The 44,697-nt window shown below is 72.3% G+C and carries 40 protein-coding genes and 1 pseudogene; 23 read left to right on the forward strand and 18 right to left on the reverse strand.

The genetic code is table 11. The features are described 5' to 3' along the window. Positions 1–533 precede the first annotated feature (533 nt). The gene (folP, locus tag AC27LF_RS08185; RefSeq protein ID WP_479656377.1) at positions 534–1,394 is read right to left on the reverse strand and encodes a dihydropteroate synthase; all 861 of its coding nucleotides are present in this window, start codon (positions 1,392–1,394) and stop codon (positions 534–536) included. Between the two features lie 153 nt (positions 1,395–1,547). Between folP and AC27LF_RS08190 the strand changes: the two genes are divergently transcribed. Together AC27LF_RS08190 and AC27LF_RS08195 are read left to right on the forward strand one after the other, a co-directional pair. Next, complete coding sequence (locus AC27LF_RS08190) at positions 1,548–1,901, forward strand: DivIVA domain-containing protein (protein WP_479656266.1); 354 nt, start codon at positions 1,548–1,550, stop codon at positions 1,899–1,901. Continuing rightward, the gene (locus AC27LF_RS08195; protein WP_479656265.1) at positions 1,898–2,485 is read left to right on the forward strand and encodes a DNA-3-methyladenine glycosylase I; all 588 of its coding nucleotides are present in this window, start codon (positions 1,898–1,900) and stop codon (positions 2,483–2,485) included. Before AC27LF_RS08190 ends, AC27LF_RS08195 begins: the two co-directional genes overlap by 4 nt. Before the next feature lie 707 nt (positions 2,486–3,192). Here AC27LF_RS08195 and chcB read toward each other — a convergent pair. Next, complete coding sequence (chcB, locus tag AC27LF_RS08200) at positions 3,193–3,996, reverse strand: 2-cyclohexenylcarbonyl CoA isomerase (protein ID WP_479656264.1); 804 nt, start codon at positions 3,994–3,996, stop codon at positions 3,193–3,195. Between the two features lie 372 nt (positions 3,997–4,368). Here chcB and AC27LF_RS08205 point away from each other — a divergent pair, with 372 nt between their 5' ends. After that, entirely contained in the window at positions 4,369–4,536 is a 168-nt protein-coding gene (locus AC27LF_RS08205; RefSeq protein WP_018544333.1) for a DUF3117 domain-containing protein, read from the forward strand. 271 nt (positions 4,537–4,807) lie between these two features. On the opposite strand, the gene AC27LF_RS08210 is transcribed toward AC27LF_RS08205, so the two are convergent. Beyond that, positions 4,808–5,506, reverse strand: a complete 699-nt coding sequence (locus AC27LF_RS08210) for an O-methyltransferase (RefSeq protein ID WP_479656376.1) — start codon at positions 5,504–5,506, stop codon at positions 4,808–4,810. Between the two features lie 234 nt (positions 5,507–5,740). Here AC27LF_RS08210 and sigE point away from each other — a divergent pair, with 234 nt between their 5' ends. The 5 genes from sigE to AC27LF_RS08235 all read left to right on the forward strand — a co-directional run bounded on the left by sigE (position 5,741) and on the right by AC27LF_RS08235 (position 11,649). Beyond that, positions 5,741–6,454 carry an RNA polymerase sigma factor SigE gene (sigE, locus tag AC27LF_RS08215; RefSeq protein WP_388703696.1) on the forward strand — a complete coding sequence of 238 codons (714 nt, stop codon included), beginning with the start codon at positions 5,741–5,743 and terminating at the stop codon, positions 6,452–6,454. Next, the gene (locus tag AC27LF_RS08220; RefSeq protein WP_479656263.1) at positions 6,451–7,425 is read left to right on the forward strand and encodes an anti-sigma factor family protein; all 975 of its coding nucleotides are present in this window, start codon (positions 6,451–6,453) and stop codon (positions 7,423–7,425) included. Before sigE ends, AC27LF_RS08220 begins: the two co-directional genes overlap by 4 nt. 1,056 nt (positions 7,426–8,481) lie before the next feature. Beyond that, positions 8,482–10,149, forward strand: coding sequence for a S1C family serine protease (locus AC27LF_RS08225; RefSeq protein ID WP_479656375.1), 1,668 nt, complete (start codon positions 8,482–8,484; stop codon positions 10,147–10,149). A gap of 126 nt (positions 10,150–10,275) precedes the next feature. Beyond that, on the forward strand, positions 10,276–10,728 hold the full coding sequence (locus AC27LF_RS08230) for a sec-independent translocase (RefSeq protein WP_479656262.1): 453 nt from the start codon (positions 10,276–10,278) through the stop codon (positions 10,726–10,728). 249 nt (positions 10,729–10,977) lie between these two features. Then, positions 10,978–11,649 carry a hypothetical protein gene (locus tag AC27LF_RS08235; protein WP_479656261.1) on the forward strand — a complete coding sequence of 224 codons (672 nt, stop codon included), beginning with the start codon at positions 10,978–10,980 and terminating at the stop codon, positions 11,647–11,649. 384 nt (positions 11,650–12,033) lie between these two features. Here the strand turns inward: AC27LF_RS08235 and AC27LF_RS08240 are convergent, their stop codons facing one another. From AC27LF_RS08240 to AC27LF_RS08250, 3 genes are read right to left on the reverse strand one after another with little or no spacing between them, the layout of a single operon-like run. Then, positions 12,034–13,167: an Mrp/NBP35 family ATP-binding protein gene (locus AC27LF_RS08240; protein ID WP_479656260.1), complete on the reverse strand. Its 1,134-nt coding sequence runs from the start codon at positions 13,165–13,167 to the stop codon at positions 12,034–12,036. A 45-nt stretch (positions 13,168–13,212) separates the two neighbouring features. Beyond that, positions 13,213–13,815, reverse strand: coding sequence for a DUF1003 domain-containing protein (locus AC27LF_RS08245; RefSeq protein ID WP_479656259.1), 603 nt, complete (start codon positions 13,813–13,815; stop codon positions 13,213–13,215). Next, positions 13,812–15,137, reverse strand: a complete 1,326-nt coding sequence (locus AC27LF_RS08250; RefSeq protein ID WP_479656258.1) for a magnesium transporter MgtE N-terminal domain-containing protein — start codon at positions 15,135–15,137, stop codon at positions 13,812–13,814. The genes AC27LF_RS08245 and AC27LF_RS08250 overlap by 4 nt, the downstream gene beginning before the upstream one ends. Before the next feature lie 237 nt (positions 15,138–15,374). On the opposite strand from AC27LF_RS08250, the gene AC27LF_RS08255 reads away from it, so the two are divergent. Next, positions 15,375–16,130, forward strand: coding sequence for a hypothetical protein (locus AC27LF_RS08255; RefSeq protein WP_479656257.1), 756 nt, complete (start codon positions 15,375–15,377; stop codon positions 16,128–16,130). A gap of 370 nt (positions 16,131–16,500) precedes the next feature. Here AC27LF_RS08255 and AC27LF_RS08260 read toward each other — a convergent pair whose 3' ends face one another. Continuing rightward, positions 16,501–17,142 (reverse strand): TetR/AcrR family transcriptional regulator, encoded by a 642-nt coding sequence (locus AC27LF_RS08260; protein ID WP_479656256.1) that lies wholly within the window; start codon positions 17,140–17,142, stop codon positions 16,501–16,503. A 112-nt stretch (positions 17,143–17,254) separates the two neighbouring features. On the opposite strand from AC27LF_RS08260, the gene AC27LF_RS08265 reads away from it, so the two are divergent. After that, a complete protein-coding gene (locus AC27LF_RS08265) occupies positions 17,255–18,760 on the forward strand; it encodes an FAD-dependent monooxygenase (RefSeq protein ID WP_479656255.1) in 1,506 nt (501 codons plus the stop codon). Positions 18,761–19,370: 610 nt separating this feature from the next. Here AC27LF_RS08265 and AC27LF_RS08270 read toward each other — a convergent pair. Both AC27LF_RS08270 and AC27LF_RS08275 read right to left on the reverse strand, forming a co-directional pair. Further along, positions 19,371–19,895 carry a hypothetical protein gene (locus AC27LF_RS08270; RefSeq protein ID WP_479656254.1) on the reverse strand — a complete coding sequence of 175 codons (525 nt, stop codon included), beginning with the start codon at positions 19,893–19,895 and terminating at the stop codon, positions 19,371–19,373. A 94-nt stretch (positions 19,896–19,989) separates the two neighbouring features. Further along, positions 19,990–21,123, reverse strand: coding sequence for a magnesium and cobalt transport protein CorA (locus tag AC27LF_RS08275; protein WP_404024597.1), 1,134 nt, complete (start codon positions 21,121–21,123; stop codon positions 19,990–19,992). A 492-nt stretch (positions 21,124–21,615) separates the two neighbouring features. Here AC27LF_RS08275 and AC27LF_RS08280 point away from each other — a divergent pair, with 492 nt between their 5' ends. Next, positions 21,616–22,212 (forward strand): suppressor of fused domain protein, encoded by a 597-nt coding sequence (locus AC27LF_RS08280; RefSeq protein ID WP_479656253.1) that lies wholly within the window; start codon positions 21,616–21,618, stop codon positions 22,210–22,212. Between the two features lie 81 nt (positions 22,213–22,293). Here the strand turns inward: AC27LF_RS08280 and AC27LF_RS08285 are convergent. Further along, positions 22,294–22,563: pseudogene (locus AC27LF_RS08285) on the reverse strand (MFS transporter); the annotation flags it as partial. Positions 22,564–22,787: 224 nt separating this feature from the next. On the opposite strand from AC27LF_RS08285, the gene AC27LF_RS08290 reads away from it, so the two are divergent. The 3 genes from AC27LF_RS08290 to AC27LF_RS08300 all read left to right on the forward strand — a co-directional run bounded on the left by AC27LF_RS08290 (position 22,788) and on the right by AC27LF_RS08300 (position 25,043). Continuing rightward, positions 22,788–23,429 (forward strand): DUF6758 family protein, encoded by a 642-nt coding sequence (locus tag AC27LF_RS08290; RefSeq protein ID WP_479656252.1) that lies wholly within the window; start codon positions 22,788–22,790, stop codon positions 23,427–23,429. 98 nt (positions 23,430–23,527) lie between these two features. Then, complete coding sequence (locus AC27LF_RS08295) at positions 23,528–24,385, forward strand: PHP domain-containing protein (RefSeq protein WP_479656251.1); 858 nt, start codon at positions 23,528–23,530, stop codon at positions 24,383–24,385. A 52-nt stretch (positions 24,386–24,437) separates the two neighbouring features. After that, positions 24,438–25,043: a MarC family protein gene (locus tag AC27LF_RS08300; protein WP_479656250.1), complete on the forward strand. Its 606-nt coding sequence runs from the start codon at positions 24,438–24,440 to the stop codon at positions 25,041–25,043. 203 nt (positions 25,044–25,246) lie between these two features. Here AC27LF_RS08300 and AC27LF_RS08305 read toward each other — a convergent pair whose 3' ends face one another. Further along, positions 25,247–25,399: a hypothetical protein gene (locus tag AC27LF_RS08305; protein ID WP_121887214.1), complete on the reverse strand. Its 153-nt coding sequence runs from the start codon at positions 25,397–25,399 to the stop codon at positions 25,247–25,249. Positions 25,400–25,562: 163 nt separating this feature from the next. Between AC27LF_RS08305 and AC27LF_RS08310 the strand changes: the two genes are divergently transcribed. Further along, on the forward strand, positions 25,563–26,465 hold the full coding sequence (locus AC27LF_RS08310; protein ID WP_479656374.1) for an NYN domain-containing protein: 903 nt from the start codon (positions 25,563–25,565) through the stop codon (positions 26,463–26,465). A 99-nt stretch (positions 26,466–26,564) separates the two neighbouring features. Here the strand turns inward: AC27LF_RS08310 and AC27LF_RS08315 are convergent, their stop codons facing one another. Continuing rightward, positions 26,565–27,443 (reverse strand): alpha/beta fold hydrolase, encoded by an 879-nt coding sequence (locus tag AC27LF_RS08315; protein WP_479656249.1) that lies wholly within the window; start codon positions 27,441–27,443, stop codon positions 26,565–26,567. Between the two features lie 211 nt (positions 27,444–27,654). Then, positions 27,655–30,483, reverse strand: coding sequence for a DEAD/DEAH box helicase (locus AC27LF_RS08320; protein ID WP_479656373.1), 2,829 nt, complete (start codon positions 30,481–30,483; stop codon positions 27,655–27,657). Positions 30,484–30,976: 493 nt separating this feature from the next. Between AC27LF_RS08320 and AC27LF_RS08325 the strand changes: the two genes are divergently transcribed. After that, on the forward strand, positions 30,977–31,735 hold the full coding sequence (locus tag AC27LF_RS08325) for a ferritin-like fold-containing protein (RefSeq protein ID WP_404024614.1): 759 nt from the start codon (positions 30,977–30,979) through the stop codon (positions 31,733–31,735). Positions 31,736–31,863: 128 nt separating this feature from the next. On the opposite strand, the gene AC27LF_RS08330 is transcribed toward AC27LF_RS08325, so the two are convergent. From AC27LF_RS08330 to AC27LF_RS08350, 5 genes are all read right to left on the reverse strand, one after another. Beyond that, the gene (locus AC27LF_RS08330; protein ID WP_479656248.1) at positions 31,864–32,967 is read right to left on the reverse strand and encodes an IS110 family RNA-guided transposase; all 1,104 of its coding nucleotides are present in this window, start codon (positions 32,965–32,967) and stop codon (positions 31,864–31,866) included. 549 nt (positions 32,968–33,516) lie between these two features. Next, positions 33,517–33,786 carry a hypothetical protein gene (locus AC27LF_RS08335; protein ID WP_479656247.1) on the reverse strand — a complete coding sequence of 90 codons (270 nt, stop codon included), beginning with the start codon at positions 33,784–33,786 and terminating at the stop codon, positions 33,517–33,519. Between the two features lie 232 nt (positions 33,787–34,018). After that, on the reverse strand, positions 34,019–34,246 hold the full coding sequence (locus AC27LF_RS08340) for a DUF3107 domain-containing protein (protein ID WP_479656246.1): 228 nt from the start codon (positions 34,244–34,246) through the stop codon (positions 34,019–34,021). A gap of 153 nt (positions 34,247–34,399) precedes the next feature. Next, positions 34,400–35,044 carry a TetR/AcrR family transcriptional regulator gene (locus AC27LF_RS08345; protein ID WP_479656245.1) on the reverse strand — a complete coding sequence of 215 codons (645 nt, stop codon included), beginning with the start codon at positions 35,042–35,044 and terminating at the stop codon, positions 34,400–34,402. A 168-nt stretch (positions 35,045–35,212) separates the two neighbouring features. After that, on the reverse strand, positions 35,213–35,437 hold the full coding sequence (locus AC27LF_RS08350; RefSeq protein WP_479656244.1) for a hypothetical protein: 225 nt from the start codon (positions 35,435–35,437) through the stop codon (positions 35,213–35,215). A 207-nt stretch (positions 35,438–35,644) separates the two neighbouring features. Between AC27LF_RS08350 and AC27LF_RS08355 the strand changes: the two genes are divergently transcribed. The 7 genes from AC27LF_RS08355 to AC27LF_RS08385 all read left to right on the forward strand — a co-directional run bounded on the left by AC27LF_RS08355 (position 35,645) and on the right by AC27LF_RS08385 (position 44,639). Next, the gene (locus AC27LF_RS08355) at positions 35,645–36,712 is read left to right on the forward strand and encodes an alpha/beta fold hydrolase (RefSeq protein WP_479656243.1); all 1,068 of its coding nucleotides are present in this window, start codon (positions 35,645–35,647) and stop codon (positions 36,710–36,712) included. Positions 36,713–37,195: 483 nt separating this feature from the next. Further along, positions 37,196–38,665, forward strand: coding sequence for a DUF3152 domain-containing protein (locus AC27LF_RS08360; RefSeq protein ID WP_479656372.1), 1,470 nt, complete (start codon positions 37,196–37,198; stop codon positions 38,663–38,665). A 56-nt stretch (positions 38,666–38,721) separates the two neighbouring features. Further along, positions 38,722–38,817 (forward strand): Ms4533A family Cys-rich leader peptide, encoded by a 96-nt coding sequence (locus tag AC27LF_RS08365; protein ID WP_404024623.1) that lies wholly within the window; start codon positions 38,722–38,724, stop codon positions 38,815–38,817. Between the two features lie 181 nt (positions 38,818–38,998). After that, positions 38,999–40,717, forward strand: a complete 1,719-nt coding sequence (locus AC27LF_RS08370) for an ABC transporter substrate-binding protein (protein WP_479656242.1) — start codon at positions 38,999–39,001, stop codon at positions 40,715–40,717. A 21-nt stretch (positions 40,718–40,738) separates the two neighbouring features. Continuing rightward, a complete protein-coding gene (locus AC27LF_RS08375) occupies positions 40,739–41,842 on the forward strand; it encodes an ABC transporter permease (protein ID WP_479656241.1) in 1,104 nt (367 codons plus the stop codon). Beyond that, entirely contained in the window at positions 41,839–42,837 is a 999-nt protein-coding gene (locus AC27LF_RS08380; protein WP_404024629.1) for an ABC transporter permease, read from the forward strand. Before AC27LF_RS08375 ends, AC27LF_RS08380 begins: the two co-directional genes overlap by 4 nt. After that, positions 42,834–44,639: a dipeptide ABC transporter ATP-binding protein gene (locus AC27LF_RS08385; RefSeq protein ID WP_479656240.1), complete on the forward strand. Its 1,806-nt coding sequence runs from the start codon at positions 42,834–42,836 to the stop codon at positions 44,637–44,639. Before AC27LF_RS08380 ends, AC27LF_RS08385 begins: the two co-directional genes overlap by 4 nt. The last annotated feature ends 58 nt before the right edge of the window (positions 44,640–44,697 follow it).

The raw sequence follows: 44,697 nt of genomic DNA on the forward strand, positions 1-44,697 counted from the left end.
CTGCCTGGCGGGGTGCCGTGCCCGGCCGTTGGTCCTGCATGGCGGGGTGCTGTGCGCGGCCGTTGGTCCTGCATGGCGGGGTGCTGTGCGCGGTCGAGAGGCATGCCATGGGGATGTCGCGCCCGGCCGCCGGCCATGCCCCACGGGGCGTCGTGCGCGGGTGGGTCTCGGTCAGGTCGGTCGTCATGACTGGTGGGGCGGTCGCGGCTTTCGGCGGGACGCCGGTCGTGGCGGTGCGGATGGGGGGCGACACCTGCGTCGGTAGGGGGCGCGGTGACCGGGGTGGCCGCCCGGCAGTGGCGGGCGGGGGTCCCATTGCCCGGGTCACCCGGAGCCCGAGCCGTTCGGCTGCGCCCCGTCTGCCGGACCGGAGAGCTGCCCCGCCTGCGCGCGAGGCCCGTTCACCTTGCCGTGGGACCGGCGCGCCTGCCGGAGCGTGCCGATCCCCGGAGGAGCAGCCCCAGACCACCCGCTCGGCCGCCCGGCGGCGCGCCGCAAGGTGTCGGCGGCCGGGACGGGCACCGGCGGTGGGGTCAGGCCAGGCCCCTTCGGGCCACCGCGGGTGGGCGGTGGCCCGCGATGGACGCCACCATGTCCAGTACCTGCCGAGTCTCGGCCACCTCGTGCACCCGGTACACCCGCGCCCCCAGCCACGCGGACACCGCGGTCGTCGCCAACGTACCGAGCACCCGTTCCTTCACCGGCCGGTCCAGCGTCTCCCCGACGAAGTCCTTGTTGGACAGCGACACCAGCACCGGCCACCCGGTGGCCACCATCTCGTCCAGCCGCCGCGTCGCCTCCAGGCTGTGCCGGGTGTTCTTGCCGAAGTCGTGTCCCGGATCGATCAGCACCGACTCCCCGGGCACCCCCAGCGCCACCGCCCGCTCGGCCAACCCTACGGTCACCCGCAGGATGTCGCCCATGACATCGTCGTACACCACCCGATGCGGCCGGGTCCGGGGCCGCGCCCCGCCGGCATGCGTGCACACCAGGCCCACCCCGTACCGCGCGGCGACCTCCGCGAGCCGCGGATCCACGCCGCCCCACGCGTCGTTCAGCAGGTCCGCCCCGGCCTCGCACACGGCCTCGCCGACCTCGGCACGCCAGGTGTCCACGCTGATGACCACGTCGGGATGCCGGCGCCGTACCTCCGCCACGAACCCCACGGTGCGCCGCGCCTCCTCCTCCGCGGTGACCTCCCGCCCGGGACCGGCCTTGACCCCGCCGACGTCGATGATCGCCGCGCCCTCGGCCACCGCCTGCTCCACGCGCGCGAGGGCCGGCTCGTCACCGAACGTGGCCCCCTGGTCGTAGAAGGAGTCCGGGGTCCTGTTCACGATCGCCATGATCACCGGTTCGTGCGGCCCGAATTCCCGCCTGCCCAGCCTGAGCATCCCCTGTGACCTCTTCTCATCCATCCCCGGTACATCCCGCTGCACAGCCGCCTGTGACCCTAACTGTCAGACTCGCATGGCACGATCGGACCCTGACACTTTCGACACCGAGCACATCGGGTGCACCGAGCACACCGACGTGGGGAGCCGGCGATGGTTATGTTCTTGTTCCTGGTCGTCGCGCTCGCCGTGGTGGTCGCCGCGGTGACGCTCGCCGTGGTGGGCGGCGGCGAGAGCGGCCCGCTGCCGGAGGCGGCGCCGGAGCGGCTGCACGACCCGCTGCCGCCGGACCGCCCGGTGGGCCGCGCGGACGTGGAGCGACTGCGCTTCCCGCTGTCCGCCCGCGGCTACCGCATGGCGGACGTGGACGACGCCCTCAGCCGCGTCGCCGCCGAACTCGCGGAGCGGGACGCCCGCATCGCCGACCTGGAGTCCGCCCTGGCCGGCGCCCAGGCCGCCGCGCACGTCCGGCTGGACAAGCCCGCACGTCCGGAGGACCAGCAGTGACCGACGGCACCGCCCTGGCGGGCCCCGACGGCGCGCTGCGCTGCCCCTGGGCCCTGTCCACCGAGGACTACGTGACGTACCACGACGAGGAGTGGGGCCGCCCGGTCCACGGCGACGACGCCCTGTACGAGCGGCTCAGCCTTGAGGCGTTCCAGTCCGGCCTGTCCTGGATCACCATCCTGCGCCGCCGCCCGGGCTTCCGCGCCGCGTTCGCCGACTTCAGGATCCAGAAGGTCGCGGCCTTCACCGACGAGGACCGTGAACGCCTCCTCGCCGACCCCGGCATCATCCGCAACCGCGCCAAGATCGACGCGACCCTCGCCAACGCGCGCGTGCTCGCCGACTGGGCCCCGGGCGAGCTGGACGCCCTGATCTGGTCGTACGCCCCGGACGCGGCCACCCGCCCGATCCCCAAGACCCTCTCCGACATCCCCCCGGTCAGCCCGGAGTCGACGGCCCTGTCGAAGGACCTGAAGAAACGCGGCCTGCGCTTCATCGGCCCCACAACGGCATACGCCCTGATGCAGGCATGCGGCCTGGTAAACGACCACCTAAAAACCTGCACCACCCGCACCAACCTCTGAAACACCCCGGAGCCGATTGTGCCCTGAAGGGGCGCGGGGAACGGCGCGGCCAGCCACGACGCAGCCGCACTCGCCCGACGCCCCACCCCGCCACGTCCCACGGCGCGCCAGCGAGGCCGGACAAAGTCGCTTGCGGCGCCGATTGCGCCGTGAAGGGGCGCGGGGAACGGCGCGATCAGCCACGACGCAGCTGCACTCGCCTGACGTCACAAGGCGGCACGTCCCGCGGCGCGCCGGTGGGGCCGGACAAGGGTCGCTTGCGGCGCCGATTGCGCCCTGAAGGGGCGCGGGGAACGGCGCGACCAGCCACAACGCAGCTGCACTCGCCTGAGGTCACGAGGCGGCACGTCCCGCGGCGCGCCAGCGAGGCCGGACAAAGTCCGCTTGCGCCGTCGATTGCGCCCTGAAGGGGCGCGGGGAACGGCGCGACCAGCCACGACGCAGCTGCACTCGCCTGAGGTCACAAGGCGGCACGTCCCGCGGCGCGCCAGCCAGGCCGGACAAAGGTCGCTTGCGGCGCCGATTGCGCCCTGAAGGGGCGCGGGGAACGGCGCGACCAGCCACGACGCAGCCGCACTCGCCCGACGCCCCACCCCGCCACGTCCCACGGCGCGTCAGGCAGGCCCCGCCAAGTAGGTTGCGCCATCGACAGCGCCCCGACCCCAGCTACAACCGCCCGACACCACACCCCGGCCAACCCAGCGGAGCTACCGCCCCAGATACTTCGGCTTCTCCTTGTTCACGAACGCCCGCACGGCAATGGCATGGTCCTCGGACCGCCCCGCCCGGGTCTGCAACTCGTCCTCCTTGTCCAGCGTCTCGTCAAGGGAGTGCGTGAGCCCATAAGCCACCGCCTCCTTGATCGCCGCGTACGCGACAGTCGGCCCCTCGGCAAGCGCACGGGCGACCCGCTCGGCCTCGGCCCGCAGCCGTTCCCCGGCCACCACCCGGTTCGCGATACCCAGCTCATACGCCTCCGCCGCCGTGATGCTGCGCGGGAAAAGCAGCAGGTCGGCGGCGCGGCCGGGCCCGACGACCCGGGGCAGCGTCCAGGAGATCCCGGAGTCGGCGGTCAGCGCGACCCCCGCGAACGACGTGTTGAAGGACGCCGTCTCGGCGACCACTCGGTAGTCCGCCGCGAGCGCGAAGCCGAGACCTGCCCCGGCCGCGACCCCGTTCACGGCGGCGACGACCGGCTTGGGCGCGCCGGCCAGCGCCCGCACGATCGGGTTGTAGTGCTCCCGCACCGTACTCATCGTCTGCCCCGACCCGGCCTCCCGGTCGGCGGCCAGCAGCCCGATGTGCTCTTTGAGGTCCTGGCCCACGCAGAACGCCCGGTCCCCGGCCGCGGTCAGCAGCACGGCCCGTACGGCGGCGTCGTCGGCCGCGGCCCGCGCCGCGTCCCGGAGGGCGACCTTGGTCGCGACGTCGAGCGCGTTCATCGCCTCGGGGCGGTTGAGCGTGATCGTCGCGAGTCCGTCGCTCACCTCGTAGAGCACGGTGTCGGCCATGGGGCATCCCCTCCGGTGTCGCGGCCCTGACGTACCGCTCGGTACGTCATTGTCTGGGGACAGCATGGCGGAGATCTCCGCCCGGTGCCGGACCCGGCGTGTGACCTGCGTCAAAGAATTTCCGCCGGGATCCGGCCGGGGGACGTCGGTGCCGCGGCGAAGTATCGCAGCCACATCGCCGAATTGAGTGGTTTTGCTCGCGCGCGTTGCCCAAGCGATGCCGACCGATGTTGGTCATCGGGTCCTGAGATGCGGGATAATGGCTTGGAAGCAATGTGTTCGATGCCGGTGCCGCGGGCCTCGCACGGACCGCGCGTGCCCCTTCAGGGGACGTCGGCAGACGATGAGCTGGTTTCAGGAAGGGGAACGAGCATGGCGGCCATGAAGCCGCGGACGGGCGATGGCCCGCTCGAGGTGACCAAGGAGGGGCGGGGCATCGTCATGCGCGTTCCGCTCGAAGGCGGCGGTCGGCTCGTCGTCGAGCTGACCCCTGACGAGGCCGAGGCGCTTGGCGACGCCCTGAAGAAGGTCGTCGTCTGAGGCGCTGGCGACCATGACCTTTCGACTGCCCCGGCACCCACACGGTGCCGGGGCAGCCGCATCACACAGCGCGAAACCCCACGACGCTCCCGCACATGCCCACCGTCCTGTGCCCCGTCAGGGGCGCGGGGAACTGCGCGACCAGCTACGACGCTCCCGCACACGACGGTCGACCTACAAGGGGACGGTCCCGCCGGCCCGGCGGCGCCCGCCAAGGCCGGCGCTCACAGCCAAGGCCGGCGCTCACAGTCAAGGCCGGCACCCGCCGCTGTCACCGCTTGACGGCGCACAGCAGCCCGTCGCCCACCGGCAACAGCGACGGCATCAGCTCCGGACTCTCCCGCACCGTGCGCAGCAGCTCCCGCAGCCGCAGCACCTCGGTGGGCTGCGGGCCCGAGTCCACGGTGCGCCCGTTGGCGAAGACGCCCTCGAAGACGACCAGGCCACCGGGCCGTAGCAGGCGCAACGATTCAGCTAGATAGTCGAGGTATTCCAGCCGGTCGCCGTCGCAGAAGACGAGGTCGTACCCCGCGTCCGCGAGCCGGGGCAGCACGTCCAGCGCGCGGCCCGGGATGAAGCGGGCCCGGTTGCTGGCGAAGCCACAGGCCCGGAACGCCTGCCGGGCGAACTGCTGGTGCTCGGGCTCCGGGTCGACGGTGGTCAGCACGCCGTCCGACCGCATGCCGTGCAGCAGGTGCATGCCGGACACCCCGCAGCCGGTGCCGATCTCCGCCACCGCCTTGGCGTCCACGGTGGCGGCGAGCATCCGCAGCGCGGCGCCCGTGCTGGGCGTCACCGAGCGCAGCCCTGCCTCGCGGGCCCGGTCGCGGGCCCAGCGCAGCGCGTCGTCCTCGGCGACAAAGGCGTCGGCGAACGCCCAGCTCGTCTGCCGGTTGCCGGTAATGACCCTCTCCTGTCCCCGTGGTTGCCTGGGCGTGACTGTATCCGCTGGGCCCGGGAACCCGCAGATGGGACCGCGCGTTTAAGGGGGTGAGCGAGTAGTGGGGGACCCGGCGGGGGGTATGAGGTGGACCAGGATGACGAGCAAGTGCTGACGCAGCCGCATGAGCCGTGTCAGCCCAGATCAAATTCTCGTAAAACCGCTTATCCGGAGCTAACGGGCGAGGTGGCTATGGTAGGGGCTCCACTGGACACCACCAGAGCCGACAGGGGAGGTGCGGCTGCGCCCGAGGACCGGGGAGGAGTGCTGCGGCGCTTCCTCGGGTCGGCGGGCAGGCCGAAATCCGTGAACGACACCGCTGACCACAGCCACGCCACCGGTACCGCCGCAGGCGGAACCCAGACCGCGACCTTCGCCACCGACGCGGACGGGCAGGCGTGGACTCCGCCCACGTGGGAGGAGATCGTCAGCACGCACAGCGGCCGGGTCTACCGCCTGGCCTACCGTCTCACCGGCAACCAGCACGACGCCGAGGACCTCACCCAGGAGGTCTTCGTCCGCGTCTTCCGTTCCCTGTCGACCTACACCCCCGGCACGTTCGAGGGCTGGCTGCACCGCATCACCACGAACCTCTTCCTGGACATGGTGCGGCGCAAGCAGCGCATCCGCTTCGACGCGCTCGGAGAGGACGCGGCCGAGCGGCTGCCCAGCCGCGAGCCCACGCCCCAGCAGATCTTCAACGACGCGCACTTCGACGCGGACGTGCAGCAGGCCCTCGACACCCTCGCGCCCGAGTTCCGCGCCGCGGTCGTGCTGTGCGACATCGAAGGACTGTCGTACGAGGAGATCGCCGCGACCCTCGGCGTGAAGCTCGGCACGGTCCGCTCCCGTATCCACCGTGGCCGCTCGCAGCTGCGCAAGGCCCTCGCGCACCGCTCGCCGGAGGCACGGGCCGCCGAGCGCCGCTCCTTCGTGCCCCGCGTTCCCGCGCTGGGGGGAGGGGGCGCGACCGCGTGAGTGGATCACGGCCGAAAGCTGCGCAGGGGCACCTCGCAGAAGAGCATCTGGGAGACCGGCTCTCCGCCCTGGTGGACGGAGAGCTCGGTCATGACGCGCGTGAGCGGGTCCTGGCCCACCTGGCGACCTGCGCCAGGTGCAAGGCGGAGGCGGACGCCCAGCGGGAGCTGAAGAACGTCTTCGCGGAGTCGGCGCCCCCGCCGCCCTCCGAGAGCTTCCTCGCGCGCCTCCAGGGGCTGCCCGGCGGCGGCGGTCCGGACGGCGGCTCGCCGCTGGAGGGCGGGCTGCCCGGCGGCTCCACGCCCGGCGTCTTCGCGGTAGGGCGCGAGGAGCGGTTCGAGTTCGGCTACGTCCCCGCGCGCCCGCACTCCCCGGGTTCGCACGCGGACCGCGGCTTCCGCATCCACCCCGTCGGCCGTCCGGACACCGCCGACCGGCATGCCTCGCGCGGAATGCGGTTCGCGTTCGTCGCCGCCGGGGCGGTGTCGCTGGCCGCGGTCGCGCTGGGCGGCGTCACCACCGGCATTCCCCGCGACACCGCCGCGGACGCCCGTGGCGGTGCCGGCAGCGTGACGCCGACGCGCACGGCGGGCGCGGGAGCGGCCACCACGTCCGAGGCCCAGCGCCGCCGCCCGGTCGGGCCGCTGCTCATGCAGGGCACGCTGCTGGGCGAGACCCCGGTCGCGTCGACCTCGGTGTCCGCGCCGCTGCAGCCCGGGGCGCAGACCCCCGCCCCCGGGCAGACCCTCGCGCCCATGCTGACCACACCGATGGAAGCCGGTGCGGCCGCTGTGTCGCCGTTGATACGTCCGTTCGGTGCGACCCCGCCGCTCTCGCTGATCTCATGGTCCACCGCCCCCGGGCTGACCCCGCCCGGTGTGCTCGCCGCACCCGTCCCCGACTCGACCCCCACTCCCTCCCCGTCGCCGTCCGCCTCCGCCGCCGCGTCCTCCGCGCGCACCGCTCGCTGAACGGCTCCTGCGCGGCTGCCCGCGAACCTGGTTGAATCCTGTGAGGCCGTGCCCGCGGCACCGTTTCGGGCACGGGGTCGACGATGCGGTCAGCCGCCGGAGCGCCCGGCCGTGGCCAGCTGTGGGGAGAACATGAACGAGGGGAAGCCGGCCCTGCCGGGGGAGGCCGTGGAGGACACACCGACCACGAGCGACGGCGACTTCGAGCTGGCCCACCCGACCACGAGGCCCGACACGGACACCGGGGCTGAGGGCGAGGACGCCGGTTCCGGCGCGGGTGCCGAGGGCACCGGTGACGCGGACGTGGGTGACGCGGGCGCCGGCGGCGAGGGCGCGGGCGTCGGCTTCGGTTCGGGTGTTGAGGCCGTGGATGGAGAGGTGAGCGCCGTCGGTGCCGGGGCCGCGGGTGCGGGCGCCCGCTCCGGTTTGGGTGCCGATGTTGCCGGTGGCGCGGTTGGCTCCGGTTCGGGTGCCGAGTCCATCGGTGGCGCGGGTGCCGATGGTGCGGGCGTCGGTTCGGGTGTAGAGGCCGTCGGTGGTGCGGGCGTCGGTTCGGGTGTAGAGGCCGTCGGTGGTGCGGGCGTCGGTTCGGGTGTAGAGGCCGTCGGTGGTGCGGGCGTCGGTTCGGGTGTGGAGGCCGTCGGTGGTGCGGGCGCGGGTATCGGGGTTGGCGCTGTCGGTGCCGAAGGTGGCGGGGCTGCCGGGGCTGGGGAGTCCGGTGGGCGGGGCAAGCCCCTGCACGACCCCGACCCGTACAGCACGCCGCCGTACGGGGAGCCCGGTCCCTGGGCACCGGCCCCGCCGGTCCAGCACCCGGCGACGACACCCACCCACGGCACGACGCTCCCGGCTCCGCCGCCCGCTCACGGCACCACGACCCCTGGCCCGCGGCCCGTCCACGGCGCCACGACCCCTGGCCCGCTGCCCGTTGACGGCAGGCCGATCCCGGCTGGGCCGCCGCCCGCTCAGGGCGGGATTCCCGCCTCCCCGGTTCCGCCGCCCGCCCACGGCGGGACCACTCCCGCTCCGGTTCCGGCGCCCGCCCATGGCACGGCGATTCCGGCTGGCCCGCCGCCCGTCCCGGGCGGGACGATTCCCGCCGCCCCGGTCTCGCCGTTCGGTCACGGTGGGACGATTCCCCCGGTTCCGGCGCCCGCCCATGGCACCGCGATTCCGGATGGCTCGGCGCACGCTCGCAGTGAGGCGTTTCCGGCTTCGGCTTCGGGTGACGGTGTGCCGCATGACGTGGCAGAGGTGGCGGACGTGGCGGGTGCGTCGCAGCCGGACGTGACGCTTCACCCCGCGCCGGGCACGGTGCCGCAGTCGGACGCGGTGCTCTACCCTCCGCCGGGTACGGCGTCGCAGTCGGACGCGGTGCTCTACCCGCCGCCGGGCGCGGTGCCGCGGGCGGACTCCACGCTCTACCCGCCGCCGGGCGCGGTGCCGCAGGTGGGCTTGACGGGCTACGCCGCGCCAGGGCCCGCCCCGCAGTCCGTGGTGTACCCCGGGTCCGATGGGGGTGCGCAGGCCGGGCCCTGGCAGCGATATGACCCCTGGGCACCCGCTCCGCTTCAGCAGAACGGTGTCGCCGTCCCCACCGAGGGGCAGCGGCGCCGGCGGGTGCGCAAGGCGCTCGTCGGGGCTGCCCTGGCGCTGGCCCTGGTCTCCGGGGGCGTCGGCGGCGTCGTGGGGGTGTACCTGGAGCGCAACGGCGGAGTGTCGGACGTCCATCTGCCGCAGGCGGGCAAGGAGCCCACCGGCCGGCCCGCGGACAGCGTGGCCGGGATCGCCGCACGCGCCCTGCCCAGCGTCGTCACGCTGCATGTGACCGGCAGCAGCGAACAGGGCACCGGCACCGGCTTCGTCCTGGACACGCGCGGCCACATCCTGACCAACAACCACGTCGTCGAGCCCGCCGGGCCGAGCGGCGACATAACGGTGACGTTCAGCGGCGGCCAGACCGCGAAGGCCCAGGTCGTCGGCCGGGACAGCGGCTACGACCTGGCCGTCGTCCGGGTCAAGGGCGTACGCGGACTCAAGCCGCTGCCCCTCGGCAACTCCGACAACGTCCAGGTCGGCGACCCCGTCGTCGCCATCGGCGCCCCCTTCGACCTCTCCAACACCGTCACCTCCGGCATCATCAGCGCCAAGGAGCGGCCCATCACGGCGGGCGGCGAGAGCGGGGACGGCAGCGACGTGTCGTACGTCGACGCGCTGCAGACCGACGCGCCCATCAACCCGGGCAACTCCGGCGGCCCGCTCCTCGACGCACAGGCCAGGGTCGTCGGCATCAACTCCGCGATCCGTTCGGCCGACAGCGGCTCCGACACCCAGGGCGGCCAGTCCGGCTCCATCGGCCTCGGCTTCGCCATACCGGTCAACCAGGCCAGACGCGTCGCCGAGGAACTGATCAACGACGGCCGGGCGACCCACCCGGTGATCGGGATCACCCTCGACATGGCCTACACCGGCGACGGCGCCCGTATCGGCACCAAGGGCGGTGACGGCGGCCCCGCCGTCACACCGGGCGGCCCCGGGGACCTGGCCGGACTCCGGTCCGGCGACATCATCACCGAGGTCGACGGACAACGCGTCCACTCCGGCGACGAACTGATCGTCAAGACCCGCGCCCACCGCCCCGGCGACCGTCTGGATCTCACCGTCGAACGCGACGGCGGGGAGAGACACGTTTCGTTGGTGCTCGGTTCCTCAGGCCACAACTGACAGAAACCTCACCTCGGGACAGTACCGGTCGGACAGGTCCGCCGGGTACCGTGGACCCGGCCCGGACCACGGAAACACAGCGGACAACCGAGGGCCGAGGACTGAGGACATCGCAAGGAGCTTCAGGTGTTCAATGACATAGGACCGCTAGAGCTGGTGACGATCGTTGTCCTCGCCGTGCTCGTCTTCGGTCCGGACAAGCTCCCCAAAGTCATTCAGGACGTGATGCGGACGATCCGCAAGGTCCGGGAGTTCTCGGAGAGCGCCAAGCAGGACATCCGCAAGGAACTGGGCCCGGAGTTCAAGGACTTCGAGTTCGAAGACCTCAACCCCAAGACGTTCATCCGCAAGCAGTTGGAGAACGACGACCTCGGTCTGAAGGAGATCCGCAACGGCTTCGACCTGAAGAAGGAGATGGCCGAGGTCACCGACGCGGTCCACGGCCGGGAGAGCGAGGCGCCGCCCTCGACCTCCCCGTCGCCCTCGTCCGGTGGGTCCGGCGGCCGGGTCGACATGACCAAGAAGCCCGAGCCGCCCGGCAAGGACGACCGCCCGCCCTTCGACGCGGACGCCACCTGACCGTACGGCCGACCCGCTCACCCACACGTCCCGATGCGACCCCGCGTCGGGACGTGACGCGTTTCATACCCCGTGCACGCCGCGCGCGCCGCGAACCGGCCTGCCGCGCGACCCACGCACCGGGCGGTTTCCCTGCTGCCCGCGGCGGTGTGGATATGCTGCCGAGTTGTTGTGCGGACCGGACGAGTACGCCCGAAGGGGGGCGGGCCCCGTCCCGGTCCGACGAGAGCGAGGGAGGCGTCGGGGCACATGGACACGACAGGTGGAGCGGTCACGCGGGCGTCGGCCGCGGCGGGCCGGCAACAGCCCCCCTCCGCGCGGCGCACGGTCGACGGCTATCTGCTGGCGCACTTCCCGTGGTACGGGCTCGACGAGGCGTTCACGGGGCCGCGCTGGCTGATGCAGGTCGGTACGGCGGCGGACGGCGCCGTCGAGCACGGGTCGATCGGGCACGGCGACGAACCCTCCGTCAGGAACGAGTACGCGGTCGGCTCCGCGGGTGAGCCCCGGGACAAGTTCGCGGTCGTGGTGACCGTCGCCGCGAATCCGTCCCGGCACAGCGCCGACGGCACCGGGATGCTGGAGGCCACGTCGGTGTCCTCGGCGGCGTGGCTGGCCGGTGTCGGGCTGCTGTCACTCACCTGGCCCGGACATATGGACCACACCCTGCGGGACGAATGGCTGGAGCAGCAGACCGAGATCGCGTGGGCCCTCGCCGACGATCTGTCCGGTCCGGCGTGGTCGACGCTGTCGCTGCCCGTGGACGGTGTGCCGGCGCCCTTCCACTACCAGGAGTCGGAGTTCGGCTGGGTGCTTGCCGGTTCCACGCGGGAGGGGGTGCATCTGGGGGCGTATGGGCGGGGGATGAGTGCGTACGGTCTGGGGTTCGCCATGATCAAGGACATCGGCGCCTACGGGTAGCCTGCGGCGCCTTTGCCGGTTGCGGGGTTTGGCGTGGCCCCTTTTTGCCTTCTCGCCGTGGCTGTTTGGGTCGGGTGTCGGGTGTCGGGTGTCGGGCGCGGGTTGGTTGTGGTGTTGCGCAGTTTCCCGCGTCCCTTGCGCCTTCTCGCCGTGGGGGTTGGGTCGGGTGGCGTGTGCGGGTTGTTTTGGGCCGGTCGCGCAGTTCCCCGCGCCCCTATCGGGGCCGCAGCCGTCAGTTGTCGGGTGCGGGTTGGTTGTGGCTGGTCGCGCAGTTCCCCGCGCCCCTGGCGGGGCCGTAGCCGTCAGTTGTCGGGTGCGGGTTGTTCGTGGCTGGTTGCGCAGTTCCCCGCGCCCCTGGCGGGGCGCGGGTTTTTGGGGTGTGCGTTAGAACTTGTTGCGGGGGGTGATTCCCAGGGAGAGGCCGGACAGGCCGCGTTGGCGGCCGCCCAGTTTGCCGGCGATGGCGCGGAGTGCCGAGCCCGCGGGGGAGTCGGGGTCGCTCAGGACCGCCGGCTTGCCCTCGTCGCCGCCCTCGCGCAGGCGGACGTCGATGGGGATGGCACCGAGCACCGGGACCGTCGTACCGGTCGTGCGGGTCAGGCCCTCGGCGACTGCCTGGCCGCCGCCCGTGCCGAAGACGTCGATCATCTCGCCGCAGTGCGGGCAGGGCAGCCCGGACATGTTCTCGACCACGCCGACGATCTTCTGGTGGGTCTGCACGGCGATGGAGCCGGCGCGCTCGGCGACCTCGGCCGCCGCCTGCTGCGGGGTGGTCACCACCAGGATCTCGGCGTTCGGGATCAGCTGGGCGACGGAGATCGCGATGTCACCGGTGCCGGGCGGGAGGTCCAGGAGGAGGACGTCCAGGTCGCCCCAGTACACGTCCGCGAGGAACTGCTGGAGCGCGCGGTGCAGCATCGGGCCGCGCCAGACGACCGGGGCGTTGCCCGGGGTGAACATGCCGATGGAGATGACCTTCACACCGTGCGCGGACGGCGGCATGATCATGTTCTCGACCTGGGTGGGGCGCCCGTCGGCGCCCAGCATGCGCGGCACGCTGTGGCCGTAGATGTCGGCGTCGACGACACCGACCTTCAGCCCGTCGGCCGCCATCGCCGCCGCCAGGTTCACCGTCACCGAGGACTTGCCGACGCCGCCCTTGCCGGACGCGACCGCGTACACCCGGGTGAGGCTGCCCGGCCTGGCGAACGGGACCTCGCGCTCGGCCTGCCCGCCGCGCAGCGCCGACGCCAGCTCCCTGCGCTGCTCGTCGCTCATCACGTCGAGCGTCACCTCCACGCGCGTGACGCCGTCGACGCGGGAGACCGCCTCCGTCACGCGCTGGGTGATCGTGTCGCGCATCGGGCAGCCGGAGACCGTCAGGTACACGGTGACCGCGACCGCTCCGTCCGCGCCGATCCGCACCGATTTGACCATCCCGAGTTCGGTGATGGGCCGGTTGATCTCGGGGTCGTTCACCGTCGCCAGTGCCTGGCGCACCGCGTCTTCCGTAGCCATAAGGTCGATGGTACGGCGCCCGGCGGGGCCCCCGGTAAGCCCCCGTCAGCGGTCGTCCGCGTCACGTCCCGGCGGCCGTTCCGGCCGTTCCGCCGGGAACACGAGCTGCCCGTCGCGGCGCCGCGGCGAGTCCAGGTCCCTGACGAGGTCCTGAAGTTCGGAGCGGATCCAGTCCCGGGTCGCCACCTCGCCCAGGCCCATCCGCAGCGCGGCGATCTCGCGGGTCAGATACTCGGTGTCCGCGATGGACCGCTCGTTCTGTTTGCGGTCCTGTTCCAGGTTGACGCGGTCGCGGTCGGCCTGCCGGTTCTGCGCGAGCAGGATCAGCGGGGCGGCGTAGGAGGCCTGGAGCGAGAGCATCAGCGTCAGGAAGATGAACGGGTACTGGTCGAAGCGCAGGAAGGGCGGCGCGGCGACGTTCCACAGCACCCACAGCACGATGACGAACGTCATCCAGACGATGAAGCGTCCGGTGCCGAGGAAGCGGGCGATCTTCTCCGACAGCCGGCCGAACGCCTCCGGGTCCCACTCCGGCAGGATCCGCCGCCGGCGCGGCCCCGGCTGGTCGAGCCGGGCGGTGCGGGGCCGGGCGGCGGCGGTGGCCCCGGCGGGGCTGCGCTCGCGGGTGCTCTCGCGCTCGGGCGTCATGGCGCGCTCGTCCCCTCGTCCAGGTGGAACTCCGTCTCCCGCCAGTCGTCGGGCAGCATGTGATCCAGGACGTCGTCCACGGTCACCGCGCCGAGCAGCGCCCCGGCCTCGTCCACGACCGGCGCCGCGACCATGTCGTACGTGGCGAAGAACCCGGCGACGACCGGCAGCGTGGCGTCCGGGGCGAGGGTCTGCAGATCGTCGTCGACGAGCGAGCTGCACAGGGTGTACGGCGGGTCGCGCAGCAGCCGCTGGAAGTGCACGGTGCCCAGGTACTTGCCGGTCGGGGTGTCGTCGGGCGGCCGGCAGACATAGACCTGGGCCGCGAGGGCCGGGGACAGATCGGGGTTGCGGACGCGGGCGAGGGCGTCGGCGACGGTGGCGTCCGGCCGTACCACGATCGGCTCGGTCGTCATGAGCCCGCCGGCCGTGTGCTCCTCGTACGACATCAGCCGCCGCATGTCGGCCGCGTCGGCGGGCCGCATCAGGCTCAGCAGCCGTTCCTTGTCCCGCTCGGGCAGCTCACCGAGCAGGTCGGCCGCGTCGTCCGGGTCCATGGCCTCCAGGATGTCGGCGGCCCGCTCCTCCTTCAGCTTGCCGAGGATCTCGATCTGGTCGTCCTCGGGCAGCTCCTCCAGGACGTCGGCGAGGCGGTCGTCGTCGAGGGCGGCGGCGACCTCGGCGCGCCGCTTGGCGGACAGGTGGTGCAGCACATTGGCGAGGTCGGCGGGGCGCAGCTGCTCGAACGTGGCGAGCAGGCTCTCGGCGCCCTGCCCGTGCTCCTCAAGCGAGAACCCGCTGACCGCCGACCATTCGACGGTCAGTGTCTCGCCGGCCCGTCGACCGCCCCCCTTCCAGGGCAGGGCCATGCGCCGTTCCTCCCCGGCCCGCCGGAAGGCGCCGCCCTTCCTGCCCTTGCGCACGAAGACCCGGTCGACCTCCCAGTCCCTGCGGGCCGGCAGCTGCTGCACGGCCACGTCCAGGACGGTGACCTCCTCGCCGGTCTCGGTCAGGGTGACGCGGCGGTCGAGGAGTTCCCCGAGGACGAGGCGTTCGGTGGGGCGCTGCTCGAAGCGGCGGACGTTGAGCACCCCGGTGGTGATGATCTGGCCGGACTCGATGCTGGTCACCCGGGTCATGGGCAGGAAGATGCGGCGCCGGGTGGGCAGTTCGACGACGAGGCCGAGCAGGCGCGGGGGACGCCGTCCGACGCGCAGCATGACGACGAGATCCCGCACCCGGCCCACCTGGTCGCCGTTCGGGTCGAAGACGGGGACCCCGGCCAGGTGCGAGACGAAGATCCGGGGGACGCCGGCTGCCATGACTGTGCTTCCTTCAGCTTCCTTGGCTTCCTGTGCGTACGGCAGGCCGCTGGCCGCGCCCTTGCGTGTCCAGCCGTGTCCCCCTTTCCGAATTGCCCGCTCGGTGGGGTTCAGGCTAGCCCGTCCCGATCGGATACGCCCTGGTGAGCGGTCCGGACGGACTGGCTCCGCCAAGGCCCGACGGCCCCGGTACGCTGCCGTACGCCGCTTGGTTCCAGCAGAAAGGCAGCCCCACCTGTGACCGTGATTGCGCAGGGCCGTATCCGCCGGGCCGCGTTGGTGACCGCGATGTGCGCACTGGCCGTGACGGGCGTGACGGGACTCACGGGGTGCAGCGAGGATCCGGACGCGGGCACCAACGGGGTGGGCAAGCTGCCCGCCGACAAGATCCAGTCACAGACCCGGGCGGCGGCGGACTCGGCCCCCGCGGTGCGGCTGTCGGGGACCGTGGTGACCCGCGGGAGCACATACAAGCTCGACATGCGTCTGAAGGCCGACGGCGGCACGGGGTCGGTGACCTCTCAGGGGGCGACCTTCGGTCTGCTGCGGGTCGGCGAGCAGCTGTATCTGAAGGCTGACGCGGACTTCTGGAGCCACGCGGACGGCGACGGCGCGAAGGGCGGCGAGACGGCGGCCGTGGAGAAGCTGGGCGGCAAGTATGTGAAGGTGCCGCAGGGTGACCCCGCGTACAAGAAGTTCAGCGGCTTCACGGACAAGGACGTGCTCCTCGACGGGCTGCTGACCCTGCACGGCGCCCTGGAGACCGCCGGCCACCACGAACAGTCCGGCGTCCGCACCATCCGCATCACCGGCGACAAGGGCGCCGGCGGCAGCCTCGACGTCTCCCTGGAGGGCCGTCCGTACCCGCTCAGCCTGACCCGCGCGGGCGACGCGGGGACGCTCCGCTTCTCCGACTGGGGCAAGAACTTCACCCTCACCGGACCGGCGAAGGACGAGACGGTCGACTACGGCAAACAACTGCCGACGTCATGAGCGGCCGACGGCACCATCGTGGCTGGTCGCGCAGTTCCCCGCGGCCCCTTCCAGGGCATCGGCCGCCTGTCGACTGCGGCGCCGTCGTGGCTGATCGCGCAGTTCCCCGCGCCCCTTACACTTACGGGGCACGCCCCCCGCTGACAAAGCCGACCCCCGCCGCCCAGGGCCCCAACCGCCGTACACACCCGCGGGCACATCGTGGCTGGTCGCGCAGTTCCCCGCGCCCCTTACTCTTCAGGGCGCTGTCGAACCGCAGCGGACTTCACCGGACCGGCCCAGGAACGTGAACCGGAGCGGTGGTGCCCGGCCCGCCGGGGCCGGCACCACCGTGTGCGGCGAGCCGGGCTCGTCTTTCACCGCTCAAGGGTCACTGATCGTCTGCCAGCTGCCGCAGACCGTTCTCCAGTAGCGCGAACGCGTGTTCGGCGTCGGCCACCGCACCCGCGAGGCGCGCGTCGGCCGGCTCCCCGTACGCCAGGCGTGCGGCGTTGTCCTGCGCCAGCGCCCAGTGCACCGCGACGATCTGCACGGCGGCCAGCCGTGCCGTCAGCTCCGGGGTGTCGGCGGTTTCCCGCAGTGCCCGGGCGAGCGCGTGTTCGGCGCCGGTCCTGAACCGATCCATCCGGGCCACCAGTGAGGGCGTGTCCAGGATCATCCGGGTGATCCGCAGCACCTGGGGATGGTCGTTGAGCCCGGTGATCGGATCCCGCTCGCGCAGCCCCTTGAGGAAGTGCTCCCGCACCGCGGCCAGCGGAGCGGTTCCGGGCGGACGGGCCCGCACGACGCGGGCGATCTCGGTCTCGTGGTCGGCGAGGCGCTGCACCACGAGGTCTTCCTTCGCCGGGAAATAGGCGAAGAGCGTGCGCTTGGAGACCTCGGCGGCCTCGGCCACCTGCGCGACCGAGACCTGCTGGAAGCCGTGTTCGAGGAACAGGCTGATCGCCGCGTCGGAGATCGCCGCGCGGGTCCGCTGCTTCTTGCGCTCCCGCAGCCCTGGCTTGTCGTCCACGCCGCACACCGTAACAGATCGCTTCCCCCAGGATATTTCTGCACCTGGTATACATTTATCCCGAGGTGGAGATTTCCCCGAGGCGGGGGACGACAGGAAGGAAGAGGCGGAAGTGAAGGTGCTGGCCGAGAACGAATACGAGACCGAGGTCGTCGTCGCGGGCGCCGGCCCGACCGGGCTGACGCTGGCGTACGAACTGGCCCTGGCCGGGGTCCAGACCCTGGTGCTGGAGAAGCTGCCCCGGCCCGTCGAGCAGGTGAAGGGCGGCGGGATCCAGCCCCGTACCGCGGAGATGCTGGAGCTGCGCGGGCTGCTGGAACCCCTGCTGAAACGGGCCGTGTCGCGTGAACCGGTGGGCGGCCACTTCGCGACCCTGCCCGTCCCGCTGGACTGCGCACCCTGGGGGACCAGGCACCCCTACCCGATCGCGATCCCCCAGTGGGAGATCGAGGAAGTGCTCGAAGAGCGGGCGATCGCCGCGGGCGCGCGGGTGCTGCGCGGCGCCGCCGTCTCAGGGGTCGAGCAGGTCGGCGACGGCGTGGTCGTGACGGCGGCCGGCCGGGCGGTGCGGGCCCGCTACCTGGCGGCGTGCGACGGCGGCCACAGTACGGTACGGAAACTGCTCGGACTGCCGTTCCCCGGCCGGCCCGGCACACAGCAGGCGGCGCTGGCCGACATCCGCCTGACCGCCGTCTCGTCGCTGGTGCCGCGGCAGATGGGGCACATGAGCGGTCTGACCCGGCACGCGGGCGGCTACTGGGCCATGCTGGTCCCGCTCGGCGACGACCGGTACCGGTTCACCTTCGGGCACGCGGAACCGGCGGACGCCGACCGCGACACCGCCGTCACCCACGAGGAGATCTCCGCCGCGCTCCACGCCGTCTACGGCCGTGAGACCACCCTCGGCGGCGTCGACAACTCCTCGCGGTTCACCGACGCCACCCGACAACTGGAGCAGTACCGCACGGGTCGCGTCCTGTTCGCCGGCGACGCCGCGCACATCCATCCGCCGCTCGGCGGGCAGGGGCTCAACCTCGGCATACAGGACGCGTTCAACCTCGGCTGGAAACTGGCCGCGGCCGTTCAGGGCCGGGCGCCGAGCGGCCTGCTGGACAGCTACCACGCCGAACGGCATCCGGTCGCGGCCCAGGTCCTGCACCACACGTCGGCCCAGCGCGTCCTGGCCGACCAGGACCCGAGCGAGGACGTGGCCGCGCTGCGCGACATCGTCATCGACCTGCTGCGCCTGCCCGACACCAACCGTCACCTCGCGGGACTGATGTCCGGCCTCTCACTGCGCTACCCGCTGCCCGGCGATCATCCGCTCACCGGACAGCGCGTGCCGGACGCCGACCTGATCACCGAGGACGGCCCCACCCGGCTGTCGACGCTGTTCCGCTCCGGGCACGCCGTCCTGCTCGACCTGGCCGGAACGGTACCGGCCGGCCTCCGGCTCCCGCCGCGGGTCGACCTCGTCCGCGCCACATGCCCCGACATCCCCGCCACGGCCCTGCTCGTCCGCCCCGACGGCTACACCTGCTGGGCCACAAGCGCCTCGGAAGCCCCCGCGGATTCGCTCCGCACCACCATCACCAACAACCTCACCACCACCCCCTGACCCACCTGGCCTACTTCAACGCCGGGCGCCTGCCCTCCCTCTTCCCACCCCGACAACGCCACCCGGCGGTGCGGCACGGGCCGCCCGTCGGACCCGCGTGGCCCGACCGCCCGCTCCCAGCGACGGTGCCTGCCCCTCTCTTTCCCGCCGCGGCGGCGATCAGCCACGACGGCGTCGCCCGGCGGTGTGGCACGGGCCGCCCTTCGGGCCCGCGTGGGCCGGCCGCCCCGCTCGCAGCGACGGTGCCTGCCCCTTCTTTCCCGCCGCGGCGGCGATCGGCCACGACGGTGTTGTCCGGCGGTGCCGGACCAACCGGGACCCTTCCCTGCCGTGACGTCGGCCGGTCGCGACGGTGGTCAGCCGCGACGGTGGTGCTGGGCGGTGCGGCACGGGCCGTCCTTCGGGCCCGCGTGGGCCGACCGCCCCGCTCGCAGCGACGGTGCCTGCCCCCTCTTTCCCGCCGCGGCGGCGATCAGCCACGACGGTGTTGTCCGGCGGTGCCGAAACCGCGCGATCGTTTCCTACCGTGACGTCGGCCGGTCGCGACGGTGGTGCCGGGCGGTGCCGCAACAAACGTCACCGCTTCTCGCCGCGGCGGCGTGGGAAGGGGTCAGGTTCGCCTTCGGCGTTCTCGGCGTTTTGTCAGGAGGCGCGGCAGCGCCGCCGGCACCGGGCGGCGGGTCGTCGCGGGTGTCGGCAGTGGGGGCGCGGCGAGCGGCCCGTCCGGGAGGGCCGCCGTCGCCCCCGTCGGCGTCAGCCGGAGCACCCGGCACTCGCGGGACCAGCGGTCCGTCATGGCCTCGCCGTCGACCGCGTTGAGCCGCTTGCCCTTCAGCTCGCTCACCGCGGCCTCCCACTCCGCGGACCCCGCAGGGAGTTCGGACACCGTCGCCGTCCAGGTGACCAGCCGGCCGCCCTTGTCCTTGCTGCGCACGGTCACCTCGGCGGAGCCGCCGTCGGCGAGTGCGGGCAGCGGCTGTTCCCCGGGCCCGTCGCCGACCAGGCACACCGCTCCGTCGTGCCACGCGTGCCACAGCGCACGCGCGGCGGGCGCCCCGGCACCGCGGACCCAGACGAGCCCGGACTTCTTCGTGGCCTCCTCGACGAGGGCGCGGTCAAGCAGCTCGCTTGTCATGCGCCCAGCCTAACCAGCCGCCCCGCCACGGACCGCGGACGGCCAACCGCCAACCGCGGACGGCCAACTGCCGACCGCAGGGCGCCGACCGCCGTCACAGCCAGCCGTTGCGCTTGAGCGTGCGATGGATGGTCAGACACAACGCCACCGTGATGCCCATGATCAGCGGGTAGCCGTACTTCCACTTCAGCTCGGGCATGTGATCGAAGTTCATGCCGTACACACCGCACACCATCGTCGGCACCGCGATGATCGCGGCCCACGCCGTGATCTTCCGCATGTCCTCGTTCTGCGCGACCGACGCCTGCGCCAGGTTGGCCTGGAGGATGGAGTTGAGCAGTTCGTCGAAGCCGACGACCTGCTCCTGGACGCGGGCGACATGGTCGGCGACGTCCCGGAAGTACTTCTGGATCTCCGGATCGATCAGCCGCATCGGCCGCTCGCTCAGCAGCTGCATGGGCCGCAGCAGGGGCGAGACCGCGCGCTTGAACTCCAGCACCTCGCGCTTGAGCTGGTAGATCCGCGCCGAGTCCACACCGCGCCCCGCCCCGCCCTTGCGGCTCGGCGAGAAGACCTCGGTCTCCACCTCGTCGATGTCGTCCTGCACGGCGTCCGCGACCGCGATGTACCCGTCGACGACATGGTCGGCGATCGCGTGCAGCACGGCCGACGGCCCCTTGGCGAGCAACTGCGGGTCGTCCTGCAGCCGGTGCCGCAGCGCCCGCAGCGAACCCTGCCCGCCGTGCCGGACGGTGATGAAGAAGTCCCGCCCGGTGAAGCACATGACCTCGCCGGTCTCCACGACCTCGCTGGTGGCGGTGAGCTGGTCGTGCTCGACGTAGTGGACGGTCCTGAAGACGGTGAACAGCGAGTCGTCGTACCGCTCAAGCTTCGGCCGCTGGTGCGCCTGCACGGCGTCCTCCACGGCCAGCGGGTGCAGCCCGAACTCGCTTGCGATACCGGCGAATTCGGCCTCCGTGGGCTCGTGCAGCCCGATCCAGACGAACCCCCCGTCGCGCCGCACCTGGCGCATCGCCTCGTGCGGGGTCAGCGGCTTGGCGCTCTCGACCCGGGCGCCGTCACGGTAGACGGCGCAGTCGACGACGGCCGAGGGGGTCGAGGGGTCGCGGGTGGTGTCGTAACTCCCGCTGTCCCGGCGCGGGGCGCTCTTGCGCAGGGAGGGGCGGGAGGGACGGACCACGGCACGCAGGTCGCGGATCATCGACATGGCGGGCTCCTTCGCGGTGGGCGGCGAAGCGCGAAAGGGCCGCGGTTCACGGCTGGAACTACCCGGAATGAGGACGTCCTGTGTGCGGATGTTTGGCACGTCCACAAAGCGGGGAGCACCGCACTGTCGCGGTGGCGAGCTTCGCTGCTGATTCAGATCAGACAGATCAGGCAGGGCAGAACGAAGTGCTCTTCCGAAGGCGCGTACGACGGCGCGAGCGCGAGAGGTGGCGGTAGGCCAGATCCGGAACGGCTACATCAACAGCCGGAAGAGCGAGTGGTACTGCACGGCCGACTTCGATCCATGGCAGCCCCACCTCCTCCAGCCGGTCCCTCGTAAGGGACGGTCCATTCCCCGTAGGGGAGTCTCACAGGCGTCGGGACTCGATGCGACGCTTCTGCGTGCTGCCCCGAACCACCGGGCAAGAGTATCAGCCGACCGCGGTGTCAAGGTGACGCTTTGCCCGCTGCTGACGAGTTCTATGCTCGCCGCATGGTTGATGTTCTTCCTCTGGTCGAGGCACGGTTGCGTGGCGCGCTGGGCGAACCGGACGCGCGCGCGGCGGTCACCTTCCTCGGCACGGACCGCATCGAGGTGCTGCGCTTCCGGGACCGCGACCGCGAGGGAGCCGTCGTCCGCTACGCCACGCTGGGCATGTCCGCGCACCCCATGACGGAGCCCACGGCGCCGCTCGCCGACCCCGTCCGGGGCCCCCGCGCCGAACTGGTGCTGTCCGTCCGCGCCGGCCTCGCCGACACCGACAAGGTGCTCCGCCCGCTCGCCGTGCTGGCCGCCTCGCCGCAGGTGGAGGGCGTGGTGGTGGCCCCGGGCGCATCCCTCGACGTGGGGGAGCCGCTGTGGCCGGGCGCGCCTTTCGGCTCGGTCCTGGTCGCCGAGCCGGGCGGACTGGTCGAGGACCTGGAGCTGGACGCGCCGATGGATCCCGTACGGTTTCTGCCGCTGCTGCCGATGACCCCGAACGAGGCCGCCTGGAAGCGGGTGCACGGCGCCCAGGCACTCCAGGAGCGCTGGCTGACGAACGGCACGGACCTGCGGGACCCCGCCCGCGCATCCGTACCGCTCGGCTGATCCCCCGGGCATCCGTATCGCTCGGCTGATCCGAGGGCGGCCCGAGCGTGACCGATCTCACCGAGTCCTGGCCGGAACCGGTCAGTTGGCGAAGACGCCGACGCCGTCCTCGGTGGCATGCCGGGTCTCCGACCGTCCGGCCTCGTCGGTGAGCGCGGCCCGCCGTACGACGACCACGAGCGCGCCGATCAGCGCGGTGACCGCCGCCACCACGAACGGGACGCGGACGTCGGTCCACTCCTCGATCTTCGGCGCGAAGTAGGGTGCCGCCGCGGCGGCGAACCAGCGCACGAAGTTGTAGCCGGCGCTCGCCACGGGGCGCGGCGCACCGGAGACGCCCAGGGCCAGTTCTAGAACACGGCGCCGGAGCGAGTGTGCTCCAATCCGGACGGGAGCCCTGAAAGAGATGGTTGGTATATGCACATAGTAAGTTAGATTGGCTAATTAATGCAATATACATCTAGTCGCCGCCGGTCGGAGGGCGGGCGCGTGACGATCCGGGGGTGGGCGGGGATTCCGTCCGGACGGGTGATCGTCCTTGACGTGGCGGTGTGCGGGTAGGACCGTGGGGCCCTATGAGGGGCGAACCCAGTTGCCCGAAGTGCGGTGGCCGGGTCAGGGCTCCCGGACTCTTCGCCGATTCCTGGCAGTGCGATGTGCATGGGACGGTGCATCCGCTGCAGCCCGTGATCCCGCCCAGCGTCGAGGCTCTCAGCGTGGTCGTCCATCGGACACAGGTGCCGGTGTGGATGCCCTGGCCGCTGCCGGTCGGCTGGCTGTTCACGGGGGTGGCCTACGCGGGCGACGACCGCAGCGGCGGCCGGGCGACCGCCGTGGCCTGCACGGGACCGGGACCGCTCGGCGGCATGGGCGAACTGATCCTGGTCGCCGAGGAGTTGGGCGTCGGCCTCGGCGCGCGCTACGCGGGCATCGGCGGCCCCGACCCGGGACCGTATCTGAACGTCGAGAAGCCGCCACAGGCCAAGGTGCTGGCGGCCGGCCGCCCGACCCCGCTCTGGCATGTCACCGGCGCCCCGGACGACCGCGCCGTCTTCGCCGGCGAGGCCCGCGGGCTGTGGCTGTGGGCCGTGGTGTGGCCCGAGCAGACGGGCCTGCTCATGTACGACGAACTGGTGCTGACAGATCTGCGGGACGCGGGCGCCGAGCTGGACCTGGTGCCCTGCGGAGCGCTGTCACCGCGGCTGCTGGAGCCCTGACCGCCGCCCGCGGCCCGCCCACGCGGCGACGGCCGGACGATGGACGCCCGTTATCCTTAGGTGTCCCTTCGGTCCCGTCCTCGCCTGGAGCTCGCGTCGTGCGCATCGACCTGCACTGCCACTCCACGGCGTCCGACGGCACGGACACCCCGGCCGAGCTGGTGCGCAACGCCGCCGCGGCCGGTCTTGACGTCGTCGCGCTGACCGATCACGACACCACCCGCGGCCACGCCGAAGCCGTCGCCGCGCTCCCGCCGGGGCTCACCCTCGTCACGGGCGCCGAGCTGTCCTGTCGTATCGACGGCATCTCCCTGCATCTGCTGGCCTACCTCTTCGACCCCGAGGAGCCCGCCCTGCTCGCCGAGCGCGAGCTGGTCCGCGACGACCGGGTGCCGCGGGCCCAGGGCATGATCGCCAAGCTGAACGGGCTGGGCGTCCCGGTCACCTGGGAGCAGGTGAAGCGGATCGCGGGCGACGGCTCCGTCGGGCGGCCGCACGTCGCTTCGGCGCTGGTCGAACTGGGCGTCGTACCGACCGTGGGCGACGCGTTCACCGAGGACTGGCTGGCCGACGGCGGACGGGCCTACGTGGCGAAGCACGAGACCGACCCGTTCGAGGCCATCCGGCTGGTCAAGGCCGCCGGCGGCGTCACCGTCTTCGCGCATCCGGCCGCCGCCAAGCGCGGCCGTACGGTGCCCGAGTCGGCCATCGCCGAGATGGCCGCGGCCGGCCTCGACGGCATCGAGGTCGACCACATGGATCACGACGCGCAGGCCCGGACCCGGCTGCGCGCGCTGGCGAAGGACCTCGGGCTGCTGGTCACGGGCTCCTCGGACTACCACGGCAGCCGCAAGTCCGTGGCCCTCGGCGAGTACACCACGGACCCCGAGGTGTACGGCGAGATCACCCGGCGTGCGACCGGCGCGTTCCCGGTGCCCGGGACCGGCGGGGCCTGACCCCCGCCCGCGCCCCCCCGTACGTCTCTTTCCGCAAGGCTCCGCTGTGCCCATGGTCGACCTCGCCGTCTTCGGCTCCCTGTTCCTCACCCTCTTCGTCATCATGGATCCCCCCGGGGTCACGCCGATCTTCCTCGCGCTGACCGCCGGACGCCCCGCCAAGGCGCAGAAGCGCATGGCGTTCCAGGCCGTCTGCGTGGCCGGCGGGGTGATCGCCGTCTTCGGCCTGCTGGGCCATCGGATCCTCGACTACCTGCATGTCTCCGTGCCCGCGCTGATGATCTCCGGCGGACTGCTGCTCCTGCTGATCGCGCTCGACCTGCTCACCGGCAAGACGGACGAGCCGAAGCAGACCAAGGACGTCAATGTCGCCCTCGTGCCGCTGGGCATGCCGCTGCTGGCCGGTCCGGGTGCCATCGTGTCGGTCATCCTGGCCGTGCAGAAGGCCGACACCGTGGCCTCGCAGATCGCGGTGTGGTCGGCGATCCTCGCCGTCCATGTCGTGCTGTGGCTGGCGATGCGCTATTCGCTGCTGATCATCCGGGTCATCAAGGACGGCGGGGTGGTGCTGGTGACACGGCTCGCCGGCATGATGCTCTCCGCCATCGCCGTGCAGCAGATCATCAACGGGGTCACCCAGGTGATCAAGGGCGGCTGAGCCCGGGGCGGGCCCGCAGGCCCGCCTCATGCGCAGGGCCCCCGTCGGCGTCGATGCCGCGGGGGCCCTGAAAGCTCTTCGACGGTGGTCCGTGATCCGGGTGATCCGTGACCGGTGATCCGCTCGCTGAGTGTCCGTGCTTCCTGCGTGTTCTGCTGCGAGGAGTGTCTGCTACGAGGATTGCCTGCTAGGAGGTGTGTCTGTCACGAGGCCGTGCTCTCGGCGGGCCGGATCCACAGCCGCTGTCCGATGGCGGCGGCCTGCTGCACGATCCGGTTGACGGAGGCGGCGTCCACGACGGTGCTGTCCACGGGCGTCCCGTCGACCTCGTCGAGTCGCATGATCTCGAAGCGCAATGGCTTCTCCCTTCGTCTCGTTGTTCCGTCTGAGTCAACGGAATGCTTGTTACAAACATTCCCTACGCTAAGGAAATTTTTCGAACGTCTAATTACTGACCGGTAAGAGGTTGTGACGAGACTGACCGGGACCGGTTGTGTTCGCAGCGTGACCGCCGAGACAATGGAGGCGATGAACGAAGACCAAGCCGGCATCCAGGCCCGCATCGACCGCACCAACGAGCTGCTGCAGCGCATGCTCGCCGAAGTGGCGAAGACGCCCTCGACCCACGCGATCTTCGTGGACGCCGGATACCTCTACGCGGCCGCGGGCCGGCTGGTGGCCGGGACCGAGGACCGGCGCGCCTTCGACCTCGACGCGGAGGGCCTGATCGAGGCGCTGATCGACCGCGCCCGCACCATCTTCGCGGACAGCAGGCTGCTCCGGGTCTACTGGTACGACGGCGCCCGGCGCCGCATCCACACCGCCGAGCAGCAGTCCATCGCCGAACTCCCCGACGTGAAGGTCCGCCTCGGCAACCTCAACGCCAACAACCAGCAAAAGGGCGTCGACTCCCTCATCCGCACCGACCTGGAGTCCCTGGCCCGGCACCGCGCCATCAGCGACGCGGCGCTCATCGGCGGCGACGAGGACCTGGTCTCCGCGGTGGAGGCGGCCCAGGGCTACGGAGCCCGCGTCCACCTCTGGGGCATCGAGGCACCCGAGGGCCGCAACCAGGCGGAGCCCCTGCTCTGGGAGGTCGACAGCCAGCGCACCTTCGACCTGGACTTCTTCAAACCGTACGTCGCCCGGCGCACCGCCCCCGCCTACGAGGGCACGGCGAACCGGCCCACCCGCGAGGACGTCCGCTTCGTGGGCGCCCAGATCGCGGCGAAGTGGCTGTCGGCGCGCGGCCGGGAGGCCCTGCTGGAGCTGCTGCCCGGCCACCCCTATCTGCCCGGCTCGGTCGACCAGGACCTGCTGGTCGAGGCCGAAGGGCTGCTCCAGTACTCGCTGCGCGGCCAGGCGGAACTGCGGCGCGCGCTGCGGGACGGCTTCTGGGAGCACCTGCGGACGCAGTACTGACCCGGTGCCGACCGGGGCCTGACCGTCCTCGCCGGTGCGCTTCTCGCCGTCCCTGCTTGTGTGCTTCTCCGCCTCCTCGCCGGTGCGGTTCTCCCCGTCTTACCGGTCGCCGTCCTCGCCCGTGCTGTCCCAGAAGTCGGCGATCGCTCGGGCCGTCGGGAGCGGCTGGTCGGTGTTGGGCGAATGCTCCGCACCCTCGATGACGGTCCGGCGGGCCCCGAGCTGTACGGCCATCTCGTCGAGCAACGGCACCGGCCAGGTGTCGTCGGCCGCACCGGACAGCACATGGAACGGCAGCCCCACCGCGGCGAGTTCACCGACCCGGTCCGGCTCGGTGCACAACTGGCGCCCGGTGGCGATCAGTTGGGCCGGCTTGTTGCCCAACCAGCGGCGGCGCAGCGCCGTCCGGTCGGCGGGACCGCCGTCGACCTCGGTCTCCTCGGGCGGCTCCATCGCCTGGATGGTGTCCCACACCGCCGCCATCGACATCACGGCGAGGGCGTCCCGCAGCAGCTTGACGCGCTGCTGCTGGGAGGCGGAGATCTGCGCCGGGCCGGAGGCCATCAGGGTGAGCGAGCGGAACACGGACCCGTCGAGCAGCACGGCCGCCCGCGCGATCTGCCCGCCCAGGGAGTGCCCCAGCAGATGCACCGGGGCACCCAGGGCCGCCGCCTGCGCCAGCACGTCCCGCGCCAACTCCCGCTGCGCGTAGGCGGATTCGTCGTGCTCGGGGCCCTCCGACTCGTACTGTCCGCGTCCGTCAACGGCCACGGCCCGATAACCGCGCCGCGCGAGCGGCACGAGCAGCGGATGGAAATCCTCCTTGCTCCCGGTGAACCCGGGCAGCAGCAGCGCGACCCCCCGGGGCCGCACACCGTCGGCCACGGGCGAGTCGACCACGGCGAACTCGCCACGCGCGGTACGCAACGCGTAGGCACGGGCACCGGGAGGCGGAACGAAGGAGGGCGGCCTGCTCATGCCCCAGAGGCTATCGGCCACCGGTACCTGAAGCAGAACGGGCCGGAAGCCCCCGAACGAATCCCGCCAACCCGCCGCCCCGGGCCCCGAAGGAGGCGGTGTCGACGGGGTGTGGCGGTTGGGCGGGCTGGTCGTCTTGTGCGGGGACGCCGACGGCCCGGTCCCGTTCGGGCGGGCCGGGCCGTCGGCGTGGGCGTGGCGGCGGTGCCGGTCAGCCCTCCGGGGTTTCCGCTGCCGCTGCGGTCTTGCGGGTCCTGCGCACCCTGGGCTTCGTCTCCGCGGTCGCCTCGGTGACCTCGGTGCCGGTCGTGTCCGCCCCGGCCGTGGCCTTGCGCGTGCGGCGCCTCGGCTTGACCTCCGGCTCCTCGGTGGCCTGCGCCGGAATTCCGGCGGTCACCGGTGCGGCGGCGGCCTTCCGGGCCCGACGGACCTTCGGCTCGGCCTCGGCACCGTCCGCGATGTCCACGGCGGCGGTCGCCTTGAGGGTGCGCTTCGGCTTCGCCTCGGCTTCCGCGGTGTCGGCCGGTGCCTCGGCGGCAGCGGCGGTCTTGCGGGTGCGCTTCGGTTTGGTCTCCGTGGCCTCGGCTGTGTCGAGGGCGGTTTCGGCGGTGGCCGCGGTCTTGCGGGTGCGGCGTGGCTTGGCCTCTGAGGTCGCCTCCGGCGTGTCCGTCGTGGCCACGGCGGTCGCCTTGCGGGTGCGCTTCGGCTTGGCCTCGGCTTCCGCGGTGTCGGCCGGTGCCTCGGCGGCAGCGGCGGTCTTGCGGGTGCGCTTCGGCTTGGATTCCGTGGCCTCGGCCGTGTCGAGGGCGGTTTCGGCGGTGGCCGCGGTCTTGCGGGTGCGGCGTGGTTTGGCCTCTGTGGTCGCTTCCGGCGTGTCCGTCGTGGCCACGGCGGTCTTGCGGGTGCGCTTCGGCTTCGTCTCCGTGGCCTCGGCCGTGTCCACCGCGGTCTCAGCCGCGGTCGCGGACTTACGGGTGCGGCGGCGAGGCGCGGGGGCGTCGTCCGTGGTCTTCGCGACGTCGGCCGTGCCCTCCGCCTCCTCGGCGGTGACCTGCGCGGCGGCGGTCTTACGGGTCCGACGGACCTTGGGCTTCGCCTCCGCGGCTTCGGCACTGTCCAGCGCCGCTTCGGCAGCGGTCGGCGTCTCGGCCGCGGCTGCCGTCTTGCGCGTACGACGGCGCGGCTTCGCCGGCGCTTCCGGCCCCGCGACCACCGCTGCCTCAGACGCGGGCGCCGCGGCCACGGGCTCGACGGTCGGCACGGGCTCGACACGCGCCTCGGGTCGCACGACGGCCGTGGGCTCGACGCTCGGCTCAGGCCGGACGACGGCCTCGGGCGCTGCGACGGCCTCGGGTGCGGCTACCACCTCGGGCCGGGCGCCCTCGGGCTGGACGCGCGCCCCGGAATCGGTGACCGACGCGGTCGCGGTCTCGGCCGGTGCCGCCGCCCGCTCGCGCTCCGTCGCCTTGGGCGTGCGTCGGCGGCGCGGCTGCCGCTCGGCGGTCTCGGCCGCGGCCGTGCCCTCCGCCGTCGTCAGGGCGGCCTCGGCGGTCGGCGCCGGCTCGGCTGCCGCGGCGACCCCCACGGGCTCCGCGGGCGCCCCGCTACGGGTGCGGCGCCGGCGGCGCGGCGTACGCGGCGTCGTGATCTCCTCCGCGGTGACGGCATCGGCGGCCGGCGCCCCGGAGTCGGCCGGCGCCGCCCCGGACCCGGCGGGCGCCGAGTCGAGCGGTGCCCCGCCGCGCGTGCGACGGCGACGGCGCGGTGCGCCCGCCGGACGCTCGCGCTCGGCGGGCCGGGACTCGCCACGGCCGCCTCGCCCGCCGCGACCGCGCGCACCGCGGCCCCCGGTCTCGCCCAGATCCTCAAGCTCCTCAGCCTCAAGACCGGCGCGCGTGCGCTCGGAGCGCGGCAGGACGCCCTTGGTGCCCTCGGGGATGCCGAGGTCGGCGAAGAGGTGCGGGGAGGTGGAGTACGTCTCCACCGGGTCGTTGAAGCCCAGTTCCAGCGCCTTGTTGATCAACTGCCAGCGCGGGATGTCGTCCCAGTCCACGAAGGTGATCGCCGTACCCTTCGCGCCCGCCCGGCCGGTACGGCCGACGCGGTGCAGATACGTCTTCTCGTCCTCGGGGGACTGGTAGTTGATGACATGGGTCACGCCCTCGACGTCGATGCCGCGCGCGGCGACGTCGGTGCACACGAGGACGTCGACCTTGCCGTTGCGGAACGCGCGCAGCGCCTGCTCGCGGGCGCCCTGGCCCAGGTCGCCGTGGACCGCGCCGGAGGCGAAGCCGCGCCGCTGGAGCTGCTCGGCGATGTCCGCGGCCGTCCGCTTCGTACGGCAGAAGATCATGGCGAGCCCGCGGCCCTCGGCCTGGAGGATGCGCGCGATCATCTCCGGCTTGTCCATGGAGTGACCGCGGTACACGAACTGCTTGATGTTCGCGACCGTCGCGCCCTCGTCGTCCGGCGCGGTGGCACGGATGTGCGTGGGCCGGGACATGTACCGGCGGGCCAGGCCGATCACCGCGCCCGGCATGGTCGCCGAGAACAGCATGGTCTGGCGCCTGGCCGGCAGCATGTCGATGATCTTCTCGACGTCGGGCAGGAACCCGAGGTCCAGCATCTCGTCGGCCTCGTCGAGGACCAGGCACCTGACGTGCTTCAGGTTCAGCTTCTTCTGCCCGGCGAGGTCGAGCAGCCGGCCGGGGGTGCCGACGACCACGTCGACGCCCTTCTTGAGGGCTTCCACCTGGGGTTCGTAGGCCCGGCCGCCGTAGATCGCGGTCACCCGCACGTTGCGCACCTTGCCCGCGGTCAGCAGGTCGTTGGTGACCTGCGTGCACAGCTCGCGGGTGGGGACGACGACAAGCGCCTGCGGGGCGTCGGTGAGGTCTTCGGGTGCGGCCCGGCCCGCCTCGACGTCGGCGGGGACGGTGACGCGTTCGAGGAGCGGGAGGCCGAAGCCCAGCGTCTTGCCGGTGCCGGTCTTGGCCTGGCCGATGACGTCCGTGCCGGAGAGGGCGACGGGGAGGGTCATCTCCTGGATGGGGAAGGGAGTGGTGATGCCGACGGCCTCCAGGGCCTCGGCTGTCTCGGGAAGGATTCCGAGTTCTCGAAACGTCGTAGTCAGGGTGCTGCCTCTTCTGTGTGCGCGGCGCGAGGCGAGCGCGGGGGTCGTGTCGGACCGTGCCGGGGACGTCGGCTGCCTCACGGGCGAACCGCGGGGGCAAGCCGTTTGGCACGGGACCTCTGCCGACGCTCTAGCGCTCTCGCCGCTGAGGGTCCCTCCGGTCGGCGTACGCGATGTGCCGTACGTCCACGGAGGGCTGTCGGGTCGGAGCCGATCGGGCCACCGACCGGGCATCCTCATGCGTGCGGCCTGACCGGAAGCGGCGTCGGAACGACGGAGTTCCCAGCAGGCGCATTACCACCATACCCCGGATTCGCGCACATGCGATGGCCGATTTGGCCACGTAGTCGTCATCACACTGATCGATCACGGACTTCCGCCGCCCGGTGAGCGGGCTATTGTGCGCTTCATGACGAGCTCTGACAAGCCTGACCACGCCCCCGAGGACGCCTCGCCCGAGGCCACCGGAGTCGCCGCCCAGGACTGGGCCACGGCCTCCGCCGACCCGCAGTACCGTGCCGCGGTCGTGGACCTGCTCGGCGCGCTCGCGTACGGCGAGCTGGCGGCGTTCGAACGGCTCGCGGAGGACGCCAAGCTGGCGCCCACGCTCGCGGACAAGGCGGAGCTGGCGAAGATGGCGTCGGCCGAGTTCCACCACTTCGAGCAGTTGCGGGACCGGCTCACGGAGATCGGGGAGGAGCCGACCCGGGCGATGGAGCCGTTCGTCGCCGCGCTCGACGGCTTCCACCGCCAGACGGCACCATCGGACTGGCTGGAGGGGCTGGTCAAGGCGTACGTCGGCGACTCGATCGCCAGTGACTTCTACCGGGAGGTCGCGGTCCGGCTCGACGCCGACACGCGCGGGCTCGTGCTCGCCGTGCTCGACGACACCGGGCACGCCAGCTTCGCCGTCGAGAAGGTGCGCGCGGCGATCGACGCGGAACCGCGGGTGGGCGGCCGGCTCGCCCTGTGGGCGCGGCGGCTGATGGGCGAGGCGCTGTCGCAGTCCCAGCGGGTCGTCGCCGACCGGGACGCGCTGTCCACGATGCTCGTCGGCGGTGTCGCGGCCGGCTTCGACCTCGCCGAGGTCGGCCGGATGTTCTCCCGGATCACCGAGGCGCACACCAAGCGCATGGCTGCCCTGGGGCTGGCCGCCTGACGTTCCCTGTGCCGGGGGCTTCCGCTGGTCTTTGGGTGCGGGGGTGTTGTGGTTGTTCGCGCAGTTCCCCGCGCCCCTAGTGGGGGGTTTCCGACGCTCCTATAGGTCAAGTTGATCAGGCGTTCGTGTCATGCCGCCGCGGGAGTGGATGGGCCTCGTTGTGGTCGGGGGACAGCACTGTTCGCGCTGATCAGCGCCTTGAACACCTCGCGTGCGAGGTAGCGTTTCAAGCAGCGGACGATCTCCGCCCTGGTCTTGCCCTCGGCGGTTCGTCGGGCGGCGTAAGCCCGTGCTCTCGGGTCGTAGCTCAGGCGGTTGATGGCCAGCATGTAGAGGGCTCGGTTCGCTTCCCGGTTGCCGCCTCGGTTGAGCCGGTTGCGGTTGGTCTTCCCCGAGCTGGCGGGTATCGGGGCGACGCCGCACATGTGGGCGAAGGATGCTTCGGACCGAAGTCGCTGGGGGTTGTCACCGGCGGCAACCAGCAGGGCCGCGGCGGTGTCGACGCCGACTCCCTTGATCCGCATCAGGTCCGGCGCGGCTTGGTGGGCGAGCCGGTCGATCTGCTGGTCCAGAGCAGAGATCTCCTGGGCGAGTTGCTGGTAGCGGACCGACAGGCTCTTCAGCGCAAGTTTGGCTGCGGTCTCAAGGGAGTTGACGTTGCCGGGACGGAACCTGGCCGCGGTGGCAACAAGGGCTGCCAGGGGCATGCCGCGCAGGCGGTCGCGCAGCTCCTGCGGGGCGGTGACGACGACGGCGTGGAGCTGGTTGGCAGCCTGCGTGCGGGCCTTCATGGCCGAACGGCGGGCCAGCCGCAAGGTGCGGATCATCTCCACCGGGCCGTCCTGGGACTTGGCCTGGCCCATGACGGTGCCTGCCTGGACTGCGCGGGCGGCGGCCTCGGCGTCGATGGTGTCGTTCTTGCCGCCGGCCCGGCGCCTGGTCTGGCGGGACGGCCGGATGACCTCCACCACGTTCATGCCCTGGCGGCGCAGGTAGCGGGTCAGCCCGGCGCCGTAGGCACCCGTGCCCTCCACCCCGAAGCAGTGGGGAATGCCCAGCGCGCGTGTCCACTCCAGAAGGCGGCAATGCCCGTGCCCGGTGGTGGGGATGCTGAGAACGTCCAGCTTGCGACCGAACTGGTCCAGCGCGACGGCGACGTGCATATCCACGTGCGTGTCGATGCCCACCGTGACCAGGACCTCGTCAACGTCTGCCACTCCGGCCTTGCTCACCCTCGCTCCTTGCACCGTGCCGTCAGGAAGGCGGTGCCGGCCGGAGCAGCGCGGGCAAGACTGCGATGGGATGCCTCATGCCCCTATCAGGCCACAGCGCACCCGACCGGCACCGCGAAGCGGCGTCCCCCGGCTGGCCGACGCGTCGCTAACAAGGCACGAAGCCGATCTGTCTTTGGGTCCGACCAGCCGGAGAACACCGCGACCACGATGATGCTCCCAGTCGGTCTTTGGGTGCGGGGGCGTTGTGGTTGTTCGCGCAGTTCCCCGCGCCCCTAGTGGGGGGTTTCCGTCGGTTTTTCGGTGCGGGGGTGTTGTGGTTGTTTGCGCAGTTCCCCGCGCCCCTGGTCTGGTGGGGGTGTCTGTCGGTTTTTGGGTGCGGGGGCGTTGTGGCGCCCCTGGTGGGGGGCTCCGTCGGGGCTTCAGTGCGGCAGCGTCTTGGCTGGTTGTGGCGTTTGCCGCGGTCGCGGGCCCGGGGAGCGCCCTCGGCCGGGGAGCGCCCTCGGCCGGGGGGCGCCGGCGGTCGTGGCGTCGTGAGATGCCGTGCGCTCACGCCGGGGCGGATCGTCGGCGCAGGCGTCCCGCCGGGCGCAGCAGCAGCGACAGCGAGGCCGCGGAGACCACCGCCGCGCCGAGCAGGCTGACCGGCACCGGGCCGGCGCCCAGCGCGGTGTGCGTCACGAAGTCGCCGAACAGGGCCCCGGCGACCCCGGTGAAGACGACGAGAAGGCGGGCGGGCAGCCGGTGGGACAGCCGGCGCACCGCGACGGCGGCCAGGGCCAGGCCGACCAGGGCCGAGCCCAGAGCTTCCAGGATCATGAGGGGTCCTTCCACACGGCCGGCCGGCGCTTCACGGTCGTAGCCCGTCCTACCCGTGACCTGCGGAATGCAATCCTCCTCTGTGGGCGACCTGTGCGCCGGATGTGGAGCACCCTCCGCGCGTCGGACACATGCGAGGGGCCCGGTGGCAAGCTGCCACCGGGCCCCTCGTCCGATGTGTCGCGGGTGCGTCCGACGCACGCCGGGCCGCGGGCCGCGGGCCCACGGCGGGCTACAGCGCGCTGAAGCCCACCTTGCGGGTGGTCGGCTCGCCCAGCTCGACATACGCCAGACGGTCCGCGGGGACCAGCACCTTCCGGCCGCGCTCGTCCTCAAGGCTCAGCAGCTGCGACTTGCCGGCCAGCGCCTCGGCCACCACGCGCTCGATGTCTTCCGCGTTCTGACCGCTCTCCAGAACGATCTCGCGGGGCGCGTGCTGCACGCCGATCTTGACCTCCACGGCTATGTCCCTCCGACGGTCAGTGAAGTGCGCGACCCAGCGCGCCGTACCCAGCACACATTAGCCCGGTGAGGGGACGTACACGGTCCGCGCAAGAACGCCAGGAGCGAACAGCGAGCGGGAACAAGACGGGGCCGGTGGCGGCCGGCCCGCTCAGGGATGCTGCTCGGCGCCGTGCAGCGGGAAACCGGCGATGCCCCGCCAGGCCAGCGATGTCAGCAGCTGCACCGCCTGGTCCCGGGGCACGCTCCGGTCGCTGTGCAGCCAGGAGCGGGCGACCACCTGGGCGAGGCCACCGAGCCCGGAGGCCAGCAGCATCGACTCCGCGCGCGACAGGCCCGTGTCCTCGGCGATGACGTCGCAGATCGCCTCCGCGCACTCGTTGGTGACCTTGTCGACGCGCTCGCGCACCGCGGGCTCGTTCGTCAGGTCCGACTCGAAGACCAGGCGGAACGCCCCGCCGTCGTCCTCCACGTACGCGAAATAGGCGTCCATCGTCGCCCGGACGCGCTGCTTGTTGTCGGTCGTCGACTCCAGCGCGCCCCGCACCGCCTGGATCAGGGACTCGCAGTGCTGGTCGAGCAGCGCGAGGTAGAGATCGAGCTTGCCCGGGAAGTGCTGGTAGAGCACCGGCTTGCTGACACCGGCCCGCTCGGCGATGTCGTCCATCGCGGCCGCGTGATAGCCCTGCGCCACGAAGACCTGCTGGGCGGCGCCCAGGAGCTGGTTCCGTCGGGCACGGCGCGGCAGGCGCGTGCCTCGCGGGCGTGCCGCCTCTGTCTGCTCGATGGCTGTCACGCCGCCTCCCAAGATCGTCCACATGCGGTGTGCGCCGCGCCGCCATCGTACTTTTCGGTAACCGTGGTGTGCGCGGTGCGAGCGCAGAATTTCACGGACCGGACGGTGGCGGTAGCCGATCAGGGCCCGCTCAGCAGGGGCGGGTCACTGCCCGTGTCCGGGCCGGCCTCAGCGGTAGTCGTCCTCGTCCAGGGTCACGACCCGTGCCTGTTCGATGAGGTCGGCCTCGTTGGCGCGGTCCGGCTCCACGCCGGTCAGGGGATCGTCGTGCTCCGGCGCGACGTCCGCGTGCTGCTCGGCCGCGTCGACCTCGGGCGCTTCGACGTCGATCTCCTGAACTCCCTGGACCTCGTCGTTCTCGACGGTGTCGGGCTCGGTGGGGTCATAGGCCATGTCGGGCTCCCTTCCTACGAACGTCCCCGGAAGAAGCAGGGGCCAGAATGCGGGTGCCCTGTGTACGAGCGTAAGACACCGAAACGGGCGCCATGCCATGAGACGCAAGCCGGTGTCAGGACCGCGCCCCGCGACACGCCCGGACGATGGCCGTTCTGTGACGGCCGACACAGGATTCGCCGCGTGATCGTCTCGTAACATTGCCGCATGTCTTCGACCGAACTGCCGTCCGTGTCGGCCACCAGCGTCCTTCCCAGGGTGGCCCTGGTCAGGGTCGAGGAGGGTGAGCGGCTGAGGTCGGTCGGGCTGCCGGGGGTCACCCTGTCGATCCGGTCGCGGCCTCCCGCGCGCGAGGGACTGCCGCCCGCGCTGTTCGTGCACGGGCTCGGCGGCTCCTCGCAGAACTGGTCGGCACTGATGGCCCGGCTCGACGACGTCGTCGACGGCGAAGCGGTCGACCTGCCGGGCTTCGGAGAGTCCCCGCCGCCGGACGACGGCGACTACTCCGTCACTGGCCACGCGCGCGCGGTCATCCGCTACCTCGACGCGGCCGGGCGCGGCCCGGTGCACCTCTTCGGCAACTCCCTGGGCGGCGCGGTCGCCACCCGGGTCTCCGCGGTCCGCCCGGATCTCGTCAAGACCCTCACGCTGGTCTCTCCCGCGCTGCCGGAGCTGCGCGTGCAGCGCACCGCCGTGCCGACGGCCCTGCTGGGCCTGCCCGGCGTGGCCGCGCTGTTCACCCGGATCACCCGGCAGTGGTCGGCCGAGCAGCGGGTCCGCGGCGTCACGGGCCTGTGCTACGGCGATCCCGGGCGGGTGACTCCGGAGGCGTTCCAGCACGCTGTGGAGGAACTGGAGCGGCGGCTGCGGCTGCCGTACTTCTGGGACGCGATGGCGCGCAGCGCGCGCGGGCTGGTGAACGCGTACACACTCGGCGGCCAGCACGGGTTGTGGCGGCAGGCCGAGCGCGTGCTCGCCCCTACCCTGCTGATCTACGGCGGCCGTGACCTGCTCGTCGGCTACCGCATGTCCCAGAAGGCGGCCCGTTCCTTCCGCGACTCCCGGCTGCTGTCGCTGCCGGACGCGGGGCATGTGGCGATGATGGAATACCCTGAGACGGTGGCCGGGGCCTTCCGGGAACTCCTGTGCGATGTGCGGGAGTTGGACGGCGAGCCGGTCTCGGCGCGGCGACTTGAAGGGCCCGGTGGAACCGGCTCCGCCGACGTCGACGCGGAGGTCGGAACCGATCTCGGCGGCACGGGCGCCAGGAGCTGAGGGGGCGAGGTGGGACGGCACAGCCGCCGCGGATCCGCCCCCAAGGGCGACGCCGCGGACATAACCGCACGGCGGGACGCGGCGGGCCGGGGGACGACGACGGGCGGCCCTGGTGACGCGGGCGGCCCCGGTGACATGGGCGGTCCGGACGACGCCGGCGCCCCACGCGCGGAGCGCGCGCCCGGACAGGCGGCGCGGCCCGGCCCCGTACCGGGACAACTGCCCGGCCAGCGACGTCCCACGGCCGACGGAATGCCCGCGCGCGGGGTTCCGCGGGTGGCGGACGGCACTCCGGCTCGGGGGGTACCCCGGCCGGGGGAGGGGAGTCCGACTCGGGGCCTGCCGCGGTTGCCCGACGGTACGCCGGCGTATGGGTTTCCGCGGTTGCCTGACGGCACTCCGGCCCAGGGGGTACCCCGGCCGGGGGGCGGGAGGCCGGGTCGGGGGGTGCCGCCGTTGTCCGACGGGACCCCCGTGCGGGGTATGCCGCCGTTGCCGGACGGGACTCCGGCGCATGGTTTTCCGCGCTTGTCCGACGGAACGCCCGCTCGCGGCGTACCCCGGTTGCCGGACGGGACGCCCGCGCACGGGTTCCCGCGGTTGCCTGACGGAACTCCCGCTCGGGGGGTACCTCGGCCCGCGGACGGGGGTCCGGCTCGGGGCGTACCCCGGCCGGGGGACGGGACTCCCGCGCGAGGTGTGCCGCGGTTGCCTGACGGGACTCCCGCTCGGGGGGTACCCCGGCCCGCGGATGGGAGTCCGGCTCGGGGCGTACCCGGGCCCGCGGACGGGACTCCCGCGCAGGGGGTGCCGCGGGCTCGTGGTGGGCATCCTGAGCAGCGTGAACCCGGCGGGGGCTGGGGCGAGTTGCCCCGGCCGGCCGGTGTGGGGCACGGGAGTGCCCCGGGGCCGGCCGCCGCGGGTCCCGGTGCCGCCCTGCCGCGGCAGCGGCCGATGCCGCCCGGCGGCCCTCGGCAGGACTACCTCGACGCCTTCGACGCCGACGCGGACGCCGACGTCGATGTGTTCGCACCCCGCGCCAAATCCGGCCTGCGGCACGCGGAACCGTACGCCCCCGCCGCCCCCCTGGCGGGCGAGCGCGACGAGGACGACGAGCCCCCGACCGGTCAGCCCGCGCCCGCCAAGGGCGCCAAGGGCCGGGCGTTCACCGGGATCGCCGCCGTCGCCGTCACCACCGTGCTCGCGGTGATCGTGGCCGGACAGGTCACCGACGGCCGCGGCGACACCGAGACGCAGCCGCGCTCCACCACCGACCAGGCGCGCGACGCCCGTAGCCCCGCCTCGCGCGCCGACGGCCGTACCACCGCCTCCGCGTCGCCGGCCGTGACCCCGCTGACGTACGGGCAGAAGATGGACCGGAAGTACCCGCTCGGCGCCACGCTCAAGGCGTCGGGCAGGTTCGAGGCGATCCCCGGCATCGCCAAGGCGCCGGGCACGGGCCGGAAGTACACCTACCGCGTGGACGTGGAGCAGGGACTCGGCCTGGACGGCGAACTCTTCGCCCAGGCGGTGCAGAAGACGCTCAACGACCGACGCAGCTGGGCCCACGGCGGCGCCCGCACCTTCGAGCGCATCCACTCGGGCGAGCCCGACTTCGTCATCACCCTCGCCAGCCCCGGCACTACCGCCGAGTGGTGCGCCAAGTCCGGTCTGGACACCACCGAGGACAACGTCTCCTGCGACTCGGCCGCCACCCAGCGCGTGATGATCAACGCCTATCGATGGGCGCAGGGCAGCACGACGTACGGCGAGGAGATCCACGCCTACCGGCAGATGCTCATCAACCACGAGGTGGGCCACCGGCTCGGCTACGGCCATGTCACCTGCGACAAGGACGGACAACTGGCGCCCGTCATGCAGCAGCAGACCAAGTTCCTCGACCATGACGGAATCCACTGTCTGGCCAACCCCTGGCCCTACCCCGGGAGTTGACGGGTGTCGCTCCTGTCACGTTGACATGTGCAGATTGTTCGTTCATATTTCTGCGCATGTGGACCCGCCACGCCGTCACCTCTCGCGCCGCCATCGAGCTGGCGCTGATCGGCGTGACCGCGCTCTGCGTGGCCGACATCCACTGTCGCTGACGCCTGCCCCTGGCGTTCGCGTCGCGACCTGACTCACCGTCTCCCTGATCCGTGCCGACCGCACGGATCTCCTCGACGACCCGGCGCCGGGGTGGACGTCTGTACAGATGCGTCTCAACCCTTGTCCATCTGTCTCGCCATTCGAGAAATCCTCGACACCAACCGAGAGGTCGTCATTCCGATGCGTCATCCGTCCCTCACAGCGCGCCGCGTGGCAGCGGCAACCGTCGGCCTGGTCGTGGCAGCGGGCGCTGCCGCCTGCGGCCCGGAGGACAACGATGCCAAGGGGTCGAGTGGCGACTCCGCTCCGCACAAGGGCGGCACCCTCACGGTCCTCAACTCAAGCCCGCAGCAGAACTTCGACCCCGCCCGCCTCTACACCTCCGGCGGCGGCAACGTCCCGTCCCTGGTCTTCCGCACCCTCACCACCCGCAACCGCGAGAACGGCGCGGCCGGCACCGAGGTCGTCCCTGACCTCGCCACCGACACCGGGCGCCCCAACAAGGACGCGACCGTGTGGACGTACACCCTGAAGAAGGGACTCAAGTACGAGGACGGCACCCCGATCACCTCGGCCGACATCAAGTACGGCATCGAGCGCTCCTTCGCCGCCGAACTCTCCGGCGGCGCCCCGTACCTGAGGGACTGGCTGGTCGGCGCGGCCGACTACCAGGGGCCGTACAAGGACAAGAAGGGGCTGTCGGCGATCGAGACGCCGGACGACCTGACGATCGTCTTCCATCTGAACAAGCCGGAGGGCGAGTTCCCCTACCTGGCCACACAGACGCAGTTCACGCCCGTCCCGAAGGACAAGGACACCGGCGCCGAGTACGAGCGGCACCCCGTCTCGTCCGGCCCCTACAAGGTCGTCAAGAACGAGAACGACGGCGAACACCTGGTCCTGGAACGCAACCCGCACTGGTCCGCCGCCACGGACGACGAGCGCAAGGCATACCCGGACACCATCGACGTGCGCTCCGGCCTCGACTCCTCGGTGATCAACCAGCGGCTGTCGGCGTCCCAGGGCGCGGACGGGGCCGCCGTCACCACGGACACCAATCTCGGCCCGGCCGAACTCGCCAAGGTCACCGGCGACAAGGAACTGGCCGCGCGCGTCGGCACCGGCCACTTCGGCTACACGAACTACCTCGCGTTCAACCCCAAGGTCAAGCCGTTCGACGACCCGAAGGTGCGGCAGGCGATCTCGTACGCCATCGACCGCTCGTCCGTGATCAACGCGGCCGGCGGTTCGGCGCTCGCCGAGCCCGCGACCACCTTCCTGCCCGACCAGAAGTCTTTCGGCTACACGCCGTACGACCTCTTCCCGGCCGGCGAGACGGGCGACCCCGCAAAGGCCCGGGAACTGCTGAAGGAGGCAGGACACCCGAACGGGCTGACCATCACCCTGACCCATTCCAACAGCAAGGACTTCGAGACCAGCCCGGAGATCGCGACCGCCGTCCAGGACGCGCTCAAGAAGGCCGGCATCACCGTCAAGCTCCAGGGACTGGAGGAGAACGACTACTCGGACAAGATCCACAACGTCACGACCGAGCCGGGCCTCTTCCTCGCCCACTGGGGCGCCGACTGGCCCTCCGGCGGCCCCTTCCTCGCCCCGATCTTCGACGGCCGCCAGATCGTCAAGGACGGCGCGAACTTCAACACCGGCCTGCTCAATGACGCGTCCGTCAATGACGAGATTGACGCGATCAACAAGTTGACCGATCTTGACGCGGCCGCCAAGAGGTGGGGTGCACTGGACAAGAAGATCGGCGAACAGGCCCTGACCGTGCCGTTGTTCCACCCCGTCTACAAGCGTCTGTACGGCAAGGACATCAAGAACATCGTGATCAGCGACTGGACCGGAGTCCTCGACATCTCCCAGGTCGCGGTCAAGTAGGCCGAGCGGATCAGCACAGTCATGAGCGAGACCGCAACGGTCTCCCGGGCCGCCGGGACGGACACCTCCGTCCCGGCGGTCTCCGGGGCCCGTCAGTTCTGGCGGCGGCTGCGCACGCAGCGCGCCGCCCTCGGCGCGGCGGTCGTCGTCGCGCTGCTCGTCCTGGTCGCGCTCGCCGCGCCGCTGCTCACCGCCGTCGAGGGCCAGGACCCGACCACCTACCACCCGGCGCTGGTCGACTCCGCCCGCGGCGGCGTGCCCGTCGGCTCGTTCGGCGGGATCAGCGCCGACCACTGGCTGGGCGTCGAACCGCAGACCGGGCGCGACCTGTTCGCGCGGCTGGTCTACGGGGCGCGCGTGTCCCTCGGGGTCGCGCTGACCGCGACCCTGGTGCAGATCCTGATCGGGGTCGCCGTGGGCGTCGCGTCCGCGCTCGGCAACCGATGGGTTGATCAACTGTTGAGCCGGGCCACCGACATCATCGTCGCCATGCCGCTGATGATCATGGCTCTGGCGCTGCTCGCGATCGTCCCGTCGACCTTCCCGCGGCCCGTCCTGGTCACCCTGGTCATCGGCCTGATCGCCTGGGGCAACATCGCCAAGATCGTGCGCGCTCAGACGCTCGGTCTCAAAGGGCTCGACCATGTGGCCGCCGCCCGGCTCAGCGGCTGGGGGCCCTGGCATGTCGCCCGGCGCGAACTGCTGCCCGGACTCGCCGCGCCCGTCATCACGTACGCCGCCCTGCTCGTGCCCATGAACATCACCGTCGAGGCGGCCCTGTCCTTCCTCGGCGTCGGCGTGAAGCCGCCGACGCCGTCCTGGGGGCAGATGCTCACCTCGGCCGACGTCTGGTACCAGGCGGCGCCGCAGTACCTGCTGTTTCCGGCCGGCGCCCTGTTCGTGACCGTGCTCGCGCTGACGGTCCTCGGCGACGGCGTGCGCACCGCCCTCGACCCGCGCGCGGCCTCCCGGCTGCGCGTCGGCACGGGCCGCGCCCGCGCGGCCGGCGCCCGCCGCGGGAGCGGCAGCGGGCCCGGCGACCCGACCGGCCGCGCGAGCGGCCCCCAGGACGCCGGCGGGCGCGGGGACACCGGCGGTGCCGTCGACAAGGAGGGGTCCGCATGAGCGGCTTCGGCGGCTTCGTCCTGCGCCGCGCCGTCGGCACGATCGTCACCCTGCTCGCCATCTCGGTGATCGTCTACGTCGTCTTCTACGCCACCCCGGGCAACGTCGCCCAGATCACCTGCGGCCCGCGCTGCTCCCCGGAACAGGTGCAGCAGGTCGCCCAGCAGCTCAGGCTCGACGACCCGCTGTACGTGCGCTACGGCCACTTCCTCCAGGGCCTCGTCACCGGCCAGGACTTCTCGACCGGCACATCGGTCCAGCACTGCCCGGCGCCCTGCCTGGGGCTCTCGTACCAGACCGGCCAGCAGGTCATGGACATCATCCTGACCAAGCTGCCCGTCAGCCTGTCGCTGGTGCTCGGCGCGATGGTGCTCTGGCTCGTGCTCGGCGTCGGGACCGGCGTGCTGTCGGCGTGGCGGCGCGGGCGGATCTCCGAGCGCCTGCTGACCGCCGTCACCCTCGCGGGCACGGCGACCCCCGTCTTCGTCATCGGGCTCGTGCTGATGATCGTCGTCTGCGGCGAACTGCGCCTGCTGCCCTTCCCGCAGTACGTCGCCCTCACCGACGACCCCGAGCAGTGGGCCTGGAACCTGCTGCTGCCGTGGCTGTCGCTGGCCCTGATCGAGGCGGCGGCGTTCGCCCGGCTCACCCGGGCGGCGATGCTGGAGACGCTGGCGGAGGACCACATCCGCACCTTCCGCGCCTACGGCGTCGGCGAGCGGTCCGTCGTCGGCCGGCACGCGCTGCGCGGCGCGCTGGCCCCCGTCATCGCGCTGAACGCCAACAACGTCGGCTCCGCCGTCGGCGGCGCCGTGCTCACCGAAACCCTCTTCGGCCTGCCCGGCATCGGCCAGGAACTGGTGCACGCCGTCAAGGTCGTCGACCTGCCGGTGGTCGTCGGCATGGTCCTGGTCATCGGTTTCTTCGTGGTCATCGCCAACGCCGTCGCGGACGTGCTGTACGCGGTGGCCGACCGACGGGTGGTGCTCGCATGAGTCTGGTGGACGTCAGGGACCTCACGGTCGAGTTCGGGCCCCTGCGGGCCGTCGCCGGGCTGTCCTTCCGGCTGGCGCCCGGCGCCGCGCTCGCCCTGGTCGGCGAGTCCGGCTCCGGCAAGTCCACGGTCGCCAACGCCCTGCTGGGCCTGCACCGGGACACCGGCGCCCGGGTCGGCGGCTCGGTCCGGGTCGCCGGGACCGATGTGCAGCGGGCCTCCGACGAGGAACTGCGGCGCCTGCGCGGAGGCAAGGCCGCCATGGTCTTCCAGGACCCGCTGTCGTCGCTCGACCCGTACTACGCGATCGGCGACCAGATCGCCGAGGTGCACCGGGTGCACGCGCGCGTGTCACGGCGGGCGGCACGCGCGCGTGCCGTCGAGGTCCTGGACCGGGTGGGAATCCCGGACGCCCGGCGCAGGGCCCGGTCGCGCCCGCACGAGTTCAGCGGCGGCATGCGCCAGCGCGCGCTGATCGCCATGGCGCTGGCCTGCGCGCCCGACCTGCTGATCGCGGACGAGCCGACCACCGCGCTGGACGTGACGGTCCAGGCGCAGATCCTCGACCTGCTGCACACGTTGCGCGCGGAGACCGGGATGGGGTTGCTGCTCGTCACCCACGACGTGGGCGTCGCCGCGGAGAGCGTCGACGAGGTGCTGGTCATGCGGCACGGCGAGGCCGTCGAACACGGGCCGGTCGGCACCGTCCTCGCCACGCCCGCACAGGAGTACACCCGCGCACTGCTGGCCGCGGTGCCGCGCGTGGACGAGGCTCGGGCGGCTGCGGCTGCGGCTGCGGCTGCGGCTGGGGATCCGGCTGCCGCTGTGGCTGCGCCTGCTGTGGCCCGGGCGGAGGCGGCGTCGGCCGACGTGGCTCGGGCGGGCGCCGGTCAGGGGGAGGCGCCGGACGCGCAGGCGTCGGAGGCGGTGGCACCGGGCGTGGGGAGCGCTCTGGGCATCGGGGGTGTGTCGAGTGTCGGGGGTGCGTCGGGCCGCGGCTCGCGCGTGACCGGTGAGGTCGTCCTGGAGGCGGCCGGTCTCCGGCGGGTCTTCGGGCGCGGCAAGCGGGCGTTGACCGCCGTGGACGACGTCTCCCTCACGGTCCGCAGGGGCGAGACCCTTGGCATCGTGGGGGAGAGCGGCAGCGGCAAGACGACCCTCGGCCGTATGCTCGTCGGCCTGCTGGAGCCGACGGCGGGCGAGATCCACTACGCGGGCCGCCCGCACACCGGGGTGAACCCGGCCGTGCAGATGGTCTTCCAGGACCCCGTCGCCTCCCTCAACCCCCGCCGCAGCGTGGGCGAGTCCATAGCCGACCCGCTCCGCGCGCGGGGGAGGGACGAGGAGCACATCCGGGGGCGCGTACGCGAACTGCTGGAGCGCGTGGGGCTCGAAGGGGCGCACTACGACCGCTACCCGCACGAGTTCAGCGGCGGCCAGCGCCAGCGCGTGGGCATCGCACGGGCGCTCGCCGCCGAGCCGCGCGTCATCGTCTGCGACGAGCCGGTCTCCGCGCTTGACGTCACCACCCAGGCCCAAGTGGTCGCCCTGCTCGCCGAGTTGCAGAGGGAACTGGGACTCGCGCTGGTCTTCGTCGCCCACGACCTCGCCGTGGTCCGCCGGGTCAGCGACCGGGTCGCTGTGATGCGCCGCGGCCGGGTCGTGGAGACCGGCCCCGCCGACGACGTGTACGACTCCCCGCAGGACCCCTACACCCGGCAGCTCCTGGCCGCGGTGCCCGCTCTCGACCCCGAGGTCGCGGCCCGGCGCCGCGCCGCCCGCCGACAGCTGGCCACGGCGTGACGTTTCGTGTCCACGTGATCTCTTAGCGCGACGGAACGCAGTCCGCACGCGAAAGTTA

The sequence above is a fragment of the Streptomyces diversicolor genome, from assembly GCF_057537855.1.

Coding starts and splice junctions, on each gene's coding strand:
- AC27LF_RS08290 (WP_479656252.1), top strand. CDS start 22,788: ATGAGGGGCGAACCCAGTTGCCCGAAGTGCGGTGGCCGGGTCAGGGCT.
- AC27LF_RS08375 (WP_479656241.1), top strand. CDS start 40,739: ATGAGCGAGACCGCAACGGTCTCCCGGGCCGCCGGGACGGACACCTCC.
- AC27LF_RS08235 (WP_479656261.1), top strand. CDS start 10,978: ATGGACACGACAGGTGGAGCGGTCACGCGGGCGTCGGCCGCGGCGGGC.
- AC27LF_RS08190 (WP_479656266.1), top strand. CDS start 1,548: ATGGTTATGTTCTTGTTCCTGGTCGTCGCGCTCGCCGTGGTGGTCGCC.
- folP (WP_479656377.1), bottom strand. CDS start 1,394: ATGCTCAGGCTGGGCAGGCGGGAATTCGGGCCGCACGAACCGGTGATC.
- AC27LF_RS08370 (WP_479656242.1), top strand. CDS start 38,999: ATGCGTCATCCGTCCCTCACAGCGCGCCGCGTGGCAGCGGCAACCGTC.
- AC27LF_RS08245 (WP_479656259.1), bottom strand. CDS start 13,815: ATGACGCCCGAGCGCGAGAGCACCCGCGAGCGCAGCCCCGCCGGGGCC.
- AC27LF_RS08380 (WP_404024629.1), top strand. CDS start 41,839: ATGAGCGGCTTCGGCGGCTTCGTCCTGCGCCGCGCCGTCGGCACGATC.
- AC27LF_RS08355 (WP_479656243.1), top strand. CDS start 35,645: ATGTCTTCGACCGAACTGCCGTCCGTGTCGGCCACCAGCGTCCTTCCC.
- AC27LF_RS08275 (WP_404024597.1), bottom strand. CDS start 21,123: ATGTCGATGATCCGCGACCTGCGTGCCGTGGTCCGTCCCTCCCGCCCC.
- AC27LF_RS08300 (WP_479656250.1), top strand. CDS start 24,438: ATGGTCGACCTCGCCGTCTTCGGCTCCCTGTTCCTCACCCTCTTCGTC.
- AC27LF_RS08240 (WP_479656260.1), bottom strand. CDS start 13,167: ATGGCTACGGAAGACGCGGTGCGCCAGGCACTGGCGACGGTGAACGAC.
- AC27LF_RS08350 (WP_479656244.1), bottom strand. CDS start 35,437: ATGGCCTATGACCCCACCGAGCCCGACACCGTCGAGAACGACGAGGTC.
- AC27LF_RS08315 (WP_479656249.1), bottom strand. CDS start 27,443: ATGAGCAGGCCGCCCTCCTTCGTTCCGCCTCCCGGTGCCCGTGCCTAC.
- AC27LF_RS08270 (WP_479656254.1), bottom strand. CDS start 19,895: ATGACAAGCGAGCTGCTTGACCGCGCCCTCGTCGAGGAGGCCACGAAG.
- AC27LF_RS08320 (WP_479656373.1), bottom strand. CDS start 30,483: ATGACCCTCCCCGTCGCCCTCTCCGGCACGGACGTCATCGGCCAGGCC.
- chcB (WP_479656264.1), bottom strand. CDS start 3,996: ATGGCCGACACCGTGCTCTACGAGGTGAGCGACGGACTCGCGACGATC.
- AC27LF_RS08365 (WP_404024623.1), top strand. CDS start 38,722: ATGTGGACCCGCCACGCCGTCACCTCTCGCGCCGCCATCGAGCTGGCG.
- AC27LF_RS08310 (WP_479656374.1), top strand. CDS start 25,563: ATGGAGGCGATGAACGAAGACCAAGCCGGCATCCAGGCCCGCATCGAC.
- AC27LF_RS08385 (WP_479656240.1), top strand. CDS start 42,834: ATGAGTCTGGTGGACGTCAGGGACCTCACGGTCGAGTTCGGGCCCCTG.
- AC27LF_RS08280 (WP_479656253.1), top strand. CDS start 21,616: ATGGTTGATGTTCTTCCTCTGGTCGAGGCACGGTTGCGTGGCGCGCTG.
- AC27LF_RS08205 (WP_018544333.1), top strand. CDS start 4,369: ATGGCGGCCATGAAGCCGCGGACGGGCGATGGCCCGCTCGAGGTGACC.
- AC27LF_RS08360 (WP_479656372.1), top strand. CDS start 37,196: ATGCCGCCGTTGCCGGACGGGACTCCGGCGCATGGTTTTCCGCGCTTG.
- AC27LF_RS08335 (WP_479656247.1), bottom strand. CDS start 33,786: ATGATCCTGGAAGCTCTGGGCTCGGCCCTGGTCGGCCTGGCCCTGGCC.
- AC27LF_RS08250 (WP_479656258.1), bottom strand. CDS start 15,137: ATGGCAGCCGGCGTCCCCCGGATCTTCGTCTCGCACCTGGCCGGGGTC.